The 53,068-nt window shown below is 41.8% G+C and carries 48 protein-coding genes; 22 read left to right on the forward strand and 26 right to left on the reverse strand.

Going from position 1 to position 53,068, the window contains the following annotated elements; translation table 11 throughout:
• Positions 1-172 precede the first annotated feature (172 nt).
• Positions 173-1,117 carry a pyruvate dehydrogenase (acetyl-transferring) E1 component subunit alpha gene (gene pdhA, locus VL121_RS14290; RefSeq protein ID WP_414635424.1) on the reverse strand — a complete coding sequence of 315 codons (945 nt, stop codon included), beginning with the start codon at positions 1,115-1,117 and terminating at the stop codon, positions 173-175.
• A 190-nt stretch (positions 1,118-1,307) separates the two neighbouring features.
• Between pdhA and recF the strand changes: the two genes are divergently transcribed.
• The gene (gene recF / locus VL121_RS14295) at positions 1,308-2,390 is read left to right on the forward strand and encodes a DNA replication/repair protein RecF (protein WP_325406461.1); all 1,083 of its coding nucleotides are present in this window, start codon (positions 1,308-1,310) and stop codon (positions 2,388-2,390) included.
• 64 nt (positions 2,391-2,454) lie between these two features.
• Here the strand turns inward: recF and cysM are convergent, their stop codons facing one another.
• On the reverse strand, positions 2,455-3,327 hold the full coding sequence (gene cysM, locus VL121_RS14300; protein ID WP_325406463.1) for a cysteine synthase CysM: 873 nt from the start codon (positions 3,325-3,327) through the stop codon (positions 2,455-2,457).
• Positions 3,327-4,145, reverse strand: coding sequence for a serine O-acetyltransferase EpsC (gene epsC / locus VL121_RS14305; protein WP_325406465.1), 819 nt, complete (start codon positions 4,143-4,145; stop codon positions 3,327-3,329). Before epsC ends, cysM begins: the two co-directional genes overlap by 1 nt.
• A gap of 232 nt (positions 4,146-4,377) precedes the next feature.
• Here epsC and VL121_RS14310 point away from each other — a divergent pair, with 232 nt between their 5' ends.
• A complete protein-coding gene (locus VL121_RS14310) occupies positions 4,378-5,154 on the forward strand; it encodes a fatty acid desaturase (RefSeq protein WP_325406467.1) in 777 nt (258 codons plus the stop codon).
• Positions 5,155-5,324: 170 nt separating this feature from the next.
• Here VL121_RS14310 and lipA read toward each other — a convergent pair whose 3' ends face one another.
• Both lipA and VL121_RS14320 read right to left on the reverse strand, forming a co-directional pair.
• Positions 5,325-6,254: a lipoyl synthase gene (gene lipA, locus VL121_RS14315; RefSeq protein WP_325406469.1), complete on the reverse strand. Its 930-nt coding sequence runs from the start codon at positions 6,252-6,254 to the stop codon at positions 5,325-5,327.
• Positions 6,255-6,298: 44 nt separating this feature from the next.
• Entirely contained in the window at positions 6,299-7,117 is an 819-nt protein-coding gene (locus VL121_RS14320) for a hypothetical protein (RefSeq protein WP_325406471.1), read from the reverse strand.
• A 50-nt stretch (positions 7,118-7,167) separates the two neighbouring features.
• Between VL121_RS14320 and VL121_RS14325 the strand changes: the two genes are divergently transcribed.
• Positions 7,168-7,602, forward strand: a complete 435-nt coding sequence (locus VL121_RS14325) for an OsmC family protein (protein WP_325406473.1) — start codon at positions 7,168-7,170, stop codon at positions 7,600-7,602.
• A gap of 4 nt (positions 7,603-7,606) precedes the next feature.
• Here the strand turns inward: VL121_RS14325 and VL121_RS14330 are convergent, their stop codons facing one another.
• The 4 genes from VL121_RS14330 to VL121_RS14345 form a co-directional block, all read right to left on the reverse strand.
• Positions 7,607-8,881, reverse strand: coding sequence for a DUF2851 family protein (locus tag VL121_RS14330; protein ID WP_325406475.1), 1,275 nt, complete (start codon positions 8,879-8,881; stop codon positions 7,607-7,609).
• A 172-nt stretch (positions 8,882-9,053) separates the two neighbouring features.
• The gene (locus tag VL121_RS14335; protein WP_325406477.1) at positions 9,054-9,632 is read right to left on the reverse strand and encodes a Maf family protein; all 579 of its coding nucleotides are present in this window, start codon (positions 9,630-9,632) and stop codon (positions 9,054-9,056) included.
• Positions 9,629-10,591, reverse strand: coding sequence for a geranylgeranylglycerol-phosphate geranylgeranyltransferase (locus tag VL121_RS14340; RefSeq protein WP_325406479.1), 963 nt, complete (start codon positions 10,589-10,591; stop codon positions 9,629-9,631). The genes VL121_RS14335 and VL121_RS14340 overlap by 4 nt, the downstream gene beginning before the upstream one ends.
• Before the next feature lie 72 nt (positions 10,592-10,663).
• Positions 10,664-11,443, reverse strand: a complete 780-nt coding sequence (locus VL121_RS14345) for a Rossmann-like and DUF2520 domain-containing protein (protein WP_325406481.1) — start codon at positions 11,441-11,443, stop codon at positions 10,664-10,666.
• A 60-nt stretch (positions 11,444-11,503) separates the two neighbouring features.
• On the opposite strand from VL121_RS14345, the gene VL121_RS14350 reads away from it, so the two are divergent.
• The 5 genes from VL121_RS14350 (at position 11,504) to tsaD (ending at position 17,988) form a co-directional block, all read left to right on the forward strand.
• Positions 11,504-12,349 carry an alpha/beta hydrolase gene (locus VL121_RS14350; protein WP_325406483.1) on the forward strand — a complete coding sequence of 282 codons (846 nt, stop codon included), beginning with the start codon at positions 11,504-11,506 and terminating at the stop codon, positions 12,347-12,349.
• A gap of 128 nt (positions 12,350-12,477) precedes the next feature.
• On the forward strand, positions 12,478-14,820 hold the full coding sequence (gene topA, locus VL121_RS14355) for a type I DNA topoisomerase (protein ID WP_325406485.1): 2,343 nt from the start codon (positions 12,478-12,480) through the stop codon (positions 14,818-14,820).
• A gap of 350 nt (positions 14,821-15,170) precedes the next feature.
• Positions 15,171-16,430 (forward strand): ABC transporter permease, encoded by a 1,260-nt coding sequence (locus tag VL121_RS14360; protein ID WP_325406487.1) that lies wholly within the window; start codon positions 15,171-15,173, stop codon positions 16,428-16,430.
• Positions 16,431-16,556: 126 nt separating this feature from the next.
• On the forward strand, positions 16,557-16,874 hold the full coding sequence (locus VL121_RS14365; RefSeq protein ID WP_325406489.1) for a hypothetical protein: 318 nt from the start codon (positions 16,557-16,559) through the stop codon (positions 16,872-16,874).
• A 55-nt stretch (positions 16,875-16,929) separates the two neighbouring features.
• The gene (tsaD, locus tag VL121_RS14370) at positions 16,930-17,988 is read left to right on the forward strand and encodes a tRNA (adenosine(37)-N6)-threonylcarbamoyltransferase complex transferase subunit TsaD (RefSeq protein WP_325406491.1); all 1,059 of its coding nucleotides are present in this window, start codon (positions 16,930-16,932) and stop codon (positions 17,986-17,988) included.
• A gap of 81 nt (positions 17,989-18,069) precedes the next feature.
• Here tsaD and VL121_RS14375 read toward each other — a convergent pair whose 3' ends face one another.
• Positions 18,070-19,827 carry a T9SS type A sorting domain-containing protein gene (locus VL121_RS14375; RefSeq protein ID WP_325406493.1) on the reverse strand — a complete coding sequence of 586 codons (1,758 nt, stop codon included), beginning with the start codon at positions 19,825-19,827 and terminating at the stop codon, positions 18,070-18,072.
• Between the two features lie 671 nt (positions 19,828-20,498).
• On the opposite strand from VL121_RS14375, the gene VL121_RS14380 reads away from it, so the two are divergent.
• Positions 20,499-20,858 carry a hypothetical protein gene (locus VL121_RS14380; RefSeq protein WP_325406495.1) on the forward strand — a complete coding sequence of 120 codons (360 nt, stop codon included), beginning with the start codon at positions 20,499-20,501 and terminating at the stop codon, positions 20,856-20,858.
• A 48-nt stretch (positions 20,859-20,906) separates the two neighbouring features.
• Positions 20,907-21,332, forward strand: coding sequence for a transposase (locus VL121_RS21720; RefSeq protein WP_414635423.1), 426 nt, complete (start codon positions 20,907-20,909; stop codon positions 21,330-21,332).
• A gap of 132 nt (positions 21,333-21,464) precedes the next feature.
• Here VL121_RS21720 and VL121_RS14385 read toward each other — a convergent pair whose 3' ends face one another.
• Complete coding sequence (locus tag VL121_RS14385) at positions 21,465-21,686, reverse strand: hypothetical protein (protein WP_325406497.1); 222 nt, start codon at positions 21,684-21,686, stop codon at positions 21,465-21,467.
• Positions 21,687-21,763: 77 nt separating this feature from the next.
• Here VL121_RS14385 and VL121_RS14390 point away from each other — a divergent pair, with 77 nt between their 5' ends.
• The 8 genes from VL121_RS14390 (at position 21,764) to VL121_RS14425 (ending at position 32,097) form a co-directional block, all read left to right on the forward strand.
• Positions 21,764-22,165: an HYC_CC_PP family protein gene (locus VL121_RS14390; protein WP_325406499.1), complete on the forward strand. Its 402-nt coding sequence runs from the start codon at positions 21,764-21,766 to the stop codon at positions 22,163-22,165.
• Between the two features lie 136 nt (positions 22,166-22,301).
• Complete coding sequence (locus VL121_RS14395; protein ID WP_325406501.1) at positions 22,302-23,600, forward strand: efflux RND transporter permease subunit; 1,299 nt, start codon at positions 22,302-22,304, stop codon at positions 23,598-23,600.
• The gene (locus tag VL121_RS14400) at positions 23,597-25,531 is read left to right on the forward strand and encodes an efflux RND transporter permease subunit (protein ID WP_325406503.1); all 1,935 of its coding nucleotides are present in this window, start codon (positions 23,597-23,599) and stop codon (positions 25,529-25,531) included. Before VL121_RS14395 ends, VL121_RS14400 begins: the two co-directional genes overlap by 4 nt.
• Positions 25,515-26,768, forward strand: coding sequence for a TolC family protein (locus VL121_RS14405; protein ID WP_325406505.1), 1,254 nt, complete (start codon positions 25,515-25,517; stop codon positions 26,766-26,768). The genes VL121_RS14400 and VL121_RS14405 overlap by 17 nt, the downstream gene beginning before the upstream one ends.
• Positions 26,746-28,065 (forward strand): heavy metal-binding domain-containing protein, encoded by a 1,320-nt coding sequence (locus tag VL121_RS14410; protein WP_325406507.1) that lies wholly within the window; start codon positions 26,746-26,748, stop codon positions 28,063-28,065. The genes VL121_RS14405 and VL121_RS14410 overlap by 23 nt, the downstream gene beginning before the upstream one ends.
• Positions 28,062-29,279, forward strand: a complete 1,218-nt coding sequence (locus tag VL121_RS14415; protein WP_325406509.1) for an efflux RND transporter periplasmic adaptor subunit — start codon at positions 28,062-28,064, stop codon at positions 29,277-29,279. The genes VL121_RS14410 and VL121_RS14415 overlap by 4 nt, the downstream gene beginning before the upstream one ends.
• Positions 29,280-29,312: 33 nt before the next feature.
• Positions 29,313-29,870 carry a DUF3347 domain-containing protein gene (locus VL121_RS14420; protein WP_325406511.1) on the forward strand — a complete coding sequence of 186 codons (558 nt, stop codon included), beginning with the start codon at positions 29,313-29,315 and terminating at the stop codon, positions 29,868-29,870.
• 109 nt (positions 29,871-29,979) lie between these two features.
• A complete protein-coding gene (locus tag VL121_RS14425) occupies positions 29,980-32,097 on the forward strand; it encodes a heavy metal translocating P-type ATPase (RefSeq protein WP_325406548.1) in 2,118 nt (705 codons plus the stop codon).
• 144 nt (positions 32,098-32,241) lie between these two features.
• Here VL121_RS14425 and VL121_RS14430 read toward each other — a convergent pair whose 3' ends face one another.
• The 10 genes from VL121_RS14430 to VL121_RS14475 form a co-directional block, all read right to left on the reverse strand.
• Complete coding sequence (locus VL121_RS14430) at positions 32,242-33,030, reverse strand: hypothetical protein (RefSeq protein WP_325406513.1); 789 nt, start codon at positions 33,028-33,030, stop codon at positions 32,242-32,244.
• A 108-nt stretch (positions 33,031-33,138) separates the two neighbouring features.
• The gene (locus VL121_RS14435; protein ID WP_325406515.1) at positions 33,139-34,845 is read right to left on the reverse strand and encodes an ATP-binding protein; all 1,707 of its coding nucleotides are present in this window, start codon (positions 34,843-34,845) and stop codon (positions 33,139-33,141) included.
• Position 34,846: 1 nt separating this feature from the next.
• Positions 34,847-35,968 carry a sensor protein KdpD gene (locus VL121_RS14440; RefSeq protein ID WP_325406517.1) on the reverse strand — a complete coding sequence of 374 codons (1,122 nt, stop codon included), beginning with the start codon at positions 35,966-35,968 and terminating at the stop codon, positions 34,847-34,849.
• Between the two features lie 81 nt (positions 35,969-36,049).
• Entirely contained in the window at positions 36,050-37,135 is a 1,086-nt protein-coding gene (locus tag VL121_RS14445; RefSeq protein WP_325406519.1) for a porin, read from the reverse strand.
• Positions 37,136-37,177: 42 nt separating this feature from the next.
• Positions 37,178-37,741 (reverse strand): K(+)-transporting ATPase subunit C, encoded by a 564-nt coding sequence (locus VL121_RS14450; RefSeq protein ID WP_325406520.1) that lies wholly within the window; start codon positions 37,739-37,741, stop codon positions 37,178-37,180.
• Positions 37,742-37,761: 20 nt separating this feature from the next.
• Positions 37,762-39,816 (reverse strand): potassium-transporting ATPase subunit KdpB, encoded by a 2,055-nt coding sequence (gene kdpB, locus VL121_RS14455; RefSeq protein WP_325406522.1) that lies wholly within the window; start codon positions 39,814-39,816, stop codon positions 37,762-37,764.
• 17 nt (positions 39,817-39,833) lie between these two features.
• Entirely contained in the window at positions 39,834-41,549 is a 1,716-nt protein-coding gene (gene kdpA / locus VL121_RS14460) for a potassium-transporting ATPase subunit KdpA (RefSeq protein WP_325406524.1), read from the reverse strand.
• Between the two features lie 4 nt (positions 41,550-41,553).
• Positions 41,554-41,634 carry a K(+)-transporting ATPase subunit F gene (gene kdpF, locus VL121_RS14465; RefSeq protein ID WP_325406550.1) on the reverse strand — a complete coding sequence of 27 codons (81 nt, stop codon included), beginning with the start codon at positions 41,632-41,634 and terminating at the stop codon, positions 41,554-41,556.
• A 357-nt stretch (positions 41,635-41,991) separates the two neighbouring features.
• Entirely contained in the window at positions 41,992-43,338 is a 1,347-nt protein-coding gene (locus VL121_RS14470) for a sigma-54-dependent transcriptional regulator (protein WP_325406526.1), read from the reverse strand.
• Positions 43,339-43,346: 8 nt separating this feature from the next.
• Positions 43,347-45,314, reverse strand: a complete 1,968-nt coding sequence (locus VL121_RS14475) for a KUP/HAK/KT family potassium transporter (RefSeq protein ID WP_325406528.1) — start codon at positions 45,312-45,314, stop codon at positions 43,347-43,349.
• 136 nt (positions 45,315-45,450) lie between these two features.
• Here VL121_RS14475 and VL121_RS14480 point away from each other — a divergent pair, with 136 nt between their 5' ends.
• The 3 genes from VL121_RS14480 (at position 45,451) to VL121_RS14490 (ending at position 47,832) form a co-directional block, all read left to right on the forward strand.
• A complete protein-coding gene (locus VL121_RS14480; protein ID WP_325406530.1) occupies positions 45,451-46,521 on the forward strand; it encodes a sensor histidine kinase in 1,071 nt (356 codons plus the stop codon).
• A 3-nt stretch (positions 46,522-46,524) separates the two neighbouring features.
• The gene (locus VL121_RS14485) at positions 46,525-47,232 is read left to right on the forward strand and encodes a response regulator (protein ID WP_325406532.1); all 708 of its coding nucleotides are present in this window, start codon (positions 46,525-46,527) and stop codon (positions 47,230-47,232) included.
• A 294-nt stretch (positions 47,233-47,526) separates the two neighbouring features.
• Complete coding sequence (locus VL121_RS14490) at positions 47,527-47,832, forward strand: helix-turn-helix domain-containing protein (protein WP_325406534.1); 306 nt, start codon at positions 47,527-47,529, stop codon at positions 47,830-47,832.
• A 134-nt stretch (positions 47,833-47,966) separates the two neighbouring features.
• Here VL121_RS14490 and VL121_RS14495 read toward each other — a convergent pair whose 3' ends face one another.
• The 3 genes from VL121_RS14495 to VL121_RS14505 all read right to left on the reverse strand — a co-directional run bounded on the left by VL121_RS14495 (position 47,967) and on the right by VL121_RS14505 (position 49,425).
• Positions 47,967-48,248 carry a DUF7710 domain-containing protein gene (locus VL121_RS14495; protein ID WP_325406536.1) on the reverse strand — a complete coding sequence of 94 codons (282 nt, stop codon included), beginning with the start codon at positions 48,246-48,248 and terminating at the stop codon, positions 47,967-47,969.
• Between the two features lie 5 nt (positions 48,249-48,253).
• Positions 48,254-48,556, reverse strand: coding sequence for a DUF4160 domain-containing protein (locus tag VL121_RS14500; protein ID WP_325406538.1), 303 nt, complete (start codon positions 48,554-48,556; stop codon positions 48,254-48,256).
• A 320-nt stretch (positions 48,557-48,876) separates the two neighbouring features.
• Positions 48,877-49,425, reverse strand: a complete 549-nt coding sequence (locus VL121_RS14505; RefSeq protein ID WP_325406540.1) for an REP-associated tyrosine transposase — start codon at positions 49,423-49,425, stop codon at positions 48,877-48,879.
• Between the two features lie 358 nt (positions 49,426-49,783).
• Between VL121_RS14505 and VL121_RS14510 the strand changes: the two genes are divergently transcribed.
• Positions 49,784-50,305 (forward strand): REP-associated tyrosine transposase, encoded by a 522-nt coding sequence (locus VL121_RS14510; RefSeq protein ID WP_325406542.1) that lies wholly within the window; start codon positions 49,784-49,786, stop codon positions 50,303-50,305.
• Between the two features lie 321 nt (positions 50,306-50,626).
• Here the strand turns inward: VL121_RS14510 and VL121_RS14515 are convergent, their stop codons facing one another.
• Both VL121_RS14515 and VL121_RS14520 read right to left on the reverse strand, forming a co-directional pair.
• A complete protein-coding gene (locus VL121_RS14515; protein ID WP_325406544.1) occupies positions 50,627-51,154 on the reverse strand; it encodes a hypothetical protein in 528 nt (175 codons plus the stop codon).
• Positions 51,151-53,068 (reverse strand): RHS repeat-associated core domain-containing protein (locus VL121_RS14520; protein ID WP_325406546.1); only part of this gene is annotated, 1,918 nt, incomplete at its 5' end. The genes VL121_RS14520 and VL121_RS14515, both read right to left, overlap by 4 nt.

Here is a 53,068-nt window from a genome sequence, read left to right on the forward strand (position 1 = left end):
AACCACCTACCAGCACTATAACAGCACTTAAGAGAATAAGGATGCTTTTATTATTTCTTTCCCAAAAATCCTGTGCGTTTAACAGCCTGTCTTCGTGCTTAACCGCTTCATGTTTTTTTATTGCGCTCATTTTATAATTCAGTATTCTTTTAGAATTGTAATTTTGACTTGTTTAGTCCATTATAAATGGATAGTCTTTTTGTATGTAAATGTCTTTTAATAACTCATCATCATCCGGCCAAGGGCTTTCTTCAGCAAATTTTACTGATTCGTCCACTTCTTTTTTTACTCTTTCATTAATAGCTTCAATCTCCTCTTCAGTAACGTTGAAAGCTTTGATCAATTTACTTTTTGTATATTCAATAGGATCACGCTGTTTGTATTCCTCTACTTCTTCCTTAGTACGGTACTTTGCAGGGTCACTCATGGAGTGGCCTTTATACCTGTAGGTTTTTATTTCAAGTAATGTTGGTCCACCACCTTCCCTGGCTCTCTTTACAGCCCGTCCAACAGCTTCATGCACAGCTTCCGGGCTCATTCCGTCTACCGTATCACCGGGCATATCATATGCATCAGCCAGTTTGTAAATATCCATTACATTGGAAGTTCTTTGCACTGAAGTACCCATTGCATAGTTGTTGTTCTCACAAATAAAAACCACAGGCAGTTTCCATATCATAGCCAGGTTAAAGGTTTCGTGTAATATGCCCTGGCGTGCGGCGCCATCTCCAAAAAAAGTAAGCGATACATTATCCGTTCCTTTATATTGTTCAGCAAACGCCAGCCCGGCTCCCGTACCTATTTGTGCGCCAACAATACCGTGTCCTCCAAAAAACCGCTCTTTCACGCCAAAAAAGTGCATGCTTCCCCCTTTTCCTTTTGAACATCCTGTAGCTTTTCCAAAAAGTTCGGCCATGCACGACTTAGCGCTTACCCCTTTGGCAATAGCCAGTCCATGATCGCGATAGGCTGTAATAAATGTATCTTCCGGCCTGGTGGCTGTCATGCATCCTGCCGCTATAGCTTCCTGCCCAATATACAAATGACAAAAGCCACGGATCTTCTGCATACCATACAACTGCCCCGCCTTTTCCTCAAAGCGGCGTAGTAAAAGCATCAACTCGTACCAGTACAGGTAGGTTTCCTTTGTAAATTTTACAGTTTCTTTTATTGTAGCGCTCACGTTGCAAAATTGAGCAGCAAATATATGCGTTAAATCTCAAATTCTGAATTTCAAATTCTAAGACTTCTCCCATCAAAATTCTGATTTTCAGCTTTATTTTCAGGATTCATTATAGATTTGCCCTTTGTTTAAATTAGATGACATATCATTAATACAGTTCCGGAATTACAGCCATGCCCGTTTTTCCTTTTCCCGGAATGTAACCGGCTTTTGCGGTAAAAACGGCAGTGGAAAAACAAATTTGCTGGATGCTATTTATTATATGTGTTTTACGAAAAGCTATTTTGGTAAAACAGATATGCAAAATGCGCAGCAGGGAAAACAGGGATTCAGGTTAGACGGGCAGGTTACTTTAAAGGATAAATGTCATCAGATAGCCTGCGTATTAAGAGAAAACGGGAAGAAGGAGTTTGGGGTAAACAATGAAAATTATACCAGGTTTGCAGCGCATATAGGCAAATTTCCCTGTGTTATGATTGCCCCCGATGATGTGGCTATTATTACACAGGCAAGCGAGGAACGGAGGAAATTCATAGACTATACCATTTCGCAGTTAGACGCCACTTATTTGCAAACCTTAATAGATTACAATAAACTACTCCAGCAACGCAACAGTTTGCTGAAGCAATTAGCCGATACGGGCAAGATAGATGAAAACCTTATGGAGGTCATTTCTGCCCAGCTTGTTGCGGCAGGCAATTTTATTTATGCCAGGCGTTCGCAATTCCTGGAAGAATTTATACCCGTTGTACTTAATTTGTATTATTCGATTGCCGGGAATGAAGAAAAATTAACGATAACCTATCAAAGTCATTTAAAATCAAACGATTTTAAGAATATATTATTAAAAAATAAAGCTAAAGATATAGCGCTTCAACGCACTACGCAAGGTATACACCGCGATGATCTTGAGCTTGGACTGGAAGACTGCCCGTTTAAGACCACCGCTTCACAGGGACAAAGAAAGTGCCTTTTATTTGCCCTGAAACTGGCCGAATTTGAAGTATTGCTGCAACACAAAGGATTTCCCCCGCTTTTATTGCTGGATGATATATTTGAGAAATTAGATGAAACCAGGATGAAGAACCTGCTTTTTAAAGTATGCATTGAAAACAAAGGACAGGTTTTTATTACAGATACGCATTGCAGCCGTTTAAAAGAAGCTTTGGAACAACTACAGGTGGCCCATGAAATTATTGCTTTGTAAAGCTCTTTTAACAGAATGAACAGGCAAAGCGCGGATAACGCTTACCATCAAAAGTATTGCTTCTTTATCCAAACAGGTCGCTGCTCAAATACCTGTCGCCACGATCGCAAACAATGAAAACGATTACGCCGGAAACAATCTCTTTGCTTAATTTTAAAGCTGCCGCCGCGGCGCCACCGCTGCTCATACCGGCAAATATGCCCTCAACTTTAGCAAGCTGGCGGGTTACGGCTACCGCTTCAGCCTGGGAAATATCCATGATCCTGTCTACCCGTTGCGGCTCAAAAATTTTGGGGAGGTATTCCTTAGGCCACCTCCTGATGCCGGGAATAGAGGAGTCTTCGGTAGGCTGGCAGCCGATTATTTGTATACCCGCATTTTTCTCTTTTAAATAATGCGAACACCCCATTATTGTTCCGGTGGTACCCATAGCGCTTACAAAGTGGGTAATGGCGCCTTTTGTATCGTTCCAAATTTCCGGGGCTGTTGTTTTATAATGTGCAGATACATTATCGGGATTAGCAAACTGGTCAAGCTGGTAATAATCCCCTCTTGCGGCCTTTTCTTCAGCATAGTCCCTGCAGGCTTCTATACTTTCTAAAAGCGTAACTTTTGCACCGTATGCTTCCATGGTTAAAACCCTTTCCCGTGTTGAGTTAGCGGGCATCGCCAGCTCCACCTCCAATTCAAACAGGTTAGCCGCCAGCGCCATGGCTATGCCGGTATTTCCGCTTGTTGCCTCTATGAGTTTGGTGTTTTTTTTGATGTCACCCCTCTCCAGCGCACTTTTGATCATATTAAACGCCGGGCGGTCCTTTACGCTTCCGCCCGGGTTATCGCCTTCCAGCTTGGCAAATATCTTTACATTACTGTTTGTGTTTAGTTTCTGAAGTTCAACAAGGGGGGTATTTCCTATTAAATCTGCTACGGATGCCATTATACGTTGTTTTTAATCTTTCTTTCTTCAATGATGATGTTCGTATTATGATATACAAATGAACCGGCCGGAACGCTATGCGTAAGCCATACGTTACCGCCAATAATACTATTTCGGCCAATAACCGTATCGCCACCCAGAACCGTTGCATTGGAATATATAATAACGTTATCTTCTACGGTTGGATGGCGCTTCATGGAAACCATGCTTTTATCTACACTTAAAGCGCCTAAGGTAACACCCTGGTAGAGTTTCACATAATTTCCAATGACAGCGGTTTCGCCAATCACTATTCCGGTACCGTGATCAACATAAAAATACTCTCCTATTTTTGCACCCGGATGTATGTCAATACCCGTTTTTGAATGCGCGTATTCCGTAAGAATCCTGGGCAGCAGCGGAACATCAAGCAATAGTAACCGGTGTGCTATGCGGTAAAAGCATAACGCGTAAAACCCCGGATAGGCCCTGATTACCTCGAACTCACTTTTTGCTGCCGGATCGCCATCTAAAATGGCCGCTATATCTGTATTTAATATACGGTATAATTCGGGGGTGCCTTTAAAAAACCGGTTCGATATAAATTCATTATTGCAGTCGCAACATGCTTTTGTTGCATTCAGCATGGCGGTGAGTTCTGTTTCTAAGCTCTTAAAGGCTTTATTAATCTCTTCCACCGAATGATAATCGGATACAGATAACTCCGGAAATAATAAACAAATAAGCCTGGAAGCCCATTGTGCAATGGTTTCATTAGGAGGCACATCTTCTAAAACCTGCTGCTTGTTAAAAATATGCTGACTCAGTTTTTCTGTCATTGAGGTGGATAGCTTAAAGTGGTATAATTTCCTGCTTTGGGGCAAAGGTAAGTGCAATTGACAGTATATTAAACAGCGGCATATGTGTACTCCTTATTTTTATGATCAGCCGCTTTGGCATGGACGTGATATAATGATAGCGAATGTAAAAACTTAAGCCAAATTTCAGACAATATCATGCTTCATGCTGTATATATGTTTATATTTGCCGTTTTGGTTTTAATTGATAATAATGACCGTTATTTTAGTATTCTTTTTTACACATTGGTTTTTATCCCTGTTTTTTCATTCTTTCTTCCTGCATCGCTATGCCTCCCACCAGATGTATACCACGTCTAAATTCGGAGAAAAGCTCATTTATTTTCTTACCTGGTTTGCACAGGGTTCCTCTTACCTGGTTCCAAGGGCTTATGGTGTAATGCACAGAATGCACCATACCTTCAGCGATACGGAAAAAGACCCTCATTCGCCTCACTTTTTTAAAGATATATGGCAGATGATGATGCATACCGCGGCTATTTACAGCGCTTTTATTACGGGCAAAAATGTTCCCGACAAGCAATTTACAGAAGAATACCTTCCTGTGTGGAACACGCTTGACCGCTTTGGTACCAGTATGATTACCAGGACGGCATTTGGCGTTGCCTATTTTGCGGTATACTTTTTCTTTGCGCCCAGTTGGTGGTGGTTCCTATTGCTGCCCATTCATTTTCTTATGGGTCCCATACAGGGCGCTATTGTTAACTGGTGCGGACACAAATACGGCTACAGTAATTTCGATAATGGGGATCATTCAAAGAACTCATCTCCCTGGGGAATACTGCTGATGGGCGAATTATTTCAGAACAATCACCACTATGCCAAAGACAGCGCCAATTTTGCTAGAAAATGGTTTGAGTTTGATCTTACTTACTTCATTATGCGCGGGTTGAACAAATTAAAACTAATCAGGTTGAAGCCTGTTGTGGTTCCGGTTAGTAATACCAGCAGAGTGAATAGTGAGATGTGAGCGGAGCGGTCGGCTTGTCGTTAGTGCTTGTGTGTTTAAAAATTGATAATCAGCAAAGCGAAGCAGTTTACGCAACGGATTCTTCTTTGCGGCCGCCGCGCCTTTGCGCGCACTGCGTGAAACAACACCTTCCCATTTAACCTAATAATTCCAAAACTCACGTTAATCAACTACCCTGCCATTATTTCTTTCTTCTTCAGCCATTCTTTTTTACCGGTTCCTTCAAACACATGCCTTTCGCTGTGATAGGAAGAACGCACCAACGGACCGCTTTCAACATAATCGAAGCCCATATCATAACCGGCTGCCGTATATTCTGCAAATTCATCGGGATGTACAAAACGTAAAACAGGCAGGTGCCTTCCGGTGGGCTGAAGGTATTGTCCAAGTGTAATTACATCCACGTTATTGGCCCGCAAATCCCTCATGGTTTGCAAAACCTCTTCTTTGGTTTCGCCCAGTCCGAGCATGATGCCCGATTTGGTTCGCATACCTTTTTCTTTAAGGTACTTGAGTACTTCCATGCTTCTCCAGTATTTGGCCTGTATACGCACCTGTTTTGTCATTCGCTCAACGGTTTCAACATTGTGTGAAACTACTTCCGGTGCCGCATCAATAATACGTTGTATATTTTCCTTTTCACCTTTAAAGTCGGGAATCAGGGTTTCCAGTGTGGTACCGGCGTTTAAGGCTTTTACCGCTTTAATGGTATTGTACCATATTATGCTTCCTCCATCCTTCAGTTCATCCCTGTCTACCGAAGTAATTACGGCGTGCTTTACTTTCATCAGGTGTATGGCTTCGGCCACGCGCTGGGGTTCATCCCAATCCACCGCTTCGGGTTTGCCCGTAGCTACGGCGCAAAAACCACAGCTTCTTGTACAAATATTGCCGAGGATCATAAAGGTAGCCGTACCTGCACCCCAGCATTCACCCATATTAGGGCAATTGCCGCTTTCACATATGGTATGCAACTTATGGGTATCAACTAAACTCCTCACATTTTTATAGCTTTCACCAATAGGCAGCTTCACTCTTAACCAATCGGGTTTTTTAATGCGCTGCGCCGGTTCCGGGGAAGTACCACAAACTCCACTCATAACTTAAATTGTAAAATGTTTTCAGAAATACAAAAGTAACCGACTTACTTCCGTTTGCCAAATAAGAAGGATATGTAGGCGTTAACGAAGAACTTCCGCGAAGGATTATATGCCATTTGCTCTATCTCTTTAAAGTAGTATTCCACATTAATTCCACCTTCTATGGCTGAAATAATGGTATTGAAACGATTATAATCAAAACGCAGTGCGGTTTTGGCGTGTAGGCCAGGTGCGAGCTTCATTTCATTCCACCCTTTAGCTAGCCCTGCTCCTCCAATGATACTGCCGCTGGTAAGAAACAGCAAACTGTCGGGCGAATCATATTTAACATACCGGTTCTCATTTAACTGGTCCTGCACTTCTACATAATACGGACGTAAAAGACCTAAGGAAAGCCCTCCTGCACCGATACCGTATACCGAAACGCCATTTTTATTGCTTTTACCTCCAACAAGTATTTGTTGTCCTGCGGCAAGTTTTAACTGGTAAAAAATATTTCTTTTACCATAAACAAAAGGATTGCCGAAAAATATAAAGTTGCCGGCATTCGTTTGACGATTGTCTTTTTGTTCTTTACGGTGCTTTTTTTCATTAAACTCTACCTGGAATATGGTGGCACGGGTTACAGAATTTGCGCGTCCCAGTTCATAAGATATACCCCAGCCGTCTGTATTTAGTTTTATGCCAAAGGCATTCTGCTTATGAAAAGAGGGTACGCCTTCCTCCTCCTGGCGCATTAACGTAATCATCTTTTCTTTTTTAGCGTTTCGCTTATTATCTTTTCTTTGTTCAGCCGTTTGTTGCTGACTAAAAGCTCCAAGGGTTACGCCAATACATATAATTGCAGCAATGATTTTTTTCACCTGGAATATTTTATTGTTCTTTAAACGTAAATTTAAACAAAAATAGCACAATGACTTCAACCGTTGTTTACGAAGAAAACCTTCGCACAGTTTGTACCCATTTAAAATCAGGTACCGTTATTGAAACAGACGCTCCTCCCGACAACCAGGGTAAAGGCGAACGCTTTTCACCTTCCGATCTTGTAGCTACAGCGCTGGCCAGTTGTATGCTTACCATTATGGGTATTAAAGCAAGAGATATGGAAGTTAATCTTAAAGGTGTAAAAGTGGAGGTTGAAAAAATAATGGACAGTAATCCGAGGAGAATAGGAGGCTTAAATTTAACATTTCATTTCCCTGATCATTTTAAAGCTACGGATAAGGAGCAGGTTATACTGGAAAAAGCAGCCCTTACCTGCCCGGTATTTTACAGCATTCATCCCGATATTAAAATAAATGTGGCTTTTAACTTTAAAAAAGAAGCGGCAACGCAACAGGCGGTTTAAAAAACTATACAGACCGTTTTAAGATTGCGGCTCCTATGGCGCAGTTCAGGCAACTTTTATTGCGGCAATAGGTTTTCATTAATTCGATATAGGCCTGGGAATCGTATGCTGAATGATTGGTTAAGCCCAGCGTGGTCCATTGGCGGGTAATGTTGTTTTGCTCTGCGGTGGTTTCTTCAAGCCATTGCAGGGCTTTATTTTTATAAGATTGTTCCTGCTTTACATAACCATAAGCAAATACAACTGGAACAATGGTATTAATAATAATATTTTCTATCATTTGCCGTCCCAGTACTTTTTCTTTAAAAGATGAGGTTTCATCAAAACGATAGTGATAATGCCAGTAATCATTGGCTGTTACGGTTAATAATGTTTTTAACTGTGCAAGCACTGAAGCCGATTTGACTTTAGAAAAAAGACGGGATGATCGCTGAATAAGCTTTGCCAGTTGAGCCAGCCGGATGCAGGGAAAATTGCCCGGCCGCATCCGCAAAAAATGAACAGGCTGATGTACAGGAAGGAAATTGTATTTCTTCCGGTAAAACCGGTATTCCTTTTGCAGTATCCGGGGATACTCTTCTTCAAAACCGGCATCCAATAAACCTGCCTGCCCCAATAAAAAAGATTCTAACTGATGTATCTGATTTTTATGCTTTGTCAAAATACCAACAGGCAGCGACCGGGCGATGGATTCAAAAGCATCACTGTTAACGGTTGTGCCAAAATTTCTTGCCAGCATCCACCAAAACACTTCTTCCCAGTGCCCGTTGGTTTCTTTTAAATACTGTTCAACTGTTTGCGTTTTGCGCTGCAACCGCTCTGCCACCAACCTGGCTTTCCAACTGCTCCAGATTAATTCAGGTACCATGCTTATACTGCCGCTGCAGGGAATGATGCTTTGGGCATACATCAATTCTTCATATCGCTGTAATAAGATTTTAGAAACCCTGTTCTGCAAAACCAACGCGGGTGTATCATTACCCCATTCATCCTGTACGGTAAAGTCATTTTCCCATACCACGTGCAGGATAATATTTTTGTAATTTTTATCCTCATCGTGGCGATGCAGTTTCCAGTCGGAAGCTTTTACATGTAATTCAATATTACCCGCCCAGGCAGTTGTATTGATCCTGATACCCGCCTCCTGGAAATCAGGTCCCTGGTTGGTATTAAGATGTCCGGGATGAATGATCTGTAATGATTCATTGGCAGTTGTATGCAGGTCAGTTTTATTATAATACTGCATCTGCCAGATAAATTGAAGCAGGCGCTCTGTCATAGGTTATGTAGTGATGGTGTGTAATGGTAAGATACAAAGAAATATAAAGAACCAAAAAACAAATCACAAATAAATCTCAAATCAAATCCGAAGCCATAAATTCGAAATCTGATGGTTTGAAACCTGATCTCTGCCCCCTGTAACCTGAAACCTGCAACCTGCAACCTGTAACTCATCTCAAATCTTCCAATTCCCTTATCACCCTGCTTACCGGCAAACCCATTACATTATAAAAATCGCCGTTAATGCGCTCAATACCTACCACGCCAATCCATTCCTGTATGGCATAAGCACCGGCTTTATCATAAGGCTTATAGCGGTCTGTATAAAACACAATTTGCTCGTGGGTTAATTCGTGAAACCACACTTCCGTAATGTCTGCAAATGTTTTTTCTTCTTTACCGTTTATGATTGCCACGCCGGTAATTACCTGGTGCTTTTTGCCCGACAGCAAATGAAGGATGCGAATAGCATCATCGCGGTCTTCCGGTTTACCAATGATTGTTCCCCCGCACACCACTATCGTATCTGCCGCCAGAACAGGAACATTGGCATCATACCGCTTATATACCGCGCAGGCCTGTACAGCCAGTGCTTTGTGCCTGGCTATATGTATGGCGGTTTGTGTTGTTGTTAAACCATCCGGAAAGTTTTCATCCGTTGCCTCAACAATAATATCAAAATCCACTTCAGCCCATTCGAGTAATTGTTTTCTTCTTGGCGAGGCGGAAGCAAGCACTATTTTTTTCATGACTGGTATAATTTAAATAAAATCATAGAGAGTATACCGGCGAGCATAACAAATTTTACGGCCCCACTCAGGTAATGATAATCGGCAGCAACAGATGCCATGTATAATTTTCTTGTGATCCACAATAATGGTGCAATGATCAGCAGCGTGCAATACAGGATACTCCACCACCAGCCTAAGTACATAGCATAAAACTGTATGGCAAGCAATGAGCCCGTGAGTACCATCAGCCACGCTCCTGTAAACACTTTCGCCACAGGCACGCCCCAGGCAATGGGCATGGTTTTACATCCATACCTGGCATCGCCCTCCATATCTTCCATATCTTTTATTACTTCGCGTATAAGCGATATAACAAAAGCAAATCCTCCGTATAAAAATGCCAGCCGCATAACGCTCCTGTGCGCCCGTTCATCCATAGCAGCAGGCATTTCCCACCCGGGAATAATAGTAGCGGGAAAATAATCAACAAAAAAGAAAACAACCAGCACCACCCACGCCGTAAGTAAAGAAATGATAACATTACCGGAGAGCAGCTTTTTTTTGAAAGTAGTGGAGTACACCCATAATAATAATACGCATAGCACATTGGAAAAACCGATAAGCCAGTTACGGGTTATGAAAGAAATATAAAAACCCATTACTACTCCTGCAGTAGAAAATATCCAATGCCAGATAATGGCCCACCGCCGGTGAATATGTTTTTCTACTACTATGCGGCCGGGTTTATTAACCTGGTCTATACTCAGGTCAAAATAATCGTTTATCACATACCCTCCCGCGGCAATGCTCACAGAGGATGCAACAAGCAAAAGCAGCAGGCTGAATTCATCGGCAAAAAAAACATGGGGATGTGCGGCAGGATAAAGAATACAAAAATAAAAGAGCAACTGCGTAACAGCAATGAATATAAGATTAGGATACCTGATAAGTCTTAAAAACGCGCCAGCCAGTTTCATGGCGTGAAGGTAAACGCGGCATCATGAAATATAAAATATAAAATCTGAAATTTGAAATCTGAAATCTGAGATTCAATCCGCTTTAAACCGATCATAATAGCGGGTAATGCTACCGGATATTTCGGCATATAAGGCTGAAAGGGCCGGGTAGGCTTGTAAAAGGAATAAATGCCTGGCTATGGTATCCGGGTCGTTCCGTACTGCGGGCCCGGTTTGCATTTGCCCGGCCGGATACTCCTCCAGCCTGTTAACCGTTTCATGCAGCAGTGGCATCAACAGCGAAAAGTCTATGTTTTCTTTTGCACAAAAATCCTGGGTAAGCGTATACAGGTAATTAGGGAAATTGTTAACTATAACCGCTCCTGCATGCAGTTTCATTCTTGTAGCATCATCTGCATGCACCACTTTTCCGGAGAGTGAAGACGCAAAAGACCGGATGCTTTGCAAAGTACCCGGCGAATCCGCATCTATTAAAAAGGGTATTTCCGGAATTACCCGGCTGTTGCTCCGCAGGCTTTGCAATGGATATAATACACCGTAGCTCCCCGCCACTTTTTTTAACACCAGTTTGCTAACAGCACCGGCCGTATGTACGGTTATGCCTTCCCCTCTTGCCGGCAGCCAGTTATGTATATCTGCCAGGGCGGAATCGGAAACAGCTATTATATATATATCAGCGTTACCGGTAATATCAGAAAATTTACCAAATGCCGGTGCATGCAGCAATATACTTAAGGTTTCGGCATGAGCCGCGTTTCGCCCCACTACCTGGATGATCTGATGTCCGGACTGCATTATTTTTCGTCCTAATACGTTAGCCGCGTTCCCGGTTCCTATCATTACAATCTTCATTATTGCAAATTAGCGCTAAACTCCTTTAAATTTGTTGTTTGTTAAGGATATTCGCAGGCCATGAAGCTTTCCCACAAAATTGCATTTGTATACCTGAAAACCCGTTTACAGCTTACCGCGCTCGTTTCGCCGCAAAAAGCAGCTCAAAAAGCCTTCACCTTGTTTTGTACACCACGGCGGAACCATCAGCAACCTCTGCTGTCGGCTATTATTAAGAACGCGGAGCTGATCTCATTCCGTATGAACAACCTGGCCATTCGCGGATACAGGTGGAATCATCCTTCACCCAAAAAAATACTGATAGCGCATGGGTTTGAATCGGCGGCGAGGAATTTTGAGGGTTTTATCCATCCTTTAATAAATAAGGGATATGAAGTTATCGCCTTTGATGCTCCTGCCCACGGCAGAAGCGATGGAACGGAGATTACCCTGCCCGTATATGTGCAAACGCTGCAGCGTGTAGTAAGTGAATACGGGCCTTTTAGTGCCTATATGGCACATTCATTTGGCGGGCTGGCTATTACACACCTGCTTGAGGTTGTTCCGCATACGGAACAAACCAGGGTTGTTTTGATTGCCCCGGCTACAGAAGCCACTACTGCTATAAACGGATTCTTTCATTTATTACACCTGAACGGGAAGGTAAAAGCGGTATTTGACCGGTTGGCAAGGGAGAAAAGCGGTATACCCCCTGAACATCTTTCTATACGGAGAGCCGTGCAAAACATAAAAGCTAATTTTCTGTGGCTGGACGATGACCAGGATGATATAACGCCTTACCATGATGTGGAAAAAGTTAAAAATGATCATCATTCCAACATTGAATTTATCATTTCCAGCGGGTTGGGCCATCGCAAAATATACCGCGATAAGCATACCCTGAATCACATCCTTCACTTTTTATAAATGATGGTTTTTTTTGTTTTTTAATGGTTTACTTTAATATTGCATCAGTTTAAGAAAGAAAAACCTGTTGGTAAAGAACAGTAGCAGCATGTACAATTTTCTTTTAATCATCGAGTTTAAGCAATACCATGGCAAAAAATTTATTGATAGTAGAGTCACCGGCAAAGGCAAAAACCATAGAAAAGATCCTCGGCGAAGATTTTGAGGTTAAAAGTTGTTATGGACATATACGCGACCTGGAAAAGAATGATATGGGAATTGATATTAATAATCAATTTGAGCCCCGTTATATTGTTCCGGAGGAAAAAGAAAAAGTAGTGAAAGAGTTAAAAAGCCTGGCAAAGAAAAGTGGCGAAGTATGGCTGGCAACGGATGAGGACCGCGAAGGGGAAGCCATAAGCTGGCATTTATGTGAAGTGCTGGGACTGGATCCTGCAAAAACAAAGCGCATTGTTTTTCACGAAATAACCAAACCTGCTATCCAGACAGCCGTTAAATCGCCGCGCATATTAGATATGAACCTGGTACACGCCCAGCAGGCGCGCCGCATATTAGACAGGATTGTAGGATTTGAACTGTCGCCGGTACTCTGGCGCAAAATGAGTATGCGAAATAACCTGAGTGCGGGGCGGGTACAAAGTGTGGCAGTGCGTTTAATAGCTGAGCGGGAAAGAGAGATCAACGCGTTTAAAAGCGTAAGTACATTCAGGGTAGAAGCTTTATTTGCCGCAAAAGATATTAGCCACAAACCTGTAACTTTTAAAGCCGAAGGAAACCGCTATTCCGTGGCAGATGATGCGGTAAATTTTTTGCAAACCTGCGTTGGAGCTACCTATACGGTAAGGGATATACAGGTAAAGCCCGGAAAAAAGTCTCCTGCAGCTCCGTTTACCACTTCAACACTCCAGCAGGAAGCTTCCCGGAAATTGGGTTACTCGGTAAGCCGAACCATGCTGCTGGCACAGAAATTATATGAAAACGGGCACATTAGCTATATGCGTACCGACAGTGTAAGCCTCAGTGAAACTGCGGTAAATGATATCTCGGCTAAAATTAAATCGCAGTTTGGCAACCCCTACTTACAGGTGCGTAAATTCAAAAACAAAAATGAATCGGCGCAGGAAGCGCACGAAGCTATTCGTCCTACCGCCATGGAAACGCTTAGCGTTGATGATACAGATTGCCGTAAACTGTATGAGCTGATATGGAAACGAACCATGGCAAGTCAGATGGCGGATGCGGAACTGGAAAAAACCATCGCAAAGATCAATATCTCCACCAATAAAGAAGACCTTACGGCACAGGGTGAAGTGCTGAAATTTGAAGGGTTTTTAAAAGTATACCGCGAAGACAGGGATGAAGAAGATATCAATGAAGAAGAAACTGCGGAAGGTATGCTGCCGCCACTTGAGATCAGTCAACAATTGGAATTTAAGGAAATGAAGGCTGTTGAGCGGTTTTCCAGGCCGGCGCCCCGCTTTACCGAAGCTTCATTGGTAAAAAAATTAGAAGAGCTGGGTATTGGCCGCCCTTCTACCTATGCTCCCACCATCTCTACCATTTTAAAGCGCGGATATGTGGAGAAAAGAGATAAGGAAGGTACTAAAAGAGATTACCGGATCATGCTGCTGAAAGCGGATAAAATAACCAAACTTACGGAGCAGGAAACTACGGGAGCAGAAAAGTCTAAACTTTTTCCCACCGACCTCGGGCTTGTTGTTACCGATTTTTTGAAACAGTATTTTGACGATATTATGGACTATGGCTTCACGGCCAGAATTGAAGGAGAATTTGATGAAGTGGCACGGGGAAAATTGAAGTGGAACAAAATGCTGGGAGACTTTTACGCCCCTTTTAAAAAGGATGTAGACAATACCATTGAAACAGCCGAGCGTATTAAGGGCGAAAGAGAGCTGGGGGTAGACGCCGTAAGCGGAAAGCCCGTAATTGCCCGCATGGGACGATATGGCCCCATGGTGCAGATTGGCAGCACAGAAGATGAAGAAAAACCGCGGTTTGCTAAATTAAAAGCTACCCAAAGCATCGAAACTATATTGCTGGAAGAAGCCATGGATCTTTTCAGGTTGCCGCGCAATATTGGTCAATTTGAAGATACGGATGTAACGGTTAGTATTGGAAAATTTGGGCCGTATATAGCGCACGATAAAAAATTCTATTCACTCAGCAAAGAATTTGATCCTTACAGTATAACGCTTGAAGAAGCCAGCCCTATTATTGTTGAAAAAAGGAAAGCGAAGGAAGAAAGAACAATTAAAGTTTTTGAAAAGGAGAAAATACAGGTTTTACGCGGGCCTTACGGACCCTACCTTAAACAGGGGTTACGTAATTATAAACTCAGCAAAGATCAGCAGGAAAAAGCAGCGGATATTACTATAGAGGAAGCACTTAAAACGATAGAAGAGCTTAAGGCTAATCCACCCAAAAAAACAGCCAGGAAGAAAAAGGCGTAATATTACTGTTACGATTTTTATACCACGAAGGCACGAATATCTAATATATATATTGATACATTCATTCGTGTATTTGTGGCGTATTAAACCCCTGCGGGCTTTTGTTGTAGAACATGCACGAATGATTAATTGGGCTTTCGGTAAAACTATACGAATTGGTGCATTCGTGGCATAGAACATGATATGGTTTCTACCGTTCCCAAAAGCAGATAGCCATTAGAAATATTGTAATACTTCTGTAAAAGCTGTTGCCCGCAGAAGCCAGGTGCTTCTCTTTTTTATCCCCTGTTGTTTTAATCCGTTTATCCTTTTTTTACGAACATTCAGGTTAATGTAATTACTTTTGATACATGCTTAAAACACTCCAGATATTAGCTGCCAGTTTCCGGTTAGCCTGGCAGGAATTAAGAAACAATAAACTGCGGACTTTCCTTTCATTATTTGGAGTAACCATTGGCATTTTTTGTATTATTGGCGTTTTAACTACGGTTGACAGCCTGGAAAGAAATATTAAGGAGGGCATCAACAGCTTAGGTTCCAATACTATTTATATTGATAAGTGGGATTATTCCGGAGGCGGCGATGGCGAGTATCCCTGGTGGAAATATGTAAAACGGCCTTCTCCCAAATACGATGAAATGCGTTTCATTCGCGCTAAAACCGATGCTATAGATAATATGGCTTTTACACTCCAGGTACAGGGACAAAATGTGATACATGAAAAAGATATGATTCAAAATGTTGCTTTGTATGGCGTAACAGAAGAATTTAATGCCATTCAACCCTTCGAAATTCAATACGGGCGTTATCTGACCTTGTCAGATATGGAAAGAGGGTCGGCAAACGGTGTGATGGGTTATGAAAATGCGGCTAAGCTTTTTGGCACTGCTGAAAGAGCGCTGGGTAAAACAATAACTATAAAAAATAAAAGAATAAATGTTGTAGGGGTAATTAAAAAGCAGGGCAAAAGCCTGTTGGTAAGTGGCTGGAACTTTGATGACTGCGTAATTTTATCTTACCGCTTTTTCAGAACCGTTTTTGAGGAACGCTATTCGAACCCTACCATTATGGCGCAGGGCAAGCCCAATGTAACTACAGAAGCATTCAAAGATGAACTCCGGGGAACCTTAAGAGCCGTTCACCGCTTAAGTCCGGGCACAGAAGATGATTTTTCCTTAAACGCGGTAAGTGATTTTAGCGATGCAATTACCGGCTTATTTGCCAACGTTAAGCTGGGTGGCTGGCTTATTGGGCTGCTAAGCCTGGTGGTAGGCGCTTTTGGTATTGCCAATATTATGTTTGTAACGGTTAGAGAAAGAACACCTATAATAGGTTTAAAGAAAGCTATTGGTGCCAAAAGCAGGACGATCCTGTCCGAGTTTTTATTAGAGTCGGCCTTTATCTGTTTTGTAGGAGGCGCCATAGGGCTGATACTGGTGTTTTTAATGGCCCAGCTTTTAAGCGGCCCGCTTAATTTTAATGTTTATATTTCCTATAATATACTGGTGCTTGCTGTAAGTATTTGTATCGCTATTGGTCTTTTAGCCGGAATAATACCAGCCACCATTGCTGCCCGCATGGATCCGGTTGTAGCCATACGGTCTAAATAGATATTTTTTACAAATTTATGTTCAGCATACCATGCTACAGGAGTAGTATGCACTTTTCATATACTACAGGCGCTTTTTTTTCGTTATCAGAACAGGACCGTTTTAAAACAACCTTAAAATTATCCTATGATAAAATTTTTATACGTAGTGTCCCTTGGCATTACCTCTTTTCTATTATTTATTTTTTCGAAAGAAAAAGATGATTTTGTTTGTGATAACCAGGTCTCCGGCACAATAGCCCTTATTACGGATTCAACGGGAAGTTACCTGGGTTTAATTACGGAAGAGGATAAAGTATTGCATCCCTCCTCTATGAGTGAAGATATTATATTGGCTGCCGGACAAAAAGTTACTATTTGTTATAATGTAGATTCCTCCAAATATGTTCCGGAAAATGTATCCGTACCGGTTAATATAAAATCAGTGAGTTACCTCTCTCCATAAATAAGGGTTTTTGTTCAGGCGTTATAAATAGTTGCATAATCTGTTATTTTTGCACATGCAAAAAATTAACGGCGGTATTGCTATCCTGGCTATTGAATCATCCTGCGATGAAACTTCAGCAAGTATTTGTGTTGATGGCAGGATACTTTCCAATCTTATCGCTACGCAAAAAATACATGAACAGTATGGCGGTGTTGTACCCGAACTGGCTTCAAGGGCGCATATGCAAAATATAGTGCCGGTAGTAGATGGGGCAATACAAAAAGCAGGGTATGCATTGCACGCCATAGATGCTATTGCATTTACCCGGTCACCCGGGCTGATTGGTTCCCTGCTGGTAGGATCGCAGTTTGCCAAATCACTGGCGCTGGCATTAAACAAACCGCTGATAGCCGTACAGCACATGCAGGCGCACGTGCTTTCCAACTTAATTGATGATCCCAAACCTTCCTTTCCCTTTTTATGTTTAACGGTAAGCGGCGGACATACGCAGATCGTTCTGTGCAAATCGCCCCTGCAAATGGAAGTAATTGGTGAAACCATAGACGATGCGGCCGGGGAAGCTTTTGATAAATCGGCCAAATTGTTAGGACTCCCCTACCCCGGCGGTCCACTGATTGATAAATATGCAAAAGACGGGGATCCTGAAAGATTTTCGTTCCCGGAGCCGCAGATACCCGGACTCAATTTCAGCTTCAGCGGGGTTAAAACAGCCATTCTGTATTTTTTACAAAATGCCGGAAAGAGCTATGTTTTTAAAGAAACATTTTTAGCTACTGAGGCCGAAAGGAAATCATTTGTTGACAATAATCTTGCAGATATCTGCGCTTCCATACAAGCCCGTATCATTTCTATTTTATTGAATAAGCTTAAAAGAGCTGCTGTTACAACGGGCGTTAAAAATATTTGCCTGGCCGGCGGCGTATCGGCCAATAGCGGCCTGCGCAAGGCTTTTAAGGAGGTGGGTGAAAAACAGCGATGGGCTACATTTATTCCCGCGTTTGAATACTGTACTGATAATGCCGCTATGATTGCTATCACGGGGTATTATAAATACCTGGCAAAAGATTTTGCAGATTTATCCGTAACCGCTAATGCAAGGGCGGAATGGTGAAGGAGTACCTGGTAAATCCTTCACCATTGTAATAATAAAGCCGGCGATTTTATACACCGGCTTTATTAAAAAAATACGCTTTTATTGCTTTATTATCTTATGTACCGCTTCAGCATTATGCTGTAACACTTTTACAATGTACATTCCTTTTTGCAGGTCTGAAATATTGAGTTGCTGGCTGCCATTTACATGTTGCCACTGGCGTAACACTTGCCCGGTAATGCTGTATAGGGTTACCCTTTCAGCTTTATCAATGCCGCTAAGCATAATAAAGTTATTAGCGGGGTTGGGCCTGATAGTCAAATTACCGGCATTCATCACCTTTACACCTATAATATTACTATAGGCATATCTTCCGTCTATGTCAACCTGCTTGATGCGGTAGTAATTAGTGCCGTAAGCAGCGGAATAATCTGTTGTGCTGTATGTATGTTTGCCAGGATTATTTTGTGCCGACAGCGTGCTTATTTGTTCAAAAATGCTGCCATCAATGCTTCGTTCTATCTCAAAATGAGAAGTGTTTTGTTCATTTTCAGTTTCCCATTGCAGACATACGTTTTCTGAACAACTGGAGGCTGTAAAGTTGAGCCAGGTAAGCGGCAATATCGAAACAATAATAGGACTGCTGTTGAGCATAAGCTGTGTGGCGTCACTGTTGGCAACTTCCACTCTATATGTTCCCTGTTCTGTTACAGTAAGCGTAGGATCTCCGGTTTTTTCATTAAAAAGGACATCACTCTTATACCAGGTATACTTATTCTTTGATTGTGTGCCGCCTGCAGTTACCGAAAGTGTAAGGTTATCATTGACGATGGAGAGTATTTTTTGATTGGCATAATTTAATGATCCGATCTCTGAATTGCCATCCAGGCATTCCATACCATCAAATGTAAATTGGTTATTATTAATTAAAAGTGATTCGAAGCTGTGTGAACAAAAATTTGAAGGAATACTGCCGCTAAGCTGGTTATGATTTAAAGCAAGATCACTTAATCCCGGTATATTACCCAAACCAGCAGGGATATCACCTGTTAATTGGTTATGATGTAATGCAAGTGAACCCAGATTACCTAAATTATTAAATGTTGCGGGGATGGAACCTGCTAAAAGATTGTTGGATAAATCCAGCAGGGCCAGATTTATCAAACTACCTAAGTTAGAAGGAATAGTGCCCGTAAGCTCATTTTCATTTAGTTTAATGGTTTCAAGGTTTGTAATCTCACCAAAAGATGCAGGAATATTTCCGGTAAGATTATTCCCAGACAGGTTAATATAGAATAATTCTGGTGTATTAGAAACGGTAAGTGCGGGTAACGCTCCACTTAATGAATTAAAAGATAAGTCAAGATAGAAAAGAAACGAATTACCTGAAAAGTCTGGCACTCCCCCCAACAAATTATTATTTTGAAGTTCACAAAAAGAGAGGTTTGTAAGATTGCCAAATGAAGGAAGTGTATTTGTAAAATTGTTCGATGACAGGTTAAGGCTTTCAATGGCAGTAAGGTTATTCAAACCCGCGGGTAATTGCCCGGTTAATGCATTCCCCGATAAATCAAGAACTGTAACTGCATTTAAATCACCAATAGTGGAGGGAATTGTGCCATTTAAATTATTATTGCTTAAAGAAATGGAAATCACCCGGTTTCCGGAAATTACAATTCCTTCCCATTCAGTTACTGGTTGACCAATAACCAGCCAGTTTGAATGATTTGTCCAGCTTGAACCCCCTGTAGCATTGTATAAATCTACAAGGGCAGCACTATCCTGCTGATTTACCTGCGCTATTGAGCGTGTATTTAGGAGAAATAAAAAAAATATCCCGTGTAAAATTAGTTTCATGATATTATAAATTACTTTGCCAGGAAAATAAATCATTAGCTTCTCCCCTATTAAAAAATTCTGATTTAATACTAACTGAAAATATATATCGCGTTGCAGAGCAAACTTATATATACCAATTCAGATAGGGTGCATTCCAAATTGTCGCATTGCTTTGCTTCATGTGGACGGTGAAGACACCGCCCCGGCTGGTGTCCCCACCAGCCGGCGACAATTTGGAATGCATCCATTCAGATATCTTGAAGCAACAATGATGCTTAACTACGTAAATTTACTTAGATTAATGCGATTTCGATCAAAAGTTGCAGGTGTTTTAGTCGATTTTCGGTTACTCCTGACAAACATCCTCGCTGGTATGCCTTCAAAATAAAAATTCGCTTTAGCTGATGATGCGCTAAATAATTCTTGTAAGACTGTTTGATATCATCGGGGTCATCTTTACTCTCCTAGAATTATGGTACAGGAATATTAAAATAAGATATAATCGTATTTAAAAGCTATACTCAGCGCCTGATAAAAATGTGCAGAGGGTCGTAAGCTAAAAAAGTAAGCACCTTTGAAAAACCACTCTCAAAAGATGCTTACAAAATTAGAGATGAGTTCCGAAGAACTTGAAAGACTAAATTATAAAAGATACCATTATCCCTGTCCCCTTGTTCAAAAAAGACTGCATGCTATTTATACAAAAGCAGTTACCGGCTTTTCTAATGCCCATGTACTTAGGTACTATCGTTAGGGTACACTGTAACAGCATTCGCCAATGGATCAATGACTATTTAGCCTATGGTCTTGATTCACTTTTACAAATAAACTACGGCACTAATACCAGTATACCCGAACAGCAGGCAGGTAGCATTATGGAATCTTTCACTACCCAACCGCCCAGAAGCATATCGGAAGCTGCTTTACGGGCAAAAGCGCTTACCGGTGTTGAACGTAGCCCTACCCGTTTGCGGACTTTTATTAAACGACACCAATTCCGGTTCTTCAAAACAGGACATATCCCCGCTAAAGTAAATACCACACAATAACAAAACCGGGTAAAGAAATGCTGAAACCCGTTATCAAAGCCGCACAAGATGGTGAAGTGCACTTGTTTTGTTCATAGATGCTGCACACTTCATATTGCAGCCGTTTCTTTGTTGCTTGTGGTGTATAGCAAGAGTATTTATAGAAGCATCCCCGGTCGTAACCGGATCAACGTTTTGGATAATGCCAGGTATCAACATTGTTTTGTGGTAAAAACTTTTGCCAGGTCACTGGGTATTCATCTGCTATTTCTGCCATCGTATTCACCTACTCTTAATATGATAGAATGGCTTTGGAAGTTCACCAAAAAGAAAATCCTGTATGCCTATTACTATGATTCGCCTGCAAAGTTCCATTACGCAATTACTAATTTCTTCCAAAATATTAACCAAACTTCAAACAATAAGCTTCAAAAACTACTTGCTCTCAACTTCCAATTTCCTGATAAAAATATTGCACATTTTTATGCAGCGTGAAGTATAAAAAGCCCGGTTCCCTGTATTTTGTGAACTATCTCCACCGCTTGTTCCTTTGAAAGTGAGAACGGGCTTTTTTTCAGCATATAAACTGTTCAAAGCTATTTTTACACCTGCAATATAATTAACTTTCTATGTGCCATTAAGCCCATGGGTTTCTACCACTATCTTATCCACCACCGGCTTGCCGCAAATTCTGCGAGTTTCCCTATACAAAAACAGGGTGTACAACCGTTCTATAGCAGCGGTAAAGCAGGAACCGGAAATCAGGTGTGGAAAGAAAATCATCTTTACCTGTCTTTTTGTACGAACTTTTAATGCCGGATCAACCGCTAACAGGGAAAATTTTATCAATTAAATATACAATATAGCCGGAACTTTGTAAACGCTTTGAATAAAATAACCATATTTTTGCGTCATTATCATCCTTAATGAAAAAGGTATTCGCAGTCATATTAACCCTTATATATATCAGCACTTCTACCGGTGCTACCCTGCACATGCATTATTGCATGGGTAAACTCGCTGACTGGGGACTTCTCGGACAAGCTAAAACTGATACCTGCGGCAAATGCGGCATGGAGAAAAGTGATAGCGTTAATAATGGATGCTGCAAGGATGAGCATAAAACCATAAAAAGCGAAACAGCCCCCCAGGCTACCGAAGTCAGTCTCCAGATCATACAGGCGCTGTCATCAGCCTTACCTGTTTCCTATTTTGAAACGCCAGCGATAGCCCTTTCTTCCATTACAGAAGCAAACCCTATAAGCAACGCTCCCCCACGGGGCGCCGGCACAGCTATTTATAAACGCAACTGCGTTTTCCGTATTTAATATTTTTCCCTCTTATTGAGCCGGGCAATACACTGCCAGGCTAAAGGTTTTTCTGCCGCCTCCTTATTCTTATTCGTTTATTCCAAAATTGAAAGCGGATCATTCCCGGCATCATTAATAGCTAAATAACAAATAGATGGTACATCGTATTATAGAATGGTCGTTACGCAACCGGTTTATTGTACTGGCATTGGCCGCCGCCTTGTTTGTATGGGGCACGTTTTCAGTAAAGCATAACCCGGTTGATGCCATTCCTGACCTTTCAGAAAACCAGGTGATCGTTTTTACAGAATGGATGGGGCGTGGTCCGCAGCTAATAGAAGACCAGGTAACTTATCCTTTAGTAACCAACCTGCAGGGCCTTCCTAAAATTAAATATGTGCGGGCTTCTTCCATGTTTGGCATGAGCTTTATTTATGTCATTTTTGAAGATAATGTAGATATATACTGGGCAAGAGAAAGAGTGCTGGAACGGTTGAGTACTATTTCCCGAAACCTTCCGGAAGGGGTTAGCCCGCAATTAGGCCCCGATGGCACCGGCGTTGGACATATACTCTGGTACACATTAGACGCTCCCAGCCTTGACCTTGGTGAACAACGGGCCCTGCAGGACTGGTATATAAAGTTTGGTTTGCAAAACGTAAAGGGGGTAAGTGAAATAGCTTCCTTCGGCGGCTTTCAAAAGCAATATCAAATTACAGTAGATCCCAATAAGCTTTTATACTACAAGCTGGCCGTAAATAATGTAATCAGCGCGGTAAGGGCTAATAATAACGAGAGTGGCGGCCGCAAATTTGAGCTAAGTGATATTGGTTATATCGTTAAAACATCGGGATATTTAAAATCAATAGAGGAAATTGAAAACATACCATTAAAAACACAAAATGGCATTGCGGTAAAAGTGAGCGATATAGCTTCGGTACAAATGACCGGTGAAACAAGGCTGGGAATTTTTGACCAGAATGGCGAAGGAGAAAAAGTGGGCGGCATTGTAGTAATGCGCTATGGCGAAAACGCGGCGGCTGTTATTGAAAACGTGAAAGCAAAAATGCTGCAAGTAGCTAAGGGGTTTCCGGAAGGGGTGAAATTTGATATTGTATATGACCGGGGCGAACTCATTAAACAATCCATTTCTTCTATTAAAAGAACCCTTATTGAAGAAATGATCGTGGTATCACTAATTGTTATCGTTTTCCTGTTTCACTGGCGCAGCGCTTTAAGCATTATTATCCAAATCCCCATCACCATCGCTATCAGTTTCATATTATTAAACGCCTTTGACGTTTCTTCCAATATCATGTCGCTTACCGGTATCGCACTGGCTATTGGTGTTATTGTAGACAATGGAATTATCATGAGTGAAAACGCGTACAAACACCTGGCAGACCGGTATGCCAGTTGGGAAAATGAACAAAAAAAATCAATCCAATCATGATCTGGCGCAGAAAAAATAAAAAGAAAAAAGAAAACTGGATCACCGAAGCAGAACGGTTGGCCATTATTGAAAAATCGAGCAAACAGGTATCGAGAGGCGTTTTTTTTGCCACGGTGATTATCATTACTTCATTTCTGCCTGTATTTATGCTGACGGGCCAGGAAGGAAAATATTTTCACCCTGTAGCTTTTACCAAAACGTTCATCATGATCGTTGATGCCATTTTGGTTATAACACTGGCGCCTGTATTAATTTCCTTTTTTATGAAAGGAAAATTCAGACCCGACAAGGCAAACCCTGTTAACCATTTTCTGGAAAGGATTTATGAACCCATTATACGGTGGGTAATGCAATGGCGAAAAACAACGCTTGCGGTAAATATACTGGCATTACTTATTTCCATCCCCCTGTTAAAAAGCCTTGGAACGGAGTTTATACCTCCGCTTGATGAACAAAGTATTTTGTTTATGCCCGTTACGCTGCCCGATATTTCCAATGCGGAAGCAAAGAGAATATTACAGGTGCAGGATAAGATCATTAAATCGGTGCCGGAAGTTGATAATGTTCTGGGGAAGGCGGGGCGTGCCAGTACAGCAACAGACAATTCCCCCATCAGCATGATTGAAACCATCATTCTTTTAAAGCCGCATAAGCAATGGCGGGAAGGCATTACAAAAGCAGACATCATCAAAGAGCTGGATGCCAAATTACAAATCCCGGGTGTGGTGAATGGTTGGACACAGCCTATTATTAACCGCATCAATATGCTTTCAACAGGTATCAGAACAGATGTGGGCATCAAAGTATATGGACAGAATTTAGATACGATTGCCTCGGTTTCAGAAAGGGTGAAAAGCGCGCTGGAAGGTACCACCGGCGTTACGGATTTATATGTGGAACCTATCACCGGTGGAAAATATCTTTCTATTGATGTTCGCCGGGCCGACTTGGGCCGGTATGGTTTAAATGTAGATGATGTAAACCAAACCGTGGAAACTGCGTTGGGTGGATCACCCATTGGACAAACGGTAGAAGGCCGCCAGCGCTTTTCCATTAATGTGCGGCTGGCGCAGGACTACCGGAACAGTGTGGAACAAATAAAAAGAATTCCATTGCAATCAACAGGCTTTGGTGAAGTGCCGCTAAGCGCTGTTGCCGATATAAGGTTCGAAGACGGACCACCAATGATCAGTTCTGAAAACGCTTTGCTGCGTGGCGCTGTTTTATTTAATGTAAGAGGCAGGGATTTGGGAAGCACGGTGGAAGAAGCAATAGAAAAGCTAAATAAACAAAAAGGAATTTTGCCCGAAGGATATTTTATTGAATGGAGCGGACAGTATGAAAATTTAATCCGGGGGCAACAAACCCTGATGTGGATTGCGCCCATTGTACTGATCATTATCTTCTTCTCTTTATATTTTGCTTTTCATTCCGTTCGTGAAGCTTTTTTAAGTCTTATCACCGTTCCCTTTGCATTAATTGGAGGAGCTTATATTATTTATTTCTGGGGTGTAAATCTTTCAGTGGCTGTAGCCGTAGGCTTCATCGCATTATTTGGTATTGCGGTAGAAACGGGTATTGTTATGGTTATTTATCTCAACGATGCGATGCAGCAACTCATAAAACTAAAAGGTAACTCAAGTGAAACAATCACCAGGGCTGATCTTAAAGCGTATGTCATTCATGGTGCGGCAAAAAGGCTAAGGCCTAAGATCATGACGGTTTGTGTTTCGCTCTTTGGACTGGTGCCGGTTCTTTGGTCAACAGGCGTTGGCGCTGATGTAATGAAGCCTATTGTGCTGCCGATGATTGGCGGGGTGTTTACCTCCGCGGTGCATATACTATTGGTAACACCGTTAATTTTTTTAATGTCGAAAGAATATGAATTACGGAAATACGGAAAACTGGAGGTATATGATGTACAACATTAAAACATGGATGGGGGTATTATTAATACTTCCTGTGTGTGCATTTGCACAGCAAAAGGAAGTATTATCCCTGGCGGATATCATTCAAAAAATTGACAGTAATAATATCCTGCTTGAATCGTATGCGTTAAAAGCTGAAGCCTACAAATACAGCGCCGATGCCGCCACCGCCTGGATGCCGCCAATGGCAGGCGCAGGAACATTTATGACCCCTTACCCGTTTCAAAAAACAATGGATGGCGGAGATAAAGGCTCCATTATGCTGCGCATAGAACAGGAAATCCCCAACCGGTGGAAGCTGCAGGCGAAAAAAAAATATACCAGATCACTCGGAAATATTGAAACAGCCACAAGAGATATTACACTGAATGATTTCAAAGCACAGGCAAAAAGGCAATATTTCGACTGGCTCATTGCCTTGCAAAAAATAAAAGTTATAGAAGCCAACGAAAGCGTGCTGGTAACCATGAAAAAAATTGAAGAAGTAAGGTACCCTTATAACCAGTCGCAGTTAAGTTCGGTGTACCGTGCGGAAGCGGAAATTGAAAAAAACCGCAATATGCTTTTGATGCCACGGGGAGATATCGCCAAAGCAAAAGCCTATCTCAATTCCTTAATGAACCGCGCGGGTGTGCAGGAGTTTATTATTGATACTGCTTATGAGCCATCTTTTATGGCTTCCGGCGCGTATGATACGGCAGGTCTTGCTGTTCAGCGAAAAGATATTGTACGAATGAATGAAAGCATTCGTTCCATGCAGTATAATATTGAAGCCATGAAACTGGAAAAGAAACCGAATTTTCGTATCCAGCTCGATCATATGTCCCCATTATCTTCCATGATGCCGCAGGCGTATAGTATTATGGGTATGGTAACCATTCCTATTGCGCCCTGGTCAAAAAAAATGTACCAGTCTGAAATAAAATCCATGCGGCTTAATATACAGGCTATGCAAAAGGAAAGGGCTTCCATGCTGCAGGAAGCACAGGGTATGTTGTACGGTATGCAGGCCCAGATACAAACCATGCAGCAGCGTATAAAATCAATAGAAAAAAAGGTGATTCCAGCCCTGCAAAAAACCTTAGACGCCAGTTTTTTAACTTACCAGGAAAATAAGCTTACCCTAACTGTTGTACTGGATAACTGGGAAGCGCTGAACATGATGCAGCTTGACCTGCTGGACGAAAAACAAAAACTATATCAAATGATCGTTGATTATGAAAAGGAACTATTCAAATAAAATACTTATCCTGCTGCTATTGCTGTTTACTGCTTTTTCCTGCAGCGAAACAAAGGAAAGCAATCCCGCGATAACCGCGCATCAGCATAACAACGAAGGGAAATACACCTGTCCTATGCACCCGCAAATTATTCGCGACAAGCCGGGTACATGCCCCATTTGCGGAATGGACCTGGTACCCATGAGCAGCTCAAATGAACTGATCGTTGACAGTAATTTACTGCCATTGTTAAAGCCGGTTAATGAACAGGTTATTTCTACTATGCCCACCATTACTGCCGAAAGCGGAACAAAAATTCATTCCGTGCCGGTGCAGGGAATTATTACCTATGATACAAGGAAGCAGGTTAGCATCTCCAGCCGGGTAGCCGGCAGAATTGAAAGCATGTATATCAAATACAATTTTCAACCCGTTAGCAAAGGGCAGTTGATCATGGAAATATATTCTCCCGACCTGGCAGCGGCCCAAAGAGAACTCATATATATTAACAACAGTGATAACAATGCTGCGATGCTGCAAAGTGCAAAACAGCGGCTTAGTTTGCTGGGCATGCAGCCGGCGCAAATAGCACAGGTAATTAAAACAGGAAAGCCCTTATACCGGGTGCCGGTATACAGCAATGTTAGCGGGTATATTGTTGAAAAAAATGTAGCTAATCAAGGGGTAGCATCATCATCTTCTTCATCTTCAGGCGGTATGAATGCAATGGACGGCGCGGCTTCAACAGCAACTACTGTTACCCGGCAGCCGGTTGTTAATCAAACGCCGGTTGTTACAAAAGAAGGACAGTATGTAAGCGCCGGGGAAGCCATCTTTACCATTTATGAGGCAAACAATATGATAGCGGCGTTTTCTTTGGCGCCTCCATTAGCAGCACACATTGAAAAGGGGCAGAAGTTGATTTTTCATACCGTTGCCAACGCTAATGATATAAAAACCGGAATCATTGGTTTGATAGAACCTGTTCAGCGAAATGGCGAGAACTTTACCATTGTTCGCGTGTATTTACGTAACACTGATTTACAACCGGGGCAGCTGCTTACGGCGAATATTCCTATAGTAACAACAGGAGCTTACTGGCTGCCTGAAAATGCAGTGGTACAATTAGGAAGAAAAGCGGTTGTATTCAAAAAAGAACATACGGTTTTTATTCCAAAGGAAGTGCAAACCGGTATCCGGGCAAATGGAATGGTGCAGATCATAGATAATATCGCTGGTTGGCCAATCGCAAAAAATGCAAGTTTCTTAGTAGACAGTGAAAGCTTTATTCGTTTTACTTCAAACCAGTCAAAATGAAACCTAATATAAAAATCATATCCGTTTGCCTATTGGCTTTAACAGCTATCCTTTGGCTGGCTTCCTGCAAAAGCAAAGAGGCGGAAACGCATACGGGAAGCGGACAGCCACAAACGTATACCTGCTCTATGCACCCGCAGGTGATCAGCGACAGGCCGGGAACCTGCCCTGTTTGTGGAATGGATCTTGTACCTTTTGATAAGTCAAATGTATCGGATGTACTTACACTCAGCGAACCGCAGCGGGCACTGGCAAATATAACAACGGATACCATCAAAACAGGTTCATTTTCTTCTTACAGACAATTGAACGGAAGGTTGGCAGTAAACCCTGAACAAACGGAATTTATATCGAGCCGGGTGGCAGGCAGAATTGACATATTGTATATTAAGGAAACCGGTGTGCCGGTTAGCAAAGGACAGCCCCTGTATAAAATTTATTCCGAGCAGTTGGCTGCTTTACAACAGGAATATTTAATAGCGATAGCCCAGGCAGCACAATTTCCGGAAGATAAAAAATTTCAACAGTTGGCTGAAGCGGCAAAAGAAAAATTGCTTCTGTATAACCAGAGTGAAAGCCAGGTGCAGCAGTTGAAAAACAACAAACAAACCAACCCTTATGTAATCTATGCTTCACCGGCTAATGGTGTGGTGTCTGAATTGCTGATAACCGAAGGGCAGTATGTAACAGAAGGCACTTCCATCATGCGCATAGAAGGGTATCAAAACATTTGGGTAGAAGCGGATTTGTATCCCGGCGAAGCGCGGCTTGTAAAAAAAGGAGATATAGTAAATGTAATTATTCCGGGGTACGAAAATGAAGCGTACAAAATGAAGATTGAATTTATTGCTCCCGCATTGCAGGCTGCCAGCCAGTTATTAACGGTGAGGGGAAGTATTTCCAATAAGCAAAATGAATTAAAAGCAGGCATGCAGGCTATTGTTGAACTGCCCGTAGCCAATTCGTTTAAGGCAGTTACGCTGCCGGTAGATGCCGTGATCCGTGATGGCAAAGGCGCGCATGTGTGGCTGGAAACGGGTATTGGAAAGTTTGAACCCAGAATGGTAGCAACAGGCGCTGAAAATTTTAACCGGGTAGAGATTACCAAAGGTGTGGCGGAAGGTGATGTAATAGTGGTATCGGGAGCGTATCTCTTATACGGCGAGTTTGTTTTAAAAAAAGGTAAAAATCCAATGGCAGCACATCATCATTAATCTATTTTTCTACACATTTAAAAACTAAAAACAATGCAACATTTATTAAAAACAATCATCCCCTTCGCGGCAGCAGCCCTTCTTTCATCCTGTGCAGGTAATGGAAATGCAGAAAAAAACAGTGGTATGGAAGCGAATCATGATCACGCCGCAATGGAACAAACTACAACCACAGCGAATACAAAACCGGTTTTAAAGAATGATAAGCTCAATGCCGTATATCAGCATTACATTCATTTAACCGCGGCGCTTACCAATGGCAATGAAGCCGAAGCCAAATTAGCCGCTAATGCCATAGAAGCAGGGGCCAAGGAAGTAAATGGCGCAACAGCGATTGTATCTTCCGCCGCAAAAATTACCACGGCTTCCGGTATAGAAGCGCAAAGAAAATGGTATGAAGTGATGAGTAATGATATGATAGCGTTGGTAAAGCAGGAAGGTTTATCGAACGGCGAATTGTATATTGCGTATTGCCCCATGGCCTTTAACGATAAAGGCGCCTCGTGGATTAGTGGAAGTAAAGCAATACGTAATCCTTATTTCGGAGAAAAGATGATCAACTGTGGCGGAGTGAAAGAAACGATTAATTAAACCAATCGCTTTATTATAGCCACATCACGCCCCATTTTATTGATGCCTGAAAAATAATATTATGAACCATACACAGCACAGCCATCAGCATCAAGCCTATACCTGCCCCATGCATCCAGAAGTAATAAACCCGGGACCAGGAAAATGTAAAAAATGCCGAATGGATTTAATTCCTGTAATGCATGCAGGCAATACCGATCCGTTGCGCCATGCACATCAGCATCATGAAGCGGCGGCAAACAATGTACACCAGGGGCAGGAAGGGCATGGCGCTCATGATAAACATGCCGGACACCATACCCATGATTTTTTGAAACGTTTCCGGGTTTGCCTGGCAGTTACTATTCCGATATTATTATTGTCGCACATGGTTCAGCAATGGCTGGGTTTTGAGATACGATTCCCCGGTCACAAGTATGTGTTGCTGGCGCTGAGTACGTTTATTTATATGTATGGCGGCATGCCTTTCCTGAAAGGTATGGTGGGCGAAATAAAGGACAAAGCGATTGGTATGATGACGCTGGTGGCCATTGCTATCAGCGTGGCATTTATATACAGTGTAGCTGTTGTGTTTGGTTTAAAGGGAATGGATTTTTTCTGGGAACTGGCAACCCTGATAGATATAATGTTGCTCGGCCATTGGCTGGAAATGCGTTCGGAAATGGCGGCTTCAAAAGCATTGGAAAGCCTGGTGGCATTATTACCATCAACCGTGCATGTAGAAAGAAATGGGGAAGTTGCAGACATTAGTTTGAAAGAATTGCGAAATGGTGACAGGGTACTTGTTAAGCCCGGAGAAAAAATTCCTGCTGATGGAATAGTAACAGATGGGCATTCTTACGTGAACGAAAGTATGCTCACCGGCGAAAGCGTGCCGGTGAAAAAAGAAAAAGATCAAAAGGTTATCGGCGGTTCTATCAATGGAGACGGTGCGTTGAAACTGCAAATTACAGCTACCGGTAATGACAGTTATCTGAACAAGGTAATTACACTGGTTTCTTCGGCCCAGGCTTCCAAATCTAAGACACAAAACCTGGCTGATAAAGTAGCCAAATGGTTAACGATTATATCTATTACAGTAGGTGTTATCACTTTTATTTTTTGGTTCAACAAAGAAAATGACCTCGCTTTTGCATTGGAGAGAATGGTAACGGTGATGGTAACGGCTTGTCCGCATGCATTAGGTGTAGCTATTCCCTTAGTGGTTGCCATATCTACCAGTTTATCCGCCACACATGGTTTATTAATCCGCAACCGCACTGCATTTGAATCAGCCAGAAATATTACCACCCTAATCTTCGATAAAACCGGAACGCTTACCAAAGGCGTTCACGAAGTAGAAAGAATAATTTCGCTGGATAACAACATTACTGAAGATGAACTTTTACGATATGCCGCTTCGGTGCAGCAACATTCTGAACATCATATTGCGCATGGTTTGACCCGGAAAGCAAAAGAAAAATCTTTACAACTATGGCGGGTCGAAAACTTCAGCTATATACCGGGTGTTGGTGTAAAGGGTACGGTTAATGGAAAGCTGGTTATTTCCGCAGGACCTCATTATTTCAAACAAAACAATCAGCCTGTTCCTGCTACACCTTCTTCTGTTGAGCTGAGTGTTGAAACGATTAATTACCTGCTTATTGATAATCAGCCTGTGGGAATTTTCACGCTGGCAGATTCCATACGTGAATCATCTGCGGAAGCGATTGCTGATTTGAAGCAAATGAATATCAAATCTTATTTGCTTACGGGGGATAACGAAAACATAGCCAAATCAGTAGCTGAGAAGCTCAGGATGGATGGTTATTTGGCCAATGTACTGCCTCATGAAAAACAGGAAAGACTGAAAGCATTTCAGGCCAAAGGCCACATTGTTGCCATGACCGGCGATGGGGTGAATGATGCACCTGCTTTGGCCCAGGCGGATGTAGGTATTGCGGTTGGTTCAGGTACCGATGTAGCCGCAGAAACAGCCGATGTAATTTTGGTAAACAGCGATCCCAAAGATGTGGTTGGCATGATCGCTTTTGCCAAAGCTACTTATAACAAAATGATCCAAAACCTTATTTGGGCGGTTGGTTACAATCTTATCGCTATTCCGCTGGCGGCTGGTATTCTTTATCCCAAATTTGTGCTCAGTCCGGCTATGGGTGCGGTGCTGATGTCACTAAGTACTATTATAGTGGCTTTCAATGCTCAATTATTACGCAAACAGTTCAAATGAATGATACAAAATCAGCCCGCACATAATAGTATTGATAACCGTTTGCAATACCTGAGATAAGGACTGACAGCAATTATACATACTAAAAATCCTGCCACGCTTAACGATTAAACGCGGCAGGAATAAATTGCAGACCAGCATTTTCTATGATTGCACCCGGTAAACAAATTCATCAAGAATAATTTCTGTAACGCCGTTGTGCTTTACCACGCTTAATTTTGTTGGATACCAGCTTGTTTTCTGAACCCTGGCTGGCTGGGGAATGCTCCTTGTATAATTAGCGTTATTCTTTAAAAACTCCAGCGTTATCATTGGTTCGTAAAAATTAACTTTACCATCATATGAGCCATAGATAAAGGTTTGGGTAAAAGGCTGACCATTGAACTCACCTGAAGCAGGATCAACCCAATGTGCGCCCATTTGAGGAACGCCACCCCCGGCATTAAAATACGCAGGAGGTAAATAATCTGCAGCCGGAGCGTTATCAAATTTATCTTTCGCCATTTCATATGCAGGAATAGCAGCAACCTCCTCCGGTGTCATCATATAAAAATGAAAATCAAAATGTGGCTTTCCATATATAGGTTCCGGTTCATGACCGATCGGGTTCCAGCCCATACCTACATAATAAAATGGAAGCATTCCTGCTTTAGGATGAAGTTGTAAAACCCAGTTATTTTCCATATTGCCATGGTCATGATTAGCCTCACCACCACTCCCAACAGGAACGCTATTGAGCGCCGCGTCTGTTAAACTAACGGCTAAACGTAAAGGAGCCCCATTTTTATCCAATTGTATCCATGTTGATGCTTTGCCATTATGCACCTGAACTTCAGGTCCTTTAAAGATTCTGTTTTTTTCATTGTCGTTGTCTTTTTTACAGGAACTGAATAAAGCAGTTAACGCTAAAGAAGCGATTAAAAAAAATTTCATGATTAATATTTTATTGATTTTTGATAACACAAAGATGGTTTAATCACCTGCTTTTAGAAATGGAATAGTAAACCAATTGATTAAAATGGCGAATGAAATGTTACAACGCTAAGCTTCCTGTTGCGTAATCCTGATATCAAATCCAAATACACTTCCCTGGCCCGGCTGACTTTTTACCCAAATTTTACCCCCCATTGCCTCAATAAATTCTTTGCAAATGGCGAGGCCGATGCCCGAGCCTTTTTTGTCTGATCTGCCCGGAATTTGAAAATAGCGTTCAAAAATCCTGTCCAGGTACATTTCATCAATACCCATTCCACTGTCGGTAACGGCAAAAGTAATAGCATTGTCCGTTCTTTTTACATCAATAAAAATAGTGCTTTCGGAGGGGGAGTATTTTATGGCATTTGTTAGAAAATTATTTAAAACCCAGCTTACCTTATCAGCATCTGCTTTTAGTTCAGGAAGATTTTCTTCTACCTTTTTTTCTACTTTTATTTTCTTCTCTTTCGCTGTTACACTTACTGCCATCACCGAGTTTTCAACCACCTGGTAAAGATTGACGGACTGGATGTTTAATTGGATTTTTCCGGTTTCCACCTGCGACATATTCAGCAATTCACTTAATATCCGGAGCATGCGCTGGTTAGCATTTTTAAGCTGCCCTATCAACTCCTTTTGGTCTTCCGACAGCTGCCCCACCCGGTCATCTTCCAGTAATTTAAGGCTAAAATCGGAAGCGGCTAAAGGCGTCTTTAACTCGTGGGAGATGGTAGCGATAAAATTTGTTTTCGCTATGTCCAGTTCTTTAAAGGAGGTAATATTCTGAAGCGCAATTACTTTACTGCTGGAACCATCCTGTGCAATTTCCATGATTTCCTTGATAAAATAATTTTCCCTGTTATCTAAAATGATCTTAAAAGGCAAACTGCCTTTCTCTTCTAACAAAAAACGGAACAGGTCATTCCTTTTGGTAACATCACTTACGGGCTTGCCCACAATATCCTTTGCCTGCATACCCAACAGGTACAATGCCTGGTCATTGGCAAATAAAATAACATCGTTTTTATCTATCCCTATACTGGCTTCCTTAAGGCTGTTGATTACAGCTTCCGCTCTTGTTTTTTCAAATATAATTTTATTCAGATTACTGCTTTCAAAATACTCAAGCCGCTCCGCCATATCATTAAAGGCATCGGCCATCTGGCCAAATTCATCCTTTCGGTCCAGGTGTATCCGGTGATGGTAATTCTTTTTCCCTATCTCCTGTATACCCTTAGTTAAAGCATTTACAGGAGACGTTAACACCGAAGGAAAATTAACAGAGAAAGTAAATCCCACAAGGAAAACAATAGCGGCTATAAGCGATATATAAGTGAGGGCATTATCGGCTGTATGATTTGCTTTATGATTTTTGATTTCTATGGCAGACATATTCAACGACAAGATATGCTGAATGCTATTGCGGATACCCCTGACAACGGAAAGAGAGCTGTCGCCCGAGCGATAGCGATTAAAATAGGCCCTGATGGATGCTGAAGCCTGAAGCTCTCCGGGCTCCGTAACATTTGTTTCCTGAAGCTTTAATGCACTGTCAAACCGTAACAACGCGCCGGCCGAATTAATGCCTGTACTGTCCAATGCCCTTTGCATCGAATGGCAATATTCAAGGGATTCATAGTTGTCCTTTAATATCAGCTTAGCGTCATTCTTTAAACGTACCAAATGATAGATACCTACCCCGCCTGAAAGCAGAAGCAACAAAAACAGGAACGAAGTTCCCAGGCGTATCTTCCCTTTTACAGTACTTGCCATTTTATGATAGTATTACAAGGTCCACTTCATTTTTGGAAAGTGTTTTCAGCAGTTGATTAAAAACACCGGTCCTCAGCATGATTTGCCAAAGGTTAAGGTGTGGTTTCCCAATGCATACGGTTGTTATATTTTTTTCTTCGATAACCCGGATAATAGCGCCTGCAATATTTTCATCCTTTTTCTGTAATACCTCGGCTCCAAGCTCCATAGCGTTCTTAAAGTTATTGATTAAATGACGTTGAGCCGCTAACGGTATTTTATCACCACTTTCCTTCGGGGTTTGTATATACAATACATACCATTTGCTGTTGTAATAGGAAGCCAGCCTTGCCGTTTTGCGGATGATGGTCTGCGCTATCACGTGATTAGATGAAATGCAAGCCAGCAACCGCTCATGCTTCCATGCCTTCTCCCTCGCCGTTACTTCGTAATCCACTTTTCTTTCTACCTGTCCGGCAACTTCTTTGAGTGCCAGCTCCCGGAGCTGAAGGATCTTTTCGGGCATGAAAAAATTTTGCAGGGCCTGCTGTACCTTGCTGCTGTCGTATATCTTTCCTTCTTTAAGCCGGGTGATTAAGTCATCGGCGGTAAGATCAATATTCACTACTTCGTTGGCAAGCTGCAGTAATTTATCGGGTACTCTTTCTTTGACTTCAATACCAGTAATTGCTTTCACATCCTCATTGATGCTTTCTATATGCTGGATATTGACCGCGGAAATTACATCAATACCTGCATCAAGGATATCAAGTACATCCTGCCATCTTTTTTCGTTCTTGCTTCCGGGTATATTGGTATGCGCCAGTTCATCAACAATTACAACATCCGGCTGCAATAAAAGGATAGCCTGCACATCCAGTTCGTCTAATTGTTTGCCTTTATAAAAAACCCTGCGGCGGGGAACAAGCGGCAATCCTTCAATCAGCGCCTGTGTTTCGGCTCTGCCGTGGGTTTCCACATAGCCCACTTTTATATTTACCCCGTTACGCAGCAGGTTATGCGCTTCCTGCAGCATGCGGTATGTTTTTCCCACACCGGCACTCATGCCGATGTATATCTTCAGCTTCCCTTTTTTGTTGGGCTGAATAGTATTCATCCAGTTATCTGCCTGTTGTTCTGCCATATACCGGTATCAAGTTATGCAACCTTATTTTGTGCGTATTATTTATTTTAGTGTGGCTTTCAAAGCTTGTTTGTACAGGTTTCAGAAACCAACAGCAGCCGAAAAAGTAATAGCTGTTGTATTGCTTTCCGGGTTTCCGTTCTTTATGAAAATATTGTCTTTGCTGTTCAGGGTTCTGCCTTCCAGGCGAAGGGCTATATTGAGTACAGGCAGATAATCCACATTCAGAGAAAATCCGGAAGTTTTAAATCCATTGGGCGTTACCGCTGCAATGATCACTCCATCTTCATCATTAAAATATTCACCCCTAACGGCAATAGCCCACTGGCTGGCTGGCGTATAACGCCATATTCCTACAGCACTATACCAGTTGTTTTTATGGCTGCTTCCTTTAGTCACCTGTTCGGTACCTATATCAAAACCGGCAGTGAATCCAATTTTATCAGTGAATTGAAAAATACCATAGATATTATGATATATTCTCCAGCGCCTGGTACTGTCGGGTTTATCGGTACCTATAAAAGTACTGTAGTTAAGCGTTATATTACCGGTGGGTTTTACAACCACCTGCGTTCCCCAGCTCATCAGTGAACTGGCATTAACCCTGGTAATACGCTGCCAGCCGTTCAGCGCCAAAGCGCTTACCGCCAGTTTGCCGTTATCCGTTGTATAACTGAGTTTTGCACCACTTTCAAAATAGGGGGAGTTTTCCGCTACCAGGCTTCTGGTCAACGCCCAGCAATCCTTGCTGATCGCACTCTCAAATCCAATATGCGAAGGCATAATGCCGATATCGAGCCACAGGTTTTTAGTGCGGCTTAGTTTATGCCCCACATTGGCTTCATAAATATTTTTCAGCACGCCGGGTTCTGCCGTATAATTCGCGTTCATATAAGTGCCTGCTGCAATTGCCAAATTTGCCCGCACCCTTTCTGTATTATAACTCGCCTTTATAAAAGCAAGGTTGGCATTAAATTCATTGTGACGGTTATGACTATATAGAAAACCGGGTCGGTTATTATCTGAAGGCTTATTAAGGTCATAGCTGTAATACGCTTCTGCATAACCGCTGAAGGTGAGTGAAGGAATCTGTTTGCTTATGGTTGTGTCCTGTGCTGCGCCGGTAAGGGTAAGCATAACAGCAACAGTTGTCATAAATCTTTTCATCGAAATCCTGTTTTGTTGTTATTTATTTCTGTTTTCCATTACTTATTGTAAAGCGTCAAGAGCAATATTTAATTTTAATACATTGACTTTGGAAGGGCCGAGCATTCCGCCCAGTGGTTTATCAATATGTTTATCAATGAGGGTTTTCAATTTCTCTGGGGAGATTTGCCTTATGGCAGCTATGCGCTTTACCTGTATATAAGCGGCAGCCGGAGAAATGTCCGGGTCGAGCCCGCTGCCGGAAGCCGTTACCAGGTCTGCCGGAATCTCTTCTTTTTTTACTCCGGGATTATGTACAAGGAAACTGTCAATCCTTTCTTGTACAATCTGCAAATAATCAGGATTAGACGGTCCTTTATTAGAACCCCCGGAGCCGGCGGCATTGTAATCAACGGCAGACGGACGGCCCCGGAAATATTTATCATCTGTGAATTGCTGTCCTATCCTTTCATAGCCCACCACTTTGCCATTCACCGTTACGGTTACGCCTTTTCCACCGCCCGGCGCCATTTTACTTATGCCGGCAATGAGCAGGGGATATAACACCGCGCATAAAAGAATCATAACTACGGTGAGCTTAAGCGATATCAATACATTTTTTTTCATTTTGATTTTGTTTTAATCATTTACATAAATAAGCTTAACAGCAGGTCAATAAGCTTGATGCCAATAAAGGGCACTATAATACCGCCGAGCCCATAGATCAGCAGGTTCCTTCGTAATAAAGCGGAGGCGCCGATTGGCTTATAGGCTACGCCTTTTAAAGCCAGCGGGATCAATAGCGGGATAATAACGGCGTTGAAAATAACCGCAGACAGGATGGCTGATTGCGGGCTTTTCAGATCCATAATGTTCAATGCCTGCAAGGCAGGGATTGATGCGATAAACAGTGCCGGAACAATGGCAAAATATTTGGCCACATCATTGGCAATAGAAAATGTTGTCAATGTGCCTCTTGTAATTAATAACTGCTTTCCTATCTCCACCACTTCAATCAGCTTGGTAGGATCATTATCAAGGTCAACCATATTCCCCGCCTCCTTTGCTGCCTGCGTACCGCTGTTCATGGCAACACCTACATCGGCCTGCGCCAGTGCAGGTGCGTCATTGGTGCCATCGCCCATCATGGCTACCAGTTTTCCGGAAGCCTGTTCCTTACGGATATAATTCATTTTGTCTTCCGGTTTAGCTTCGGCGATAAAATCATCAACCCCGGCTTTTTGGGCAATGTATTTTGCTGTAAGCGGATTGTCACCGGTTACCATTACGGTCTTGACGCCCATTTTACGCAGGCGTTCAAAGCGTTCCTGTATTCCGGGTTTAATGATATCCTGTAGTTCGATAACTCCTGTTACTTTATTATTAACTGATACAACAAGCGGCGTACCTCCATTTGAGGATATTGCTTTTACTTTTTCAGCTATTTCAGGCGGGATGGTATTTCCTGCTTTTGTAACCAGGTTACGGATCGCATCAAAGGCTCCCTTACGAATCTTTGTTCCATCTGATATATTCACACCACTGCTTCTTGTTTCGGCTGTGAATTTGATAAACTCCATACCGGCTTCCGCTCTTGCATTTACACCTTTTTGTAATGCCAGTTCAACAATTGATTTTCCTTCCGGCGTATCATCAGATAAAGAACTTAATGATGTAAAATGAATAAATTCATTTTCACTCATTCCATTAGCAGGATAAAAATGAGTAGCCTTTCTGTTGCCAATTGTGATGGTACCGGTTTTATCTAACAATAATACATCCACGTCACCTGCCGTTTCTACCGCTTTACCACTTTTGGCAATTACATTTGCCCTGAGTGCCCTGTCCATACCTGCAATACCGATGGCAGATAGTAAACCGCCAATGGTAGTTGGAATTAAACAAACAAATAAGGAAATAAACGCCGCAATGGTAATAGGTGTATTGGCATAATCGGCGAAGGGTTTCAGTGTTACACACACAATAATAAATATGAGCGTGAAGGCTGCCAGCAGAATCGTTAATGCAATTTCATTGGGCGTTTTTTGACGGGAAGCGCCTTCCACCAATGCTATCATCTTATCCAAAAAACTTTCACCGGGTTCGGTGGTAATTTTCACTTTTATTTTATCACTCAAAACCTTCGTTCCCCCGGTAACGGATGACTTATCGCCGCCTGCCTCACGGATAACGGGAGCCGATTCACCCGTAATAGCCGATTCATCAATAGAAGCCAATCCTTCCACAATCTCGCCATCCATCGGGATAATATCACCAGCCTCACAAATAAACATATCGCCTTTGCGCAATTGGGAGGAAGGAACAATTTTTACTTCATTAACATACATTTCGCCAACAATAAAAACTTTCTTAGCAGGTGTATCTTCCCTTGTTTTACGTAAGCTTTCTGCCTGTGCCTTACCTCTTGCCTCGGCTAATGCTTCTGCAAAATTGGCAAAGAGCACGGTAATAAAAAGGATAGCAAATATGGTGAGGTTATACCATATCGCTCCCTGCGATAAATCTCCCGTTGCTATTTGATAAACAGCAACAGCCAGCATCACCACCGTGCCAATCTCTACGGTAAACATTACCGGGTTCTTTACCATAAGACCAGGCTTTAGTTTTATAAAAGACTGTTTAATAGCTGTGCCAACCAGTTTGGGATCAAATAATTTTATATTGCGTTTTCTTTTTACCATGATTGATAAGTATTCGGTTATTTTAAAGAAAAGTATTCTGCTATCGGGCCCAGTGCAAGCGCGGGAAAAAAGGATAAGGCATTGATCACGATTATCACTGCAAACGTCATCATGCCGAAAGTCCAGGAATCTGTCTTCAAAGTGCCGGGGGATTCAGGGATGAATTTTTTGTTGGCCAATAATCCAATGATAGCCACAGGCCCGATGATGGGAAGAAACCTTGCCAGTATCAGCACAAAGCCGGTAGTTACATTCCAGAAAATATTATTATCGCCCAGGCCCTCGAACCCGCTTCCGTTATTGGCGTTGGCAGAAGTATTTTCATAAAGCATTTCAGAAAAGCCATGATATGATGGATTGTTCAGCCAGTTGCCGGGCTGAACGGCCCATCCTGTTTCGGGATGATGCGCTACCATATAAGCTGCCAGGGCTGTAAATCCCTTGATGAGAAAGGCAGATAATAAAGTAACCAGCGCGGCTATTTTCACCTCTCTTGCTTCCACTTTATGCCCCATGAATTCGGGCGTTCGCCCTACCATGAGCCCTGAAATAAATACGGCGAGGATGACATAAATAAGATAGTTCAGCAATCCTACCCCGCAACCACCATAAAATGCATTGATCATCATGCCCAGCATCTGCATTAATCCCGATACCGGCATAGCACTGTCGTGCATGGAATTAACAGACCCGGTTGAGATGATGGTAGTCATTGTGCTCCAGTAAGCCGATGCTGCAGGGCCAAATCTTACTTCCTTTCCCTCCATAGCGCCTGTTGCCTGCAACACACCCATTTTTTCAATAGCCGGGTTGCCATTGATCTCCGATACAATAGTAGGAATAAGCAGGCATAACATCCCGATGGTCATTACGCCAAAGATGACGCCCGCGAGCTTGCGGCGTTTAATATAAAAACCAAGCGCAAAGATCATCGCGATGGGTATGATCATTTGCATGATCATTTCCAGCATATTGGTGAAGTAATTTGGATTCTCGAGGGGATGTGCCGAGTTAGCTCCAAACCATCCGCCGCCGTTGGTGCCAATATGTTTGATGGCAATCATGCCGGCGGCAGGCCCTCTTGACACCTGAACGCTGTCGCCTTGCAAGGTAGTGAGGCTGTCTTTTCCATCATAGCTGGCGGGTGTGCCATTGAATGCAAGCAGCATGGCACCGATGAGACACAGCGGTAATAATATCCGTGTAATGGTCTTTGTAAATATGCTCCAGAAGTTGCCCAGGTTCTGTGTTGTTTTTTCTCTTAGGCCATTAAAGACGGCAACAAGAGATGCAATACCGGTGGCAGCACTCACAAACTGCAAAAAAGTGATTACGAGCAATTGGGTCAGATACGTTAACCCCGATTCACCAGAATAATGTTGCAGGTTACAGTTTACCAGGAAACTGATTGCTGTATTAAAAGCCAGGTCGGGTGTTTGCCCCGTGTTTCCGTCAGGGTTCAGCGGTAGCTTATCCTGGAAAAGAAGCATAAAAAATGCATAGACCAGCCACAGCATATTAATGGTGAGCATAGCTTTCAGGAATTGTTTCCAGTTCATGCCTTCCGCTGGATTGATCCCACAGATCCTGAACAAGAAACGCTCTGCAGGGTTCATAAAATCAGTAATGGTCTTTTCGCCTTTAAAAACTTTTGCGATGTATTTTCCCAGCGGGTAAGCGAGCAGCACTGTGAGAAGGAACATGAGGATTATACCTGTAATTTCACCTGTCATAGAATCAGAATTTTTCGGGTTTAATCAAAACGTAAACGAGGTAGCCAAAAACGGCGATTGATAAAATGAATAATGCGGTCATCATAACGGTTAAATTTTTTCGAACCAGTCAATAGATTTAAAAAATAGCCAGAAACAGATAAGCCCGGAGGCAATAAGAATTACTGATAGCATATAGTACAGGTTTAGTTGAATAAATACGTTTTCATAACAACCAGGTATACCAGGGCCAGTGCGATAAGCCAGATCATTATGATGGCGATGGTGTCCGGGATGTTTTTTTTCCTTTCCATGTAAGGGGAGAAAACCAAACGGCATACCGGAAAACCCGGCTTATCCCTCACCGCCTGAAAGGCAGCGGGGACAAGGCATTGCGGTTATCCTGCTTTTTAGATAGTGAGGAGGAGAAAACAAAACCTTCTCATTTTGAGAAGGTGCATTATCATTTTGACAGACCCGGAGCAATGGCATATTCCTCCATTTTGCGATAGAGCGTAGCCAGGCCTATTTCCAGGAGTTTTGCAGCCCTGGCTTTATTGCCATTGGTATACTGTAGTATTTTCTGAATATGTTGTTTTTCCACTGCTGCCAATGATAAACCGGGTAGCGTGGTTTGACTTTGTTGCTGAATTTCATAAGGCAAATGTTCCGGAAGTATTTCAAGTCCATCAACCAGGATCACTGCCCTTGTCAGCACATTCTTCAGTTCCCTGATATTTCCTTTCCACGAGTACTGTTGCAGCAGTTGCAGCGCTTCTTTACCGGCCCGGATCAGCGGCGTATTTTCTTTTTCGGCAATACGGGCTAAAAAATAATGAATGAGTAAAGGAATATCTTCGGTTCTTTCCCGTAGCGATGGTATTTCGATTATAAACACATTTAACCTGTAATAGAGGTCTTCGCGGAAATGTCCTTCGGTGACATCATTTTTGAGGTTGCGGTTGGTAGCAGCTATTATCCGTACGTTAGCTTTTGAAATCTTTGTATCTCCCAGTTTGATAAACTCACCATTCTCTAAAAACCTCAGCAATTTGGCCTGCAAGTCAATATGTAACTCCCCGATTTCATCAAGGAATAAGGTGCCTCCATCGGCAACTTCAATGAGGCCCTTTTTATCTTTAACAGCACCGGTGTAAGCACCGGCTTTATGCCCAAATAACTCTCCCTCCAGCAACTCTTTATTAAAAGCGCTGCAATTAATAGCTACGAGTGAATTATTTTTCCTTTTACTGTTCTGGTGAATGGCATTGGCAAATACTTCTTTTCCCGTTCCTGTCTCTCCCAGCAATAAAACCGTGGCATCACTGCCTGCAATTTTGCGGGCCAACTGCACTGCCATTTTAATGGCGGTACTTTCGCCGATAATGGATCCAAAATCACATGGGGATGTATTGCTTATTGTAACTGAAGACTTTTGTTGCAGCAGCGATTTGTCCACTGCCTGGTAAAGCAGCGGGACGATACGATTGTTATCATCACCCTTGGTGATATAATCAAATGCCCCGTTCTTGATGGCCTGCACACCATCTGCGATGTTTCCATATGCCGTCAGTAAGATGATTTCAACCGATGGATATTTATGCTTTACCGCTTTTACAAAATCAACCCCGTTGCCATCAGGCAACCTTACATCACACAAAATCACATCTACTTCCTGGCTCATTAATACCTCGTTTGCGGCTTTTAAAGTAGCCGTCTGAAGTACCTTAAAGCCTTCAAGGGAAATAATCCTGGCGAGCAGTTTACGCAACTGGTCTTCATCATCAACAATCAGAATGTTACCTGTCATACCCTGGTTTAATCTTTTACGCGTTTGAGGCTGAGCCTGGTTACAGGCCCTACAATTAACGGAAATTTTTCTACAATAACATTACCCGGATCAAGCCCAAATCCCCTTTCTTCAGAAAGACTGATATTTTTTAACCAAAAATACATTTTCATAATCAATCGCTCCATAAACGGAAGTTCGTTATCCTGGCTCATATATTTTTCCATGACCATAAACTGAAAATCTCCAACGGTATTGCTGCGGGCCACGCGCTCATAACGCGTAGCAATGTTTACCTCCTTATTGACAACCAGGTCTTCCACCACTTTTCTAAACATCAGGTTGATCCGGGGAGCAACCCTGAATCCCAATTTAAAATCAATGCGGATAATATCATTAGGAATAATATGCGCTACTTTGTATTCACATGTATAGGGATCATCCATGGTATCTATATGTACAAACCAGTAAATATCGGCGCGTTTGGGACTTCTGTTAAGAATCGAATAGATGATCTTGTGTTCGATCTCATTAACATTATCGGCACTCGTCAGGTACACCAGGTGCGTTGCATATTTGGGAACTGAACGATCATTGCTTAATTCCTGCATCATGGGAATATACTGTTCAAGCCTTACAAATTCCACATACCGGTTTTTTATCTTCCGGGCTTTGAACCAGGTAAACATTACCAAAAACAGTAAACCTCCCACAACAAGGGCAACATATCCTCCATGCGGGAACTTTTGGATATTGGCAAAAAGAAAACTTAATTCTATTGTTAAAAACACACTTAAATAAACATAGATGAGCAGCCTTTTTACTCTGCGGAGTACCAGGTAATTTGCAAAAAGTATAGAAGTGGCGATCATACACAAGGTGATCGCCAACCCGTAAGCCGCTTCCATATTAGCCGCTTTTTGAAAATAAAGTACAATGCCTATACAGCCTGCATAGAGCAGACCATTTATGGCGGGAATGAATAACTGCCCTCTTGCTTCAGTCGGATAATGTATTCGCAACTTGGGCCATAAGTTTAACCGCATGGCTTCACTTATCAATGTAAATGAACCTGAGATCAGGGCCTGACTGGCAATAATAGCTGCAGCGGTAGCAATGGCAATACCAAAGTAAAGAAACCAATGCGGCATAAGACCATAGAAAGGGTTAAAGCCCGCATTTATCATTTCGGCAGTTATGGACCGGCCCCGGTAATTACTTAACAGCCATGCGCCCTGCCCTAAATAATTCATGATTAAACAGGTTTTTACAAAAACCCAGGAGTATCTTATATTCCATTTTCCGCAATGCCCCAGGTCGGAATAAAGGGCTTCGGCTCCGGTGGTGCATAAAAAAACACCGCCCAGTATATAAAAGCCCCGGGGATAACTGACCAGGAGTTTAATGCCATAATAAGGATTAAATGCCTTAAGTACCCCGATATCATCTGAAAGATGAATAATACCCAGTACGGCAAGCATAATGAACCAGCAGAACATTACAGGACCAAAAAACCTGCCTATAAAAGCCGTTCCAAATTGCTGTATAAAAAAAAGAACGGTAAGAATACTTATTACAATGTAAACAATTGTTGATTGCGTAATGGTGGAAAGAACAGGGATTTGTTTCAATCCCTCTACAGCAGAAGTTACAGAAATAGGAGGCGTAATCATTCCATCGGCGAGCAGTGCAGCGCCACCTATCATTGCTGCAATAACCAGCCATTTTCTCCGCCTTCTCACCAATGCAAACAGAGAAAAAATACCACCTTCCCCACGGTTATCGGCGTTAAGGGTTAAAATTACGTACTTGATCGTTGTTTGAAGGGTTAACGTCCAGATGATTAAAGATAAGGCGCCGGTAACAAGCTCACCGGTAATGGTTTTGCCACTCGTAATTGCATTTAAAACGTATAAGGGCGAGGTTCCAATATCGCCGTAAATAATTCCTAATGCAATAAGAAGTCCCGCAAAGGATACTTTATTGTGTAAAGACATATCAATGAAATAAATTGGGGAGGCAAAAGTAGAGGAGTAACTTGCAAAGTCTTACAAAATATCCTTATTTGGAGAAATCTTTATAAAATCTTTATACGCATCTTCTTTTCTTTATTTGTTCTATAATTTTATTAAGATGGCTGGTTTATTTACTAGGCAGGCAAGCAAACAAAAGCAGTATATAATCAGCTTACTGCTTATTCTGTTTGTTTCACTGGGTTGTTATGGCGTTTCGGCTTATATGGGATACCGGGTTGTTGCTTTTATATTGCTGCTAACGGTTTCCCTCATTGCCGTTTCTTTTGATATATTGCCTGTGCTGGTTTCCGCTATGATAAGCGCGGCTATATGGGATTTCTTTTTTATTCCTCCCCGTTTCAACTTTCATGTTGATGCCGCAGAAGACGCGATTCTCCTGGTTATGTATTTCGTGATTGCAATGGTTAGCGCTGTGCTTACTTACAAAATCCGCCAGGTTGAAAAAGCTTCAGGAAAAAAGGAAGAAAAGGTAAACACCCTGAAACTTTATGACACTTTATTGAATTCCCTGTCTCATGAACTCAGAACACCCATAGCCACCATAATTGCTGCAACAGATAATATACAGGCAAATAATGATAACCTGACTAAAGAAAATAAAGATCAGTTGGTTACTGAAATCGCCAAAGCATCGTTGAGGCTAAACCAGCAAGTAGAGAACTTACTGAACATGTCCAGGCTGGAATCAGGGTTTATCAAACCCAGGAAAAACTGGTGCGATATAAATGAACTTGTTTACGGTACAGTAAAAAAAATGGAAGAAAATAAGGTCACTCAAAAAATTACCATTAACATCAATCCCAATATTCCGCTTGTTAAAACCGATAAAGTAATGGTGGAACAGATTATCTATAATTTGCTTAACAATGCCCGGCTTTATACCAGGCCGGACAGCAACATTAATATTTCTGCAATTAACTATGCTGATATTTTACAGCTTGTTATTGAAGACAATGGCGATGGATTTCCGGAGGAAGAAATAGAAAATGTTTTTGATAAATTTTACCGGCTTAAACATTCAAAAGCAGGCGGTACAGGACTGGGGTTATCTATTGTTAAAGGATTTGCGGAAGCATTGAAAGGAAACGTAAGCCTGGAAAATATTTCAACGGGCGGATCGAGGTTTAGTATCGTAATCCCATGTGAAACATCTTATTTAAAAGTTTAACAAATGAGCAAGGCAGAAATACTGATCATTGACGATGAGGAACAAATCCGGAAGCTTCTGGAAATTACTTTAAGATCCAATAATTATGCTGTTTCAGAAGCGGCAACAGCCAAAGAAGGAATTATAACAGCATCAAATCATCCCCCTGATTTAATCATTCTTGACCTGGTTTTACCTGATAAGGATGGTCTTGAGGTGTTGCAGGAATTAAGACAATGGTATACTAACCCCATCATCATTCTTTCCGTACAAAATAGTGAAGAGATCATTATCAAAGCATTGGACAGCGGGGCTAACGACTATCTTTCAAAGCCTTTCCGCACAGGTGAACTTCTGGCAAGAATAAGATCCGGTTTAAGAAGTTCTCTTTTGGATGAGAATGAGCCTATCATTAATTCCGGAGATTTACAAATTGATTTATATTCAAGAACGGTAAAGAAAAAAGGTGAATTGATAAAGTTGACTACAACGGAATACAGCTTGCTGGCACTATTTGCAAGGAATGATGGAAAGGTGTTAACCCATCATTATTTACTGCGTGCAATTTGGGGACCGGGATTTATTAATCAATCCCAGTATCTCAGGGTATATGTAGCCCAGATAAGGAAGAAAATAGAAAATGACCCCAACAGGCCTGAGTACCTGCTTACAGAATCCGGGGTTGGTTACCGGTTTATCAGTAACACAGACAGTAAAAATATATCCGGTTAGAAAAGATTTTATCTAACCCGTGAAAGTTCAATCTTGTTTTTAGAGATAGCATAGCAACTGTTAGGCTTCAGCGAGGATAGTTCATACGTTAATTTTACCGCGTTCGCCGATGGCCTCACCTGCCATTTCCTGCTATCCGTATTCCATGTGTGCATGGACATGAGATCCTTGGCGATACGAAAATTTGAAATACATACACACAAACAAAGCACTTATCCAATTTTGCCGGGGTCTCACTCAGCACTTCTTATCCATCCGGTGAAGACCCCGGCGGGACGAAAAATCATTGCTGATTTGAGAAAGACAAAAGACTGGAGCCAGGCGCAACTGGCAGATAACAGCGGCGTGAGCCGGGTGATGATCGGTAAGTATGAACGCGGTGAAGCCGTGCCTTCTATTGATGCTGCAAAAAAAATCGCAGATGCTTTTGAGGTATCTATGGATTACCTGGTTGGCGAAGGTTTACTGAACGGCTTTGATAAAAAAACATTGAAGCGATTCCAGGAGCTGGAACACCTCGAAGACGATAAAAAGAAAACACTCTTTGATTTGATTGATACCTACATACGAGATGCTAAAGCAAGAAAAGCGTACGCGTAAAATATAAAAGCCCGGCAGCGCCGGGCTTTTATATGTGTATAGTATTTTGCTATCGCTCCTGTTGCCCGCCCGGATGACCTGTCGGACAGGTTGGTATGCCTCCCGCATTACCCGCCCTACATACACAACAAATCTTAATCTAATTCCCCGTCTAAATAGTGATAATGTTCTTGACCAGCAGATGAAAAAGATCCTATAAAATCCGGTAGCTTTTCTTTCTCTTTTGATGGCGTAAAGTATCCTTTCCTTATAGCCCAATCATATGCTCCTTCATTTAAAGGATATAATGTCAGCACTCCTGTTAGTTTATGCTTTCGAATCCAATCTTCAGCTACACTCTTGTCAATAAAAACACTACCAGGAAATCTGCCGCCTTGACCATTAAATATCCAAACCGATTGAAGAGAGTTGTCCATTTTATTTATTGTTTACTATAACTAACCCATTTCATAATTTGTCTTATAGATTTTCTTATTTCTGGCTTTAAGTCTTGAACGACTTGGGCTTGTTTAGAAGTCAGTTCTGGAGAACCCTTAATTGGCTTTCCGTTTTGTCCTATTTTTGTTTCTGCCCCACCACCCTTTACATGAACGTGTGCAGGGCCATGATCTCCACTTCTTGTATAATGCACTATATCTATGCCATCAACGGACTCTATAGTTTTAGCAGGCAATGTAGGTTCAGTTATTTTACCTCCTTGCTTTGTCCCTCTCGTTGTTGCCATTCCAGCACTAATGGTTGCCAAAACTTTGTCCCCTGTGCTAGCCCCAGGGTCTGAAATAGTAATAGCAGCATTTAATGGATTCTCATTCCACTCTTCTTTGCTTGCTGGTCCATGAAAATTCGAAGACCTTGAGGGGGGGCATTACCAGATTTCGTTAGCAAAACATCTTCAGCGCTCTTTTTCTTGCCTTTATCGCCATCACCTGGCCCTTGAGCAGATAAATTCCTAAGTATTTCTGATTTTTCTTCATCAGTATAATCGTTATAGCTCGGAGACTGAGTGGATAGCCCACCCAGGCGCAAGCGTCTCGCTTGTGCCACTTATACAACGTAGCACAATTCAATCAATCCTTTCTTGCCATAAAAATCCCTCGCACTGCTATAAATATAATCCTCTGCTTTCTCTATAAATCCTGCCTCTACCGGGTTCATATGAATGTATTCAAGTTTTTGATAAAACATTTCGATATTTAATATTTCTAATGGCTTATTATGCTGTTGCCATAACTGCCAGTCATTATTATTGCCATTCTTAATTCCCGCACGTCTCATCATCCATAACATCCATTCCCTGCGGCTTTCGCCAGAATGTTGGGTTATAGCCTTCCTTAAACTTCTTGATGTATAACTCTTCATTTCGCCAATAATTTTATCCAATGCTCTGCCTTTACTACCTACAATCATGTGTACATGGCTTGTCATTATACACCAACCATATATTTCTAAATCTTTTTCCCGCTGGCAAAACCGCCAACTCTCCAGCATTACCTCCTTATACTCATTCCGGATAAATAAATCAATCCAATATACTACGGCAAAACTGATAAAATAAAGTTTATCATTATCGCCAAACTTATATTTACGACTCATTATTAAATGTAAAAATTATTAGCCGACTTCTGGAAATTAATTACGTAACAGGATTTAATGACACAAGCGGGACGCTTGCGCCTGAATTGGGGCTCATATGTTTGTGCTATATGGGGATATCTATTTAACATGTAGTGTCATATTCATCAATTTGTATACCATCCAAAACAGTATTAAGGAACATATAATATCAAAGGAGTAAATAAAAATTGCTTCGTATTTCATTCTTTCTTCAGAACCTGAAGGAAATATTTTGCCTTTGTTGGTGTTCCCGCTCTCTATTCTTTACACCGTCCGCCTGGTATTGTCGCCAGCGAGTAATCAGCATCAGCCAATAAATTTTCCCTATATTAGTTGCATGAACCCTCCTTGGCCAACAGAATTTCCACAGTTCTTCACGGCTTCCATACACAATTGGCTACCACTACTACATGAAGATAAATATAAAAATATTATTGCCGGTAGCCTTCACTTCCTCGTTCAGTATAAAAGAATTGAGTTGAATGCCTTTGTTATTATGAATAACCATATTCACCTCATTTGGCAACCCCTTCCCGGTCATACCCTCAAATCCATTCAACTGAGTTTTATGAAATTTACTGCACAACAACTAAAGTTTGCCTATACCGATGATAAGAATCCTTTAATTGAACAATGCAGGGTAAATAAAGCCGATCGTGAATACCAGGTATGGAAACGAAAACCGCTGAGTATCGAATTGCGTTCTGAATCTGTTTTCGTTCAAAAATTAGAGTACATACATTATAATCCTGTTAAGGCCGGGCTTTGCAATTTTCCTGAAGAATATTATTACTCTTCTGCTTTATTCTATGAAAAAGGTATTGACCATTTCAATATGCTTTCTCATTATTTGACATAACAATTCGTTTCTACTAAATTCACCGCCCCCGCCTGGTGTTTTCACCAGCGGGATAACAATCTGCTTTAATGCAACTCCTGCTTCTTCATATCACTCTCGAATCAAATATCACCTCTTGTTGTTGGTGACGCCTCCCTCATACCTGCTCACGAACACCAACAACGGCGGGAACTGCAGCTTATTAATGAGCTGGACAAGGAAGAAAAAACCATCCTGCTGAAGCTCATAGAAACTTTTGTATCCAAAAAACGTTTCAAAGATTACCTACAAAAAAATATTGCAGCATTGTAAAATAGATAAGCCAGGCGCTGGGCTTTTGTATCAGAATATACTATCTGGTAAATTAAATTTTAAACTATCTGGGATTTTCTTAGGCAAAGCAATAAAAGGATATGCACCAAAAGTTTTATAAGTAGTAAGTATGCCGGCACTATCCTTAACAACCCAAATTACGTAGTCATTCTTTTCTAATACCTTTTGAGGAACAGATTTCTTTCTCACCTTGTCATCGCATGTATTCTGAAAATAGTGCTCTACACCTGAATACACTTTAAACTCAATATTGGAAGTTCGCACCTTATTGACGGGGTACTGATTATTTAACCGATCTTCTTCTTTTGTAAGAGGTTCATTCCCTGTGTATAAAATTAAATCATAATCGTGCGGGGAAGTTTTGTCAATATATATTCCATACTCAGCATTGTTTTGTCCATTGACCATTACAAAAGAATCTAACAACGACTTTATATTAGCGCGGGGCTCTATGACATTGCAAACAGGAACTTCTGATGTTTGTTTACAAGAGTTAAAAAGAATAACTAAAACGAAAAAAATAAATTGCCTTTTCATTTTCTTAATAGTTGTATTATGTTATCCTTATTCTGTTTTACAAACTGTTTGAGGTTTACAGAATTAGATAAATTTTGAATGCTTTGAGCATTTAGAGAAGGTATTTGTCGTGTAACTGGAAAAGTTTGAAAATTAAAATTAGCAGCCTTTCGTGTCGGATTAGGTGCCGCTATAATAAAACTAATAGGGTCATTTTTGCCACCTTGCATTTGAATAACAAATACAGGTTTGTTAGGAGTTGAATAAGCAGCAAATCCAAGATCACCATACCCATTCGCTGTATAGGTACTGGGGCCGCTACCATCAGGGTGGGTATGAACCGTAGCCGTAGTGTTATATTCCTTTCCTGAAGCATCTACTATATTGCCATTCTTGGTACTGTATCCGTAATCCGTTAAATCAACTGTAGATTTATCGTTTTTGTAATCTGGCAGAACAAGAGTGCCATTGTCCGTCAAAGCAGCCATTGATTCATTACCTGTCTGCTCACTTCGTTCTATAATTCGAGTGTATGCACTTGACTCTTTTGCATACATTATACTCCCATCTTTTCGATAATCTTCAGTGATATTTCCCTTTTTGTCTTTTATTTGATGTGTAACACCAACATAGGTTTCACCTTCCTTTAATTTAGAATCTTTAGTGATGTTTGGGTCGTATTGATACATTCCGTTTTTATCTGTATACCAATCCATTCCCGTTGGATCCATTATCGCAATAGGATTATTTGCACAATAATTATAAGGTGTCCATGCATAATAATTAAATGAATTAGGATCTATTTGTAAAAACCTTCCTATTTGCTGATCATAAGTTCTTGCACTGAAGTCATATAGTTCCAACCCGCTTCCGTCACTAAATTCTTTATTCTGTATTTCTTTTCCGGTAATACCATATTTATTAACCGGTGCATTATTCAGCGCCTTGGAGCTTATCCCCGCCATAGTAAGTCCGAACGGATAATAATGCGTCTCCTCCAATATCGGTCCCCTGGTATGGGTAACCTGCAAATTATCAAAGAACACGTCCATCGGACTTTCGTTGGACAAGTATACGTAAAGATAACCATTTGCATTCATAATGATGCCACCTTGTGCCATAGGCGAGATTGCCGCAACATCTGCATTCATATTCACCTGCCGGGTGCCGCTGCTGGAGTTTACCATCTTGAACTGTTCATCAAAGAGGATCCAGTTCAGGTAAGCTTTGGGCTTACCGCTGTTGAGATTAGGGTCACCGTTCTTTAAATCATTGATGCCACTATAAGCGCTGCTTGTAAAGCTGCTGGCATTGCGCTGGGCAATGGTATACTTGCCTGTTGGGTCAAGGCTTGCAGAACTGCCGCCAAAAGCAGAGATCAGCGCTGTTATCATATCGGCAGCAACACTGTTGTTGCTATTGTTTTGTCCCACGCTCCTGTAATAGGCATACACCGCAAGATCAATTTTATCGGTGGCCATTACCTTGATCAATGCATTGGGACCTATTCGCCTTGCAGGATCGCTGTAATTAAGTTTGGCTACTGTTTCATTGCCGGCATCGCTGTCAAAACCCGGAGGTTTGGCAGTTTCACTGGAAGAAAGTCCGCTGTAATATTTTTCTTCATTGGTGCGGTTAGCTGTTTCCATGGTAGCGGCAGGGTACTGGTCGTCTTTTTGTTCTTCGGTCAATACCATGCGAACATTACCCAAATGGTCTTTTATAAAATAGTCGTAGGTAAAACCAGTGGAAAATCCACTCAAATTGACCCCCGTTCGCCAAATCAAAGTGACTCCGGTCTGCCATTTTAAAATGACCCCCTGATACCGGCTTAAATTGACCCCCTGTAAAAAGAAGTAAAGAGCAGTTGTTTTTGTAGGATAATAAGCGGTTGTTTTAAACAAAACAACCCAGGTAAAAATGTCCAACAAACCA

The sequence above is a fragment of the Agriterribacter sp. genome (assembly GCF_035497235.1).
Classification (GTDB): domain Bacteria; phylum Bacteroidota; class Bacteroidia; order Chitinophagales; family Chitinophagaceae; genus Agriterribacter.

Excerpts from the sequence above, each read along its gene's own strand:
- VL121_RS14360 (WP_325406487.1), top strand. The coding sequence starts at position 15,171 with ATGCTTAAAACACTCCAGATATTAGCTGCCAGTTTCCGGTTAGCCTGG.
- VL121_RS14415 (WP_325406509.1), top strand. The coding sequence starts at position 28,062 with ATGAAACCTAATATAAAAATCATATCCGTTTGCCTATTGGCTTTAACA.
- VL121_RS14480 (WP_325406530.1), top strand. The coding sequence starts at position 45,451 with ATGGCTGGTTTATTTACTAGGCAGGCAAGCAAACAAAAGCAGTATATA.
- VL121_RS14440 (WP_325406517.1), bottom strand. The coding sequence starts at position 35,968 with ATGGCAGAACAACAGGCAGATAACTGGATGAATACTATTCAGCCCAAC.
- VL121_RS14405 (WP_325406505.1), top strand. The coding sequence starts at position 25,515 with ATGATGTACAACATTAAAACATGGATGGGGGTATTATTAATACTTCCT.
- VL121_RS14335 (WP_325406477.1), bottom strand. The coding sequence starts at position 9,632 with ATGAAAAAAATAGTGCTTGCTTCCGCCTCGCCAAGAAGAAAACAATTA.
- VL121_RS14325 (WP_325406473.1), top strand. The coding sequence starts at position 7,168 with ATGACTTCAACCGTTGTTTACGAAGAAAACCTTCGCACAGTTTGTACC.
- pdhA (WP_414635424.1), bottom strand. The coding sequence starts at position 1,117 with ATGCTTTTACTACGCCGCTTTGAGGAAAAGGCGGGGCAGTTGTATGGT.
- lipA (WP_325406469.1), bottom strand. The coding sequence starts at position 6,254 with ATGAGTGGAGTTTGTGGTACTTCCCCGGAACCGGCGCAGCGCATTAAA.
- VL121_RS14515 (WP_325406544.1), bottom strand. The coding sequence starts at position 51,154 with ATGAAAAGGCAATTTATTTTTTTCGTTTTAGTTATTCTTTTTAACTCT.
- VL121_RS14365 (WP_325406489.1), top strand. The coding sequence starts at position 16,557 with ATGATAAAATTTTTATACGTAGTGTCCCTTGGCATTACCTCTTTTCTA.
- VL121_RS14430 (WP_325406513.1), bottom strand. The coding sequence starts at position 33,030 with ATGAAATTTTTTTTAATCGCTTCTTTAGCGTTAACTGCTTTATTCAGT.
- kdpF (WP_325406550.1), bottom strand. The coding sequence starts at position 41,634 with ATGATGACCGCATTATTCATTTTATCAATCGCCGTTTTTGGCTACCTC.
- kdpA (WP_325406524.1), bottom strand. The coding sequence starts at position 41,549 with ATGACAGGTGAAATTACAGGTATAATCCTCATGTTCCTTCTCACAGTG.
- VL121_RS14435 (WP_325406515.1), bottom strand. The coding sequence starts at position 34,845 with ATGGCAAGTACTGTAAAAGGGAAGATACGCCTGGGAACTTCGTTCCTG.
- VL121_RS14395 (WP_325406501.1), top strand. The coding sequence starts at position 22,302 with ATGGTACATCGTATTATAGAATGGTCGTTACGCAACCGGTTTATTGTA.
- kdpB (WP_325406522.1), bottom strand. The coding sequence starts at position 39,816 with ATGGTAAAAAGAAAACGCAATATAAAATTATTTGATCCCAAACTGGTT.
- VL121_RS14505 (WP_325406540.1), bottom strand. The coding sequence starts at position 49,425 with ATGAGTCGTAAATATAAGTTTGGCGATAATGATAAACTTTATTTTATC.
- VL121_RS21720 (WP_414635423.1), top strand. The coding sequence starts at position 20,907 with ATGGTGAAGTGCACTTGTTTTGTTCATAGATGCTGCACACTTCATATT.
- VL121_RS14445 (WP_325406519.1), bottom strand. The coding sequence starts at position 37,135 with ATGAAAAGATTTATGACAACTGTTGCTGTTATGCTTACCCTTACCGGC.
- VL121_RS14485 (WP_325406532.1), top strand. The coding sequence starts at position 46,525 with ATGAGCAAGGCAGAAATACTGATCATTGACGATGAGGAACAAATCCGG.
- VL121_RS14495 (WP_325406536.1), bottom strand. The coding sequence starts at position 48,248 with ATGGACAACTCTCTTCAATCGGTTTGGATATTTAATGGTCAAGGCGGC.
- topA (WP_325406485.1), top strand. The coding sequence starts at position 12,478 with ATGGCAAAAAATTTATTGATAGTAGAGTCACCGGCAAAGGCAAAAACC.
- VL121_RS14310 (WP_325406467.1), top strand. The coding sequence starts at position 4,378 with ATGACCGTTATTTTAGTATTCTTTTTTACACATTGGTTTTTATCCCTG.
- cysM (WP_325406463.1), bottom strand. The coding sequence starts at position 3,327 with ATGGCATCCGTAGCAGATTTAATAGGAAATACCCCCCTTGTTGAACTT.
- VL121_RS14420 (WP_325406511.1), top strand. The coding sequence starts at position 29,313 with ATGCAACATTTATTAAAAACAATCATCCCCTTCGCGGCAGCAGCCCTT.
- VL121_RS14500 (WP_325406538.1), bottom strand. The coding sequence starts at position 48,556 with ATGGCAACAACGAGAGGGACAAAGCAAGGAGGTAAAATAACTGAACCT.
- VL121_RS14425 (WP_325406548.1), top strand. The coding sequence starts at position 29,980 with ATGCATCCAGAAGTAATAAACCCGGGACCAGGAAAATGTAAAAAATGC.
- VL121_RS14400 (WP_325406503.1), top strand. The coding sequence starts at position 23,597 with ATGATCTGGCGCAGAAAAAATAAAAAGAAAAAAGAAAACTGGATCACC.
- VL121_RS14380 (WP_325406495.1), top strand. The coding sequence starts at position 20,499 with ATGCTATTTATACAAAAGCAGTTACCGGCTTTTCTAATGCCCATGTAC.
- VL121_RS14345 (WP_325406481.1), bottom strand. The coding sequence starts at position 11,443 with ATGAAGATTGTAATGATAGGAACCGGGAACGCGGCTAACGTATTAGGA.
- VL121_RS14330 (WP_325406475.1), bottom strand. The coding sequence starts at position 8,881 with ATGACAGAGCGCCTGCTTCAATTTATCTGGCAGATGCAGTATTATAAT.
- VL121_RS14410 (WP_325406507.1), top strand. The coding sequence starts at position 26,746 with ATGAAAAGGAACTATTCAAATAAAATACTTATCCTGCTGCTATTGCTG.
- VL121_RS14350 (WP_325406483.1), top strand. The coding sequence starts at position 11,504 with ATGAAGCTTTCCCACAAAATTGCATTTGTATACCTGAAAACCCGTTTA.
- epsC (WP_325406465.1), bottom strand. The coding sequence starts at position 4,145 with ATGACAGAAAAACTGAGTCAGCATATTTTTAACAAGCAGCAGGTTTTA.
- VL121_RS14470 (WP_325406526.1), bottom strand. The coding sequence starts at position 43,338 with ATGACAGGTAACATTCTGATTGTTGATGATGAAGACCAGTTGCGTAAA.
- VL121_RS14475 (WP_325406528.1), bottom strand. The coding sequence starts at position 45,314 with ATGTCTTTACACAATAAAGTATCCTTTGCGGGACTTCTTATTGCATTA.
- VL121_RS14390 (WP_325406499.1), top strand. The coding sequence starts at position 21,764 with ATGAAAAAGGTATTCGCAGTCATATTAACCCTTATATATATCAGCACT.
- VL121_RS14450 (WP_325406520.1), bottom strand. The coding sequence starts at position 37,741 with ATGAAAAAAAATGTATTGATATCGCTTAAGCTCACCGTAGTTATGATT.
- tsaD (WP_325406491.1), top strand. The coding sequence starts at position 16,930 with ATGCAAAAAATTAACGGCGGTATTGCTATCCTGGCTATTGAATCATCC.
- VL121_RS14510 (WP_325406542.1), top strand. The coding sequence starts at position 49,784 with ATGAACCCTCCTTGGCCAACAGAATTTCCACAGTTCTTCACGGCTTCC.
- VL121_RS14375 (WP_325406493.1), bottom strand. The coding sequence starts at position 19,827 with ATGAAACTAATTTTACACGGGATATTTTTTTTATTTCTCCTAAATACA.
- VL121_RS14340 (WP_325406479.1), bottom strand. The coding sequence starts at position 10,591 with ATGAAACTGGCTGGCGCGTTTTTAAGACTTATCAGGTATCCTAATCTT.